The 55,289-nt window shown below is 71.1% G+C and carries 46 protein-coding genes; 39 read left to right on the top strand and 7 right to left on the bottom strand.

All coding sequences use genetic code 11. The features are described 5' to 3' along the window. Positions 1 to 67 precede the first annotated feature (67 nt). Positions 68 to 1,225, top strand: a complete 1,158-nt coding sequence (locus KK087_RS14705) for a hypothetical protein (RefSeq protein ID WP_214566310.1) — start codon at positions 68 to 70, stop codon at positions 1,223 to 1,225. 19 nt (positions 1,226 to 1,244) lie between these two features. On the opposite strand, the gene KK087_RS14710 is transcribed toward KK087_RS14705, so the two are convergent. Next, entirely contained in the window at positions 1,245 to 2,774 is a 1,530-nt protein-coding gene (locus KK087_RS14710) for a trypsin-like peptidase domain-containing protein (protein WP_250901161.1), read from the bottom strand. Positions 2,775 to 2,933: 159 nt separating this feature from the next. On the opposite strand from KK087_RS14710, the gene KK087_RS14715 reads away from it, so the two are divergent. The 5 genes from KK087_RS14715 (at position 2,934) to KK087_RS14735 (ending at position 7,096) form a co-directional block, all read left to right on the top strand. Beyond that, the gene (locus KK087_RS14715) at positions 2,934 to 3,968 is read left to right on the top strand and encodes a FecCD family ABC transporter permease (RefSeq protein WP_214566311.1); all 1,035 of its coding nucleotides are present in this window, start codon (positions 2,934 to 2,936) and stop codon (positions 3,966 to 3,968) included. Between the two features lie 65 nt (positions 3,969 to 4,033). Next, positions 4,034 to 5,032, top strand: coding sequence for a FecCD family ABC transporter permease (locus KK087_RS14720; RefSeq protein WP_214566312.1), 999 nt, complete (start codon positions 4,034 to 4,036; stop codon positions 5,030 to 5,032). Between the two features lie 135 nt (positions 5,033 to 5,167). Beyond that, a complete protein-coding gene (locus tag KK087_RS14725; RefSeq protein ID WP_051596676.1) occupies positions 5,168 to 5,647 on the top strand; it encodes an FHA domain-containing protein in 480 nt (159 codons plus the stop codon). After that, entirely contained in the window at positions 5,647 to 6,351 is a 705-nt protein-coding gene (ftsR, locus tag KK087_RS14730; protein ID WP_214530795.1) for a transcriptional regulator FtsR, read from the top strand. The genes KK087_RS14725 and ftsR overlap by 1 nt, the downstream gene beginning before the upstream one ends. Before the next feature lie 184 nt (positions 6,352 to 6,535). Next, positions 6,536 to 7,096 (top strand): MerR family transcriptional regulator, encoded by a 561-nt coding sequence (locus tag KK087_RS14735; protein WP_027465231.1) that lies wholly within the window; start codon positions 6,536 to 6,538, stop codon positions 7,094 to 7,096. A 751-nt stretch (positions 7,097 to 7,847) separates the two neighbouring features. On the opposite strand, the gene KK087_RS14740 is transcribed toward KK087_RS14735, so the two are convergent. After that, positions 7,848 to 8,660, bottom strand: coding sequence for a ParA family protein (locus KK087_RS14740; protein WP_027465232.1), 813 nt, complete (start codon positions 8,658 to 8,660; stop codon positions 7,848 to 7,850). A gap of 60 nt (positions 8,661 to 8,720) precedes the next feature. Here KK087_RS14740 and KK087_RS14745 point away from each other — a divergent pair, with 60 nt between their 5' ends. The 3 genes from KK087_RS14745 to KK087_RS17710 all read left to right on the top strand — a co-directional run bounded on the left by KK087_RS14745 (position 8,721) and on the right by KK087_RS17710 (position 12,912). Further along, positions 8,721 to 12,131: a pyruvate carboxylase gene (locus tag KK087_RS14745; RefSeq protein WP_214566314.1), complete on the top strand. Its 3,411-nt coding sequence runs from the start codon at positions 8,721 to 8,723 to the stop codon at positions 12,129 to 12,131. Position 12,132: 1 nt separating this feature from the next. After that, positions 12,133 to 12,636: a peptide deformylase gene (locus KK087_RS14750; RefSeq protein WP_214544938.1), complete on the top strand. Its 504-nt coding sequence runs from the start codon at positions 12,133 to 12,135 to the stop codon at positions 12,634 to 12,636. 144 nt (positions 12,637 to 12,780) lie between these two features. After that, positions 12,781 to 12,912, top strand: a complete 132-nt coding sequence (locus KK087_RS17710) for a hypothetical protein (RefSeq protein ID WP_258366694.1) — start codon at positions 12,781 to 12,783, stop codon at positions 12,910 to 12,912. A 510-nt stretch (positions 12,913 to 13,422) separates the two neighbouring features. Here the strand turns inward: KK087_RS17710 and KK087_RS14755 are convergent. After that, positions 13,423 to 15,408 carry an AMP-dependent synthetase/ligase gene (locus KK087_RS14755; RefSeq protein ID WP_214566315.1) on the bottom strand — a complete coding sequence of 662 codons (1,986 nt, stop codon included), beginning with the start codon at positions 15,406 to 15,408 and terminating at the stop codon, positions 13,423 to 13,425. A 121-nt stretch (positions 15,409 to 15,529) separates the two neighbouring features. On the opposite strand from KK087_RS14755, the gene KK087_RS14760 reads away from it, so the two are divergent. The 3 genes from KK087_RS14760 to KK087_RS14770 all read left to right on the top strand — a co-directional run bounded on the left by KK087_RS14760 (position 15,530) and on the right by KK087_RS14770 (position 18,746). Continuing rightward, positions 15,530 to 16,483 (top strand): ROK family glucokinase, encoded by a 954-nt coding sequence (locus KK087_RS14760; protein WP_214566317.1) that lies wholly within the window; start codon positions 15,530 to 15,532, stop codon positions 16,481 to 16,483. 47 nt (positions 16,484 to 16,530) lie between these two features. Next, positions 16,531 to 17,256 carry a lysophospholipid acyltransferase family protein gene (locus KK087_RS14765; RefSeq protein ID WP_027465236.1) on the top strand — a complete coding sequence of 242 codons (726 nt, stop codon included), beginning with the start codon at positions 16,531 to 16,533 and terminating at the stop codon, positions 17,254 to 17,256. 104 nt (positions 17,257 to 17,360) lie between these two features. Beyond that, a complete protein-coding gene (locus tag KK087_RS14770; RefSeq protein WP_214530801.1) occupies positions 17,361 to 18,746 on the top strand; it encodes a class II 3-deoxy-7-phosphoheptulonate synthase in 1,386 nt (461 codons plus the stop codon). A 160-nt stretch (positions 18,747 to 18,906) separates the two neighbouring features. On the opposite strand, the gene pknB is transcribed toward KK087_RS14770, so the two are convergent. Together pknB and KK087_RS14780 are read right to left on the bottom strand one after the other, a co-directional pair. Further along, positions 18,907 to 20,982: a Stk1 family PASTA domain-containing Ser/Thr kinase gene (pknB, locus tag KK087_RS14775; protein ID WP_214566319.1), complete on the bottom strand. Its 2,076-nt coding sequence runs from the start codon at positions 20,980 to 20,982 to the stop codon at positions 18,907 to 18,909. An 82-nt stretch (positions 20,983 to 21,064) separates the two neighbouring features. Beyond that, the gene (locus tag KK087_RS14780; RefSeq protein ID WP_307860086.1) at positions 21,065 to 22,336 is read right to left on the bottom strand and encodes a LysM peptidoglycan-binding domain-containing protein; all 1,272 of its coding nucleotides are present in this window, start codon (positions 22,334 to 22,336) and stop codon (positions 21,065 to 21,067) included. 172 nt (positions 22,337 to 22,508) lie between these two features. Between KK087_RS14780 and KK087_RS14785 the strand changes: the two genes are divergently transcribed. Beyond that, positions 22,509 to 22,865 carry an Rv2175c family DNA-binding protein gene (locus tag KK087_RS14785; RefSeq protein WP_214544932.1) on the top strand — a complete coding sequence of 119 codons (357 nt, stop codon included), beginning with the start codon at positions 22,509 to 22,511 and terminating at the stop codon, positions 22,863 to 22,865. Between the two features lie 70 nt (positions 22,866 to 22,935). On the opposite strand, the gene KK087_RS14790 is transcribed toward KK087_RS14785, so the two are convergent. Continuing rightward, on the bottom strand, positions 22,936 to 24,054 hold the full coding sequence (locus KK087_RS14790; protein WP_214530807.1) for a polyprenyl synthetase family protein: 1,119 nt from the start codon (positions 24,052 to 24,054) through the stop codon (positions 22,936 to 22,938). 96 nt (positions 24,055 to 24,150) lie between these two features. Here KK087_RS14790 and KK087_RS14795 point away from each other — a divergent pair, with 96 nt between their 5' ends. The 24 genes from KK087_RS14795 to KK087_RS14910 all read left to right on the top strand — a co-directional run bounded on the left by KK087_RS14795 (position 24,151) and on the right by KK087_RS14910 (position 52,536). Then, complete coding sequence (locus tag KK087_RS14795) at positions 24,151 to 24,555, top strand: SCO2097 family morphological protein (protein ID WP_214530809.1); 405 nt, start codon at positions 24,151 to 24,153, stop codon at positions 24,553 to 24,555. A gap of 688 nt (positions 24,556 to 25,243) precedes the next feature. Then, complete coding sequence (mraZ, locus tag KK087_RS14800; RefSeq protein ID WP_017886616.1) at positions 25,244 to 25,675, top strand: division/cell wall cluster transcriptional repressor MraZ; 432 nt, start codon at positions 25,244 to 25,246, stop codon at positions 25,673 to 25,675. A gap of 106 nt (positions 25,676 to 25,781) precedes the next feature. Next, positions 25,782 to 26,747 (top strand): 16S rRNA (cytosine(1402)-N(4))-methyltransferase RsmH, encoded by a 966-nt coding sequence (gene rsmH, locus KK087_RS14805; RefSeq protein ID WP_214566321.1) that lies wholly within the window; start codon positions 25,782 to 25,784, stop codon positions 26,745 to 26,747. Between the two features lies 1 nt (position 26,748). Continuing rightward, positions 26,749 to 27,435 (top strand): cell division protein FtsL, encoded by a 687-nt coding sequence (gene ftsL / locus KK087_RS14810; protein WP_214566323.1) that lies wholly within the window; start codon positions 26,749 to 26,751, stop codon positions 27,433 to 27,435. 49 nt (positions 27,436 to 27,484) lie between these two features. Beyond that, positions 27,485 to 29,254, top strand: coding sequence for a peptidoglycan D,D-transpeptidase FtsI family protein (locus tag KK087_RS14815; protein WP_214566329.1), 1,770 nt, complete (start codon positions 27,485 to 27,487; stop codon positions 29,252 to 29,254). A 14-nt stretch (positions 29,255 to 29,268) separates the two neighbouring features. After that, positions 29,269 to 30,915 (top strand): Mur ligase family protein, encoded by a 1,647-nt coding sequence (locus KK087_RS14820; RefSeq protein WP_214530817.1) that lies wholly within the window; start codon positions 29,269 to 29,271, stop codon positions 30,913 to 30,915. After that, positions 30,912 to 32,420, top strand: a complete 1,509-nt coding sequence (locus KK087_RS14825) for a UDP-N-acetylmuramoyl-tripeptide--D-alanyl-D-alanine ligase (protein ID WP_214566331.1) — start codon at positions 30,912 to 30,914, stop codon at positions 32,418 to 32,420. Before KK087_RS14820 ends, KK087_RS14825 begins: the two co-directional genes overlap by 4 nt. Further along, positions 32,417 to 33,520, top strand: coding sequence for a phospho-N-acetylmuramoyl-pentapeptide-transferase (gene mraY / locus KK087_RS14830; RefSeq protein ID WP_214530820.1), 1,104 nt, complete (start codon positions 32,417 to 32,419; stop codon positions 33,518 to 33,520). Before KK087_RS14825 ends, mraY begins: the two co-directional genes overlap by 4 nt. A gap of 4 nt (positions 33,521 to 33,524) precedes the next feature. Further along, a complete protein-coding gene (gene murD / locus KK087_RS14835) occupies positions 33,525 to 35,060 on the top strand; it encodes a UDP-N-acetylmuramoyl-L-alanine--D-glutamate ligase (RefSeq protein ID WP_214566333.1) in 1,536 nt (511 codons plus the stop codon). Next, on the top strand, positions 35,023 to 36,288 hold the full coding sequence (gene ftsW, locus KK087_RS14840) for a putative lipid II flippase FtsW (protein ID WP_214530822.1): 1,266 nt from the start codon (positions 35,023 to 35,025) through the stop codon (positions 36,286 to 36,288). Before murD ends, ftsW begins: the two co-directional genes overlap by 38 nt. Beyond that, on the top strand, positions 36,285 to 37,406 hold the full coding sequence (locus tag KK087_RS14845) for a UDP-N-acetylglucosamine--N-acetylmuramyl-(pentapeptide) pyrophosphoryl-undecaprenol N-acetylglucosamine transferase (protein ID WP_214566335.1): 1,122 nt from the start codon (positions 36,285 to 36,287) through the stop codon (positions 37,404 to 37,406). Before ftsW ends, KK087_RS14845 begins: the two co-directional genes overlap by 4 nt. Next, on the top strand, positions 37,403 to 38,824 hold the full coding sequence (gene murC, locus KK087_RS14850; RefSeq protein ID WP_214566337.1) for a UDP-N-acetylmuramate--L-alanine ligase: 1,422 nt from the start codon (positions 37,403 to 37,405) through the stop codon (positions 38,822 to 38,824). Before KK087_RS14845 ends, murC begins: the two co-directional genes overlap by 4 nt. Beyond that, positions 38,821 to 40,095 carry a cell division protein FtsQ/DivIB gene (locus KK087_RS17975; protein WP_214544924.1) on the top strand — a complete coding sequence of 425 codons (1,275 nt, stop codon included), beginning with the start codon at positions 38,821 to 38,823 and terminating at the stop codon, positions 40,093 to 40,095. Before murC ends, KK087_RS17975 begins: the two co-directional genes overlap by 4 nt. Positions 40,096 to 40,264: 169 nt before the next feature. Further along, positions 40,265 to 41,425 carry a cell division protein FtsZ gene (ftsZ, locus tag KK087_RS14860; protein ID WP_027465251.1) on the top strand — a complete coding sequence of 387 codons (1,161 nt, stop codon included), beginning with the start codon at positions 40,265 to 40,267 and terminating at the stop codon, positions 41,423 to 41,425. A 7-nt stretch (positions 41,426 to 41,432) separates the two neighbouring features. Beyond that, a complete protein-coding gene (locus KK087_RS14865; RefSeq protein ID WP_214566339.1) occupies positions 41,433 to 42,155 on the top strand; it encodes a YggS family pyridoxal phosphate-dependent enzyme in 723 nt (240 codons plus the stop codon). A gap of 41 nt (positions 42,156 to 42,196) precedes the next feature. Then, a complete protein-coding gene (locus KK087_RS14870; RefSeq protein ID WP_214530832.1) occupies positions 42,197 to 42,778 on the top strand; it encodes a cell division protein SepF in 582 nt (193 codons plus the stop codon). 67 nt (positions 42,779 to 42,845) lie between these two features. Further along, positions 42,846 to 43,136 carry a YggT family protein gene (locus tag KK087_RS14875; protein WP_214566349.1) on the top strand — a complete coding sequence of 97 codons (291 nt, stop codon included), beginning with the start codon at positions 42,846 to 42,848 and terminating at the stop codon, positions 43,134 to 43,136. Positions 43,137 to 43,318: 182 nt separating this feature from the next. After that, positions 43,319 to 43,999, top strand: coding sequence for a DivIVA domain-containing protein (locus tag KK087_RS14880; RefSeq protein ID WP_214566341.1), 681 nt, complete (start codon positions 43,319 to 43,321; stop codon positions 43,997 to 43,999). 2 nt (positions 44,000 to 44,001) lie between these two features. After that, a complete protein-coding gene (gene lspA / locus KK087_RS14885) occupies positions 44,002 to 44,670 on the top strand; it encodes a signal peptidase II (RefSeq protein ID WP_250893303.1) in 669 nt (222 codons plus the stop codon). Continuing rightward, on the top strand, positions 44,667 to 45,596 hold the full coding sequence (locus tag KK087_RS14890; RefSeq protein ID WP_307860088.1) for an RluA family pseudouridine synthase: 930 nt from the start codon (positions 44,667 to 44,669) through the stop codon (positions 45,594 to 45,596). Before lspA ends, KK087_RS14890 begins: the two co-directional genes overlap by 4 nt. A 501-nt stretch (positions 45,597 to 46,097) precedes the next feature. Next, positions 46,098 to 49,577, top strand: coding sequence for a DNA polymerase III subunit alpha (dnaE, locus tag KK087_RS14895; protein WP_250893310.1), 3,480 nt, complete (start codon positions 46,098 to 46,100; stop codon positions 49,575 to 49,577). 64 nt (positions 49,578 to 49,641) lie between these two features. Beyond that, entirely contained in the window at positions 49,642 to 50,949 is a 1,308-nt protein-coding gene (gene hisD, locus KK087_RS14900; RefSeq protein ID WP_214566343.1) for a histidinol dehydrogenase, read from the top strand. 13 nt (positions 50,950 to 50,962) lie between these two features. Then, positions 50,963 to 51,463, top strand: a complete 501-nt coding sequence (gene nrdR, locus KK087_RS14905; RefSeq protein ID WP_110892765.1) for a transcriptional regulator NrdR — start codon at positions 50,963 to 50,965, stop codon at positions 51,461 to 51,463. Next, positions 51,460 to 52,536 (top strand): quinone-dependent dihydroorotate dehydrogenase, encoded by a 1,077-nt coding sequence (locus KK087_RS14910; RefSeq protein ID WP_214530839.1) that lies wholly within the window; start codon positions 51,460 to 51,462, stop codon positions 52,534 to 52,536. Before nrdR ends, KK087_RS14910 begins: the two co-directional genes overlap by 4 nt. Positions 52,537 to 52,755: 219 nt before the next feature. On the opposite strand, the gene KK087_RS14915 is transcribed toward KK087_RS14910, so the two are convergent. Continuing rightward, on the bottom strand, positions 52,756 to 53,331 hold the full coding sequence (locus KK087_RS14915) for a DUF3043 domain-containing protein (protein ID WP_307860090.1): 576 nt from the start codon (positions 53,329 to 53,331) through the stop codon (positions 52,756 to 52,758). 52 nt (positions 53,332 to 53,383) lie between these two features. On the opposite strand from KK087_RS14915, the gene KK087_RS14920 reads away from it, so the two are divergent. Both KK087_RS14920 and KK087_RS14925 read left to right on the top strand, forming a co-directional pair. Then, positions 53,384 to 54,835: a dipeptidase gene (locus KK087_RS14920; RefSeq protein ID WP_214544922.1), complete on the top strand. Its 1,452-nt coding sequence runs from the start codon at positions 53,384 to 53,386 to the stop codon at positions 54,833 to 54,835. 58 nt (positions 54,836 to 54,893) lie between these two features. Then, complete coding sequence (locus KK087_RS14925) at positions 54,894 to 55,262, top strand: HesB/IscA family protein (protein WP_214530843.1); 369 nt, start codon at positions 54,894 to 54,896, stop codon at positions 55,260 to 55,262. Positions 55,263 to 55,289: the final 27 nt, after the last annotated feature.

Consider the following 55,289-nt stretch of genomic DNA (forward strand, 5'->3'; position numbering starts at 1 on the left):
CGCCCGGCCCCGCGCACCCCGGCGAGCCGCACGCCCCCGCGCCCCGCTCCCGACATACGCTCATCCCATGGCAGTCCCCGTCCCGCTCGGCACCGAGGACCGCACCGCCCGCCTCACCCTCCGCCGCCCGGACTCCTGGCGCCGCGAGGACTCGGCCCAGGCGGACCTGCGCGTCACCGGCGACGACGTCGTCCTCACCGTCCGATCCCGCCCCAGCGACCGCGCGATCGGCGACGAGAACACCGGCCTGCTCGAACGGCTTCCCGGCTCCGTCGAAGGCCTGCTGCTCGTCGGCTGCGACCCCTGGACGGCCGCCGGCGCCCCGGCCCGGCTGGTCGAGTACGTCCGCCCCGACGAGCACGGCGACGTCGCCGGCACCCACCTGCTCTTCGTCACCGGTCGGCACCGCGTCGACCTGACGATCGAACGACCGCTCGCCCGGCTGCTCGAGACCGACGACCTCGTGCTCGCTGTCCTCGAGAGCGTCCGCGCCACCGAGTCGGTCCCGGTCCGCCCCGAGCGCGACCTCGAACCCCTGCCCGCTCCCGCTCCGGCATCGACGCCCGACGGGCCCCGGCTCAGCGCGGACGCGATCGGCACCCTGCAGAGCCTCGCCGGACGACGATGGAACCCCACGCTCCTCCGCACCGTGGCGGGCCGCGAACTCATCGAGGCGGGCCTCGTCGGCCGCCTCGGCACCCTGCCGGAGTCGACCCAGACCCTCCTCGAGCCCTGGCAGGGCGATGCCCAGCCGGTCACGCTGGAACAGCACCTGCCCGACGGGGGCGAGTCGCGCCTCCAGGCCTGGTCGCAGACCGTCGTCGACGGAACCGACGCGGCGGGCGCCGTGGTCGCCTCCGTCACGCCGGACCGGGTGGTCGCGCTGATGGCCGGGAGGCTCGGCATCGGTCCGACGTGGACCTTCCCGTTCCGCACGGGGTCGCTCCCAGGGCACCTGGTCGGCCGCAAGCTGGCCGGCGGTCCCGACGCACCGGACCTGCCCGAGGCCCTCGCAGAGGCGGACCCGCGCCTCGCGCGGTTCTGGGCTGCGCCCTGGACCGTCTCGTACCTGCGTCGCCCGGGCAAGCCGAAGCCGATCACGATCGTGCGGGCCGAGAGGCTCGGGTTCGCCCGCGTGGGGACGACGAAGGCCGGGGAGACCGCCTTCCGGACGGACTCCCCGGCGAACGTGTACCGGTCGGTGGTGCGGGCGCTGCTCGGCTGAGCGCGCCTGAGTTCTCCCGCTACGCGGCGGGGCCGGCGGTCAGGGTGACGGTGACGCTCTTGGCGGCGCCGGTGCTGTCGGTGTAGCGGACGCTCACCTTGTCTCCCACCGAGTGCGACTGGACGACCTCCGTCAGCTGGTCCGAGCTCGTGACCGCCGTGCCGTCGATGCTCGTGATGGTGTCTCCGGCGGCCAGGCCGGCGCTCGCGGCGCCGGAGCCCTCGACGGTGCCGGCGACGGGGACGCCGCCCGTGGTGCCGGAGGTGTTGCTGACCTGGACCCCGAGGAACGCGGGCAGCCCGATGGTGATCGTGCTCGACGACTCCCCGGCGAGGATCTTCTCGGCGATCGTCTTCGCGGTGGTGATCGGGATGGCGTAGCCGGTGACGTCGGCCGTGCCGGCGGACGCTGCCGTGGCCATGCCGACGACCTCGCCCTCGCTGTCCAGCACCGGTCCGCCGGAGTCACCGGAGACGATGTCCGCCGAGATCTCGATCAGGCCGGTCAGGGACTCGGTGCCGGTGCCGGACTCGCTCTGCACCTGGATGTCCTGGTCCGTCGCGGTGACCGTGCCCTCCGCGGCGACGAGGTTGCCGGTGCCCTCGGCGTTGCCGACGTCCTTCACGGTGTCACCGGTGCTCGGCTCGCCGTCGTCGTCGAGCGTGACGGTGGACAGCCCCGAGGCGTCCTCGAGCTTCAGGACGGCGACGTCGTTGGTGGCATCGGCCCCGACCACGTCGGCCTTGTACTCCTTGCCGGTGGTCTCGTCGGTGACGGTGATGCTCGTCGCGCCCTGGATCACGTGGTTGTTCGTCAGGATCGTGCCGTCGGAGGTCAGGACCATGCCGGTGCCGGCCGCCTGCGACGACTCGTCGTAGTTCAGGACGGTGTTGATGGTCACGACGCCCTTCTTGTCGGCTGCCGTCGCTGCGGTGGCGGGGGACTGGGTGCTCGTGCCGGTGCTGCCGTCGCCGCTGGTGCCGCTGCCGCTGCCGTCGCCGGGCACCGTGAAGCCGTTCGTCCCGTCGCTGCTGCCCGTGCCGCCGGTCCCGTCGGTGCCGGATCCGGTGTCGGGCAGCGTGGTGGTGCCCTGCGACTGGCTCGACGTCGTGGTCGTCCCCTGCGAGGACAGGCCGAGGGCGGTGCCACCGGCCGCACCGACGATGGCGAGCGCGGCGATGCCGGAGCCGATCATCAGGCCGAGCCTGCGCGGGCGCTTCGCGGTGCCGGGGCGGGTGGCGGTGCCGAGGTGGTACGCGGTGCCGGGGTGGTTCGCGGTCGCCGCCGAGGACGCCCAGGCGTGGTTCGCGCCGGCGAGGGCGGGGCTGCCGATCAGGTACGGGCCGCGGCCGTCCGGCGTGTAGGCGTAGGGGCCGGAACCGTCCGGGCCGTAGAGGTAGGGACCGGAGCCGTCGAACGCGTAGGCCGGGCGCAGGGAGGCCGGGTCAGCGTGCGGCGCCTCCCAGTGCGTCCCGGGAGCCTGCTGCTGCGAGGCGGGGGTGCCATCCTCGTCGTGGTCGGCGGCTGCGGGGTTCGGGGTCTCGTTCATCGGTGCTCTCCGGTCGTCCCTCGACGGCCCGGTCGGGCGTCGATGGAGACCAGTACAGAGCGCTTCCCCATGACGAGCCTATGAGCGAACCCTGCGCACGCTCCGGGCTTGCTCGGGGGACGCCGAGTGGGACTCCGGCGTTAGGGTGGCCTTACTTCCATGCCTCCGTCGACGCCCACGCCCCCGGCTCCCAGCTCCGTCCCCCGACTCGTCGGTGCGACCGTGCTGGCGGTCGTCGTCCTCGCCGTGGCCTGTGCGCTGTCGATCGCGTACGGCTCGCGGCCGATCCCGCTCGGCACCGTCCTCGACACCGTGTTGCACCCCGGCCGGAACGACGAGGTCGGGCTCATCGTGCTCGGCAACCGTGTGCCCCGCACCGTCGTCGGGCTGCTCGCCGGCGCCGCGCTCGGTGTCGCCGGAGCGGTGATGCAGGGCGTCACACGGAACCCGCTCGCCGACCCGAGCGTGCTCGGCATCAACTCCGGCGCCACCCTCGCAGTGGTCGCCGGCATCGCGCTCTTCGGGGTGAGAGGCACGGCCGCCTACCTGCCCTTCGCGTTCGTCGGGGCCGCCCTCGCCGCCCTGCTCGTGTACGGGATCGCCGCGGTCGCCCGTCGCGGTCTCTCACCCGTCGGACTCGCGCTCGCCGGAGCCGTGGTCGCCGCGGCGCTGGCGTCGGTCACCACCGCGGTGCTCGTGACCGACCAGAGCCTCCTCGACCAGCTGCGCTTCTGGCAGGTCGGTGCCCTCGCAGGCAAGGACCTCGGCACCGCGGGCGTGATCACGGTCCCGGTGCTCGTCGGCCTGGTGATCGCGTTCGCCCTCGGCCGGTCGCTCAACACCCTCGCGCTCGGCGACGAGCTCGCGGCGTCGCTCGGGCAGCGGGTCGTGCTCGTCCGCGCCGTGGGCGGTCTGGTCGCGGTGCTGCTCGCCGGGTCCGCGGTGGCCGCCGCCGGGCCGATCGCCTTCGTCGGGCTCGCGGTGCCGCACGCCGTCCGTCGGCTGAGTGGCCCCGACCACCGCTGGACCATCCTGCTGTCGGCGATCGTCGCCCCCGCACTCCTGCTCGTCGCCGACGTCATCGGCCGCGTCGTGGCGTACCCCGGGGAGCTGCAGGTCGGCATCGTCACGGCGCTCATCGGGGCGCCGGTGTTCATCGCGCTCGTGCGGTCGAGGGCGGTGCGGGGACTGTGAGGCGGTTGTTCGGCTCCGGCCGCCCGCGGTCCGGCGGGCGCCCCCGGTCTGGCGGTCTGCGCCGCTTGGCCGGCCTGCGCCGCTCGGCCGGCCTGCGTCGTGAGTTCGCGGTGCTCGTCGCCGTGGTCGTCGTCATCGTGGTGCTCGTCCTGGTCGGGCTCGGTGCGGGCTCGATCCCGCTCACACCGGGTCAGGTGCTCGCCGCCCTGTTCGGCCAGGGGGACCGGATCTCGGACTTCGTCATCGGGCAACTCCGCGGGCCGCGGGTGTTCGGTGCCGTGCTCGTCGGTGCCAGCCTCGGTGTCGCCGGGGCGATCGTGCAGAGCGTCGTGCGGAACCCGATCGCGAGCCCGGACGTGATCGGGATCACCTCGGGAGCGAGCGCCGCCGGACTCACCGCCATCGTGCTGTTCGGTGCCAGCGGCGGCACCCTCTTCTCCGTCGTGCTCGTCGGCGCCGTGGTGGTCTCGATCGTCATCGCCGGGCTCGCCTGGCGACGGGGGATCAGCGGCAACCGGGTGATCCTCGTCGGCATCGGCGTCGCGGCGATCTGCCTGAGCATCACGGGCTGGATGCTCACGAGCGGCACCGTCACCCAGGCCGGCACCGCGCTGCTCTGGCTCTCCGGCAGCCTGAACGCCGTCGACCGCGACCTGGTCGGGGTGCTCGGCGTCGCGTTCGTCGTGCTCGGCGTGCTCGCGCTGCTGCAGTCCGCCCGTCTGCAGGTGCTGAGCCTCGGGGACGAGGTCGCCGCCGCGCTCGGACTCCGGCCGGACCGGGCGAAGGTGCTCCTGCTCCTCACCGCCGTGTGCCTGACCGCCGCAGCCGTCGCGACCGCCGGGCCCGTCTCCTTCGTGGCGCTGATGGCCGCGCCGATCGCGCGACGCCTGGTCGGCGGCGGACGGGTGGCACTCGCACCCGCCGCAGCCGTCGGTGCCGCGATCACGCTCGGCAGCGACCTGCTCGCCCAGTTCGCGATCCCTGGCAACGCGCTGCCGGTGGGCGTGGTGACGGGCGTCGTGGGGGCACCGTACCTGCTCTGGTTGCTCGCGCGGGGTCGGTGACGCAGGGTCGCAGGTGACGCTGTGGCCGCTCGTGCGTTCGCGGATCGCGGAAGTCGCTCCACAGTCCCAGATCAGGGCTGCCGCTCGGGGGTTCGTTTCCGATACGCTGGTGGGCCAAGAGGAGGAGGTCCACCGATGCCAGATCCAGTGGTCCCGCAGCCGGGCGGTCAGAAGACCCCGGAGCAGCGGCTGGTCGACACCACGCTGACCTTCAGCATGGACATGGGAGCGGCGCTCACCGCCGAGTCCGGTGTCTCGACCGAAGAACGTGAAGCCGTCAACGCGCTGCCCTCCGGGTCGGCGTTGCTCGTGGTCCGTCGTGGTCCCAATGTGGGGGCCCGGTTCCTGCTCGACTCCGACGTCACGACGGCCGGTCGTCACCCCGACGCCGACATCTTCCTCGACGACGTCACCGTGTCGCGCAAGCACGCGCAGTTCCTGCGCCACGGTACGAGTTTCAGCGTCAAGGACAACGGTTCCCTGAACGGCACGTACTTCGACGGTGTCCGCATCGACGAAGCACTGCTCACCGACGGGGCCGAGGTCCAGGTCGGCAAGTTCCGCCTGACGTTCTACGCATCTCGGGTCGACCTGGCGCGCCTGGCGAACGCGTAGTGGCCGCACGGTCCGCTGCGGCCCGGGCGGGGTCCGCGGCACCGGACCTGCTCACGATCGGGCAGGTCCTCGCTCGCCTCAAGCCCGAGTTCCCGGACCTGTCGAGCTCCAAGCTGCGGTTCCTCGAAGAGCGCGAGCTCGTCACGCCGATCCGCACGGCGAGCGGGTACCGCAAGTTCTCCGCTGCCGACGTCGAGCGACTCCGCGTGATCCTCGGGCTGCAGCGCGACCACTACCTGCCGCTCAAGGTCATCAAGGACTACCTGGTCGACCTCGACGCCGGGCGCGAACCCGTCCTGCCGGGTGGCGGGGACGCGCCGAAGCCGTCGATCCTGGGCCGAGAGCGCCGCTACACCCGTGACGAAACCGTCCGGGCCGCGGGCGCCTCGCCGATGCTCCTCGCCGACGCGGTGTCCGCTTCGCTGCTCCCGGCAACCGACACCTACGGCGACGACGGCGTCTCCGTGCTGAAGGCCCTGGTCGAACTGCAGCGAACCGGCATCGAGCCGCGGCACCTCCGCACGCTGCGCAGCACCGCCGAGCGCGAGGTCGGTCTCATCGAATCCGCCCTCATGCCGGTCTCCCGACGGGGTGATGCCACGTCGAGGGCGAAGGCCACCGAGCTCGCGCGTGAGATCGCCGGACACCTGGAGATCATCCGCTCGAACCTCATCCGCCAGGCCATCGGACGTCTCGACGCATGACACCATCGGGCGCTCCGACAGGGCTTGTGTGTCAGGGGTCGGGGCGTATCCTCGACACGCCGGACGCGCCGGGTCGGATGTCCCGCGCGGGAGCGGTCGGAGTCGCTACCGTGGACCTCGGAACAACTCTCAACCCGTCGTTGAAGCTTCGGGTGGGAGCTCGATCGTCGTGGAAGGCAAGCTCATGAGTGGGAACGACACCCCTGGCACCGAGTCTGATGTGACCCGGTACGACCTCGGGCTGCTCTTCACCGATGGTCTGCCCGAGCACGACGAGCAGAACGGCTACCGCGGCACCGTCGCCGCACGGGCAGCCGGCATCTCGTACCGTCAGCTCGACTACTGGGCCCGCACCGAACTCGTGCAGCCGACGATCCGCGGGGCCGCCGGCTCCGGGTCGCAGCGCCTGTACGGCTTCCGCGACATCCTCGTGCTCAAGCTCGTGAAGCGCTTGCTCGACACCGGCATCTCGCTGCAGCAGATCCGCACCGCCGTCAACCAGCTCCGTGAGTCCGGCGTCTCCGACCTGGCCCAGACCACGCTGATGTCCGACGGCGCCTCGGTGTACCTGTGCACCTCCGACGACGAGGTCATCGACCTCGTTTCCCGCGGCCAGGGCGTCTTCGGCATCGCGGTCGGCAAGGTCCTGCGCGAGGTCGAGAGCTCCCTGGTCGAGCTCGACGCCACCGCCGCAGCTGACCCCTCCGACGAGCTCGCCGCTCGTCGGGCTTCTCGCGCTTCCTGACCCGCGCTTCCCGCTTCCCGCTCCCTCTCTCGCGCCCGGCCCGGGCTGAGATCTCACGACCTGCCGCGTGCGTGTCGCCGAGGTGTCGCGAACTGTCGCCTCCGACGCTGCCGGCCGACAGTTGGTGACCGCTCGGCGGACGTGAGCGGCATGTCGTGGACCCCCGGCGAACCGGGCCGGGTGTGTCCGCCGGGGCTGGGGCGGGCCTGCCAGCTGCCCGAGATCCCACGAACCGCCGCGTGCGTGTCGCCGAGGTGTCGCGAACCGTCGCTTGCGACGCCGCCGGCCGACAGTTGGTGACCTCTCGGCGGACGTGAGCGGCATGTCGTGGACCCCCGGCGAACCGGGCCGGGCGTGTCTGCGCGGCTGGGGCGGGCCTCCCGGCTGTCCCAGAGCGGTCGCGACCCGCCGCGTGCGTGTCGCCGAGGTGTCGCGAACCGTCGCTTGCGACGCTGCCGGCCGACAGTTGGCGACCGCTCGGCGGACGTGAGCGGCATGTCGTCGACCCGCGGCGAACCGGGCCGGGCGTGTCTGCGCGGCTGGGACGGGCCTCCCGGCTGTCCCAGAGCGGTCGCGACCTGCCGCGTGCGCGTCGCCGAGGTGTCACGAACCGTCGCCTGCGACGCTGCCTGACCACAGTTGGTGACCACTCGGCGCAAGTGAGCGGCATGTCGTGACCACTCGGGCGACGAGCGCGACGAGCGCGACGAGCGCGACGACCTCGCCCGCCCGACCGCCAGAGTGCAGCGACCTACGCGGCGCCGCCCTCGGCGTACGGGCCGATCTTGCCGGTGCGCATGATGCGCTCGAGCAGCTGGTCGAAGTTCTTCGCCATCTCCTGCGCGGACTCACCGGGCCACACGTGCAGCGGCTTCGCGGCACCCTGCGCCTGCTGGAGCGAGGTGCGCTCCGGCAGCTGCGGGGAGAGCACGAGGGGCCCGAACATGTCGCGGAGCTCCTTGATGCGGAACTGGTGCTCGAGCGACTGCACCCGGGCACGGTTCACGATGATGCCGAGGGGCTGCAGGCGCGGGGAGAGTCCGCGGCGGATCTCCTCGATGGCGCGCAGGGCGCGGTCGGCGGCGGCGACGGAGAACAGGCCGGGCTCGGTGACGACGGTGACACGGTCGGACGCGGCCCACGCGGTGCGGGTCAGGGCGTTCAGCGACGGCGCGCAGTCGATGAGCACGAGCTCGTAGTCCTGCTCGACGTTGGCCAGGGCCTCTTCGAGCTTCCAGATGTCGCGGATCGACGGGTGCGGGCCGTCGAAGTTGATCGCGGAGGGCGACCCGACCATGACGTCGATCTTGCCCTGCGACCCCTTCGTCCAGCCCGAGGGGGCGATCGCCTGACGGACGATCTTCTCCTTCGGGTTCTCGAGGACGTCGGCGACGTTGAGGTGGCCGGCGAGGTTGATGTCGAGGCCCGTGGAGACGTCGGACTGCGGGTCCAGATCCACCACCAGCGTGCGCAGTCCCTTGGCGAACGCGGCCGAGGTCAGGCCGAGCGTCACCGTCGTCTTGCCGACACCACCCTTGAGGGAGCTCACGCTGAGTACATGCACGTTGAGCAACGTTACCGCCACTAGGGTTGTCTCACCTCAACCCGGGCTGAAAGGGACGTCGTGTTCACGAAGATCCTCGTTGCGAACCGTGGCGAGATCGCCATCCGCGCGTTCCGTGCCGCCTACGAGTTGGGGGCCCGTACGGTCGCCGTCTACCCGTACGAGGACCGGAACTCCCTGCACCGGCTCAAGGCCGACGAGGCCTACCTGATCGGGGAGCGGGGCCACCCGGTCCGGGCGTACCTGGACGTCTCCGAGATCATCCGTGTCGCCCGCGAGTCGGGTGCCGACGCCATCTACCCCGGGTACGGCTTCCTGTCCGAGAACCCGGAGCTCGCCGCCGCTGCCGCTGCTGCCGGCATCACGTTCATCGGTCCGGGCGAGCACGTGCTCGAGATGGCGGGCAACAAGGTCACCGCGAAGGAGCACGCGATCGCGGCCGGCGTCCCGGTCCTCGCGAGCACCCCCGCGAGCCGCGACATCGACGAACTGATCGCCGGTGCCGACGCGATCGGGTTCCCGGTCTTCGCCAAGGCCGTCGCCGGTGGTGGTGGGCGTGGCATGCGTCGCGTCGAGACGAAGCCCGAGCTGCGTGACGCCCTCGAAGCGGCGATGCGCGAGGCCGACAGTGCCTTCGGCGACCCGACGATGTTCCTCGAGCAGGCCGTCATCCGCCCACGGCACATCGAGGTGCAGATCCTCGCCGACTCGACCGGCACCGACGCGGGCACGATCCACCTGTTCGAGCGGGACTGCTCGGTGCAGCGGCGCAACCAGAAGGTCGTCGAGATCGCTCCGGCACCGAACCTCGACCCCGCGATCGCACAGGCCCTGCACCGCGATGCCGTGGCCTTCGCCCGGTCGATCGGGTACGTCAACGCCGGCACCGTCGAGTTCCTCCTCGACACCGAGGGCGAGCGCGAGGGCCAGCACGTCTTCATCGAGATGAACCCGCGGATCCAGGTCGAGCACACGGTCACCGAAGAGGTCACCGACGTCGACCTCGTCCAGTCGCAGATGCGCATCGCGGCGGGGGAGAGCCTCGCCGACCTCGGCCTGTCGCAGGACAGGGTGCACGTGCACGGCGCGGCCCTGCAGACCCGCATCACGACGGAGGACCCGACGCAGGGCTTCCGCCCGGACACCGGCCGGATCAGCACCTACCGCAGCCCCGGCGGCGCGGGCGTCCGGCTCGACGGCGGCACCGTCGCCACCGGCGCGCAGATCAGCCCGCACTTCGACTCGATGCTCGCGAAGATGACGTGCCGCGGTCGCGACTTCCCGGCGGCGGTGTCCCGGGCCAAGCGCGCCCTCGCCGAGTTCCGCATCCGCGGCGTCAGCACGAACATCCCGTTCCTGCAGGCCGTGCTGGAGGACCCGGACTTCGCCCGCGGTGACGTCTCGACGAAGTTCATCGAGGAACGTCCGCAGCTCTTCGGCGGACACGTCTCGAAGGACCGTGGCACGAAGGTCCTCACCTGGCTCGCCGACGTCACGGTGAACAAGCCGAACGGCGAGCGGTCGCCGCTGGTCACCGATCCGGCCGACAAGCTCCCTGCCCTCGACCTGACGACGCCGGTGCCCGAGGGTCAGCGTGACCGCCTGCTGGCGATGGGTCCGGTCGAGTGGTCGAAGGCCCTCCGCGCCCAGACGGCCCTCGCGGTGACCGAGACGACGATGCGGGACGCCCACCAGTCACTCCTCGCCACCCGGGTCCGCACGAAGGACCTCGTCGCCGTCGCGCCGCACGTCGCGCGGCTCACCCCGCAGCTGCTGAGCGTCGAAGCCTGGGGCGGTGCTACCTACGACGTGGCGCTCCGGTTCCTCGGCGAGGACCCCTGGGAGCGCCTGACCGCCCTCCGTGCGGCGATGCCGAACATCCCGATCCAGATGCTGCTGCGCGGTCGCAACACCGTCGGGTACACGCCCTACCCGACCGAGGTCACCGACGCCTTCGTCGACGAGGCGGCTCGGTCCGGCGTCGACGTCTTCCGCGTGTTCGACGCGTTGAACGACGTCAGCCAGCTGCGTCCAGCCCTGGAGGCCGTGCTCGCGACCGGCACGGCCGTCGCCGAGGCGGCGCTCTGCTACACCGCCGACCTCCTCGACCCCGCCGAGGACCTCTACACGCTCGACTACTACCTCCGCCTGGCGGAGCAGATGGTCGAGGCTGGCGCGCACGTCATCGGCATCAAGGACATGGCGGGGCTCCTCCGTGCCGGTGCGGCCGAGAAGCTCGTCACCGCCCTGCGGGAGCGCTTCGACCAGCCCGTGCACGTGCACACCCACGACACCGCCGGCGGCCAGCTCGCGACCCTGCTCGCCGCCGCGCGGGCCGGGGCCGACGCGGTCGACGTGGCCGCGGCGCCGATGGCCGGCACGACGAGCCAGCCGAGCATGTCCGCCCTGGTCGCAGCCCTGGCCCACACCGAGCGCGACACCGGCCTGTCCCTCGACGCCGTCGGTGACCTCGAGCCGTACTGGGAGTCGGTCCGTCGTGTCTACGCCCCGTTCGAGTCCGGTCTCGCCGGTCCGACCGGGCGTGTCTACAAGCACGAGATCCCCGGCGGGCAGCTGTCGAACCTCCGCCAGCAGGCCATCGCCCTCGGACTCGGCGACCGGTTCGAGCAGGTCGAGGACTGGTACGCCGAGGCGAACCGGATCCTCGGACGCCCCACCAAGGTGACGCCGTCGTCGAAGGTCGTCGGAGACCTCGCGCTGCAGCTCGCCGCGGTCGGTGCCGACCCGGTCGACTTCGAGCAGAACCCCGACAAGTACGACATCCCGGACTCCGTGATCGGGTTCATGGCCGGCGAGCTGGGCGACCTGCCCGGCGGCTGGCCCGAGCCGTTCCGCTCGAAGGTCCTGGCCGGGCGCGAGGTCCGACTCGAGATCACACCGGTGCCCGCGGACGAACGGGCACACCTGGAGGCGCCCGGGCCCGATCGGCAGCAGGCCCTCAACCGTCTGCTCTTCCCACAGCCCACGCAGCAGTTCGCGCGGGTCCGGGAGCAGTACGGCGACCTCTCCGTCGTGCCGACCGTCGACTACCTGTACGGGCTGCGCCCCGGGCAGGAGCACAGCGTGCCGCTCGGCAAGGGCGTCGACCTGTTCGTCGGGCTCGAGGCGATCGGCGAGGTGGACGACAAGGGCATCCGCACGGTCATGGCGACGATGAACGGGCAGCTCCGCCCGGTCGCCGTCCGCGACCGTTCGGTCGAGGTCGAGACGAAGGCTGCCGAGAAGGCCGACCCGTCCGACCCCAAGCACGTGGCCGCGCCGTTCTCCGGCGTGGTGACGCTCAAGGTCGCCGTCGGTGACGTCGTCGAGGCCGGTGCGGCCGTGGCGAGCATCGAGGCGATGAAGATGGAAGCGGCCATCACGGCGCCCGTGTCGGGCACCGTCGGCCGACTCGCGATCCCGGTGACCCAGCAGGTGGACGCCGGCGACCTCCTGGTGGTGCTGCAGTAAATTGACCGTCCGTCCCATCCGCCTGTTCGGCGACCCCATCCTCCGTTCGCCGGCCGACCAGATCCGACCCGAACTGCTCGGCAGCCCCGGCGTCCGTGACCTCGTGCAGGACCTCGTCGACACCGTCGAGGAACCCGGGCGTGCCGGTGTGGCCGCGCCGCAGATCGGCGTCGGGCTCCGCGCGTTCTCGTACAACGTCGACGGCGAGGTCGGCTACGTGCTCAACCCCGAGCTCGTCGAGGTCTCCGGGGAGCCCGAGCTCATGGAAGAAGGGTGCCTCTCCGTCCCGGGGCTCGGCTACCCGACGCGCCGGTACCCGTACGCGAAGGTGCGCGGCGTCGACGTCGACGGCGACGAGGTCGTGCTCGAGGGCACCGGCCTGATGGCCGAGGCGCTCCAGCACGAGTGCGACCACCTCGACGGCACGGTCTACGTGATGACGCTCGACCCCGAGATCCGGCGGCAGGCACTGCGCGACATCCGCGCGCAGGACTGGTTCCACTGAGCGCTCGCACAGGCCCGCGTTCGCGGGCTGTGAACTCGGGTGTGACACCCCCACGGGGGATTGTCGCTTTGTCCTGACGAGGAGGTACCGTGCTGCTGTCGGCCTCCCACCGACACACCATCCCATCCCCCCCAGGACTCCCGCATGACCAGTCAGAACGACGAGCTGAGCTCGCACCGCACCCGCACCAACCGTCGACCTGCCGAGACCACCGTCACGACCGGTTCGACCGCCGTCCTCGACGCCCCCGCGACGGAGCAGTCGCAGGAGGCCTGACCCCCGCAGGCGCCCCCGGCGCCCGCTGAACGGCCTGGAGGCCCGGACCACGTCCGACGGACGTGGTCCGGGCCTCCAGGCCGTTGCGCTGCACCGCCGCGCGCACCTGGCGGAATCGGGCGTACCTGGTCGGAAGAATCGACCCGGTACGCCCGAATCGACCCGGTGCGCCCGGACCGACCGGGTGGCGGGGGCGGCCCCGCGCGTACCTGGGGAAACGGGGCGTACCTGGTCGAAAGAACTGACCCGGTACGCCCGGAACGACCCGGATCGACCCGGTAGGCCCGAAACGACTAGGTACGCCTGACTGCGCCCGGTCATCGGGGTCGCGCCCCGCGCGTGGCAACCCCTGGAGGCCCGGCGCAGGTCCGCCGGACCGGCACCGGGCCTCCAGGCGTTTGCGTCTGCAACCCGCGCGTGCCTGGCGGAATCGGGCGTACCTGGTCGGAAGAACCGACCTGGTACGCCCGGATCGACCCGGTACGCCCGACGCCCGACGCCCGACGCCCGCTACGAGCGGTTGCGGCGCCGGCCCTCGATGACGGGCGTCGCCGTCGTCTGCACCTTCGACCCGGAGTAGATGTGGTCGATGTCGGCGGCGAAGTCCTTCAGGATCACCGGCCGCTTGATCGTCAGCTTCGGCGTGAGGTGTCCCGAGCCCTCGGTGAGGTCCGTGTCGAGGATCGTGAACGACCGGACCGACTCGGCGCGCGAGACCCGACCGTTCGCGGCGTCGATGGCCTCCTGCACGGCGGAGAGCACCCGCTCGTCGTAGGCGGCCTCGTGCGCGGACAGGGCCGGCGTGATGCCGCGGGTCTCGCACCACCCGGGCAGCATCTCCCGGTCGAGGGTCACGAGGGCGGCGACGAACGGCTTGCCCTCGCCGACGACCACGACCTGGCCGATGAGCGGGTGCTCGCGGATGCCGTCCTCGAGCGGTGCCGGCGCGACGTTCTTGCCGCTCGCGGTGACGATGAGTTCCTTGGCGCGGCCGGTGACCGTGAGCACCCCGTCCGCGTCGATCCGGCCGAGGTCGCCGGTGCGGAACCATCCGTCGACGAATGCCTTCTCGGTCGCCTCGTCGTTGCGCCAGTACCGGTCGAAGACGTCGACGCCGCGGATCAGGATCTCGCCGTCGTCGGCGATCCGGACCTCGATGCCGGGCAGCGCGCGGCCGACCGTCCCGATGCGGAGCTCCCGGGCGCGGTTGACCGTGGCGGGGGCCGTCGTCTCCGTCAGGCCGTAGCCCTCGAGGATGAGCACCCCGATCGACCGGAAGAAGTGCGAGAGCCGCGGGGAGAGCGGAGCCGACCCGCTGACCGCGTACTCGACCCGGCCGCCGAGCGCGTCGCGGAGCTTGGCGTACACGAGCCGGTCGAACAGCTTGAACTTCAGCCCGAGCAGGAACGGCACCTTGCCGGCTGCGAGGGCCTCGGAGTGCGCGACCGCGGTGTCGGCAGCGGCTCGGAAGATCCTGCCCTTGCCGCCGAGGTCGGCCTTCTGCTCGGCGGAGTTGTAGATCTTCTCGAACACCCGGGGGACCGCGAGCAGGAACGTCGGCTTGAAGGTCGAGACCGCGCGCATCAGGTCCTTGGTGTCCGGCTCGTGGCCGACGAGGACGCCGGCGGACACCGACATCGCGGCGATGAACCGGGCGAAGACGTGGGCGAGCGGGATGAACAGCAGGGTGGACGCACCGTCGGCGACGACCTCGGGCATCGCCTCGCTCGCGCCCTCCACCGTGGCGGTGAAGTTGTCGTGCCGCAGGACGCAGCCCTTCGGGCGGCCCGTGCTGCCCGAGGTGTAGATGATCGTGGCGTCGTCGTGGCCGTGCACGTTCGCGGTGCGGGCGTCGAGCTGGTCGTCGGAGACGTCCTCGCCGAGTCGCGTCAGGTCGTCGAGGCCGCCGCCGTCGATCGTCCAGTGCTGACCGAGGGCCGGCAGGTCGGGTGCGATGGAGGCGACGCGGCGGGCGTGCTCCTCCTGCTCGACCACGATGGCGACCGCCTCCGAGTCGGACAGGATCCAGCGCACCTGGTCGGGGGAACTCGTCTCGTACACGGGGACGGACACCAGGCCGGCTGTCCACACGGCGAAGTCGACCAGGGTCCACTCGAGGCGGGTGCGCGACAGGATCGCGACGTGCGCGCCCGGTTCGAGACCGGCGGCCACGAAGCCCTTAGCGATGCCGCGGACCTTCGCGAGCGTCTCCGCTGCGGTGAAGGTCGTCCAGGTGTCGCCGTGCCGCTGGGCGAGGATCGGTCGCTCGGGCGTCAGGCGGGCGCGGTCGCCGAGGAGCCGCGCTGCCGAGCCGTGGTCCGGTGCGACCGGACCGCTGTGGGCCGCGGTGGCCGGGTGGTCCTGGGCCGGGGCGGCCGGGCCAGCGCTGGGCGGTGTGGCGTGCCTCCCGGCTGACGGCGTGGTCCCGGTGGCCGCGCTGCCAGCGGTGGCCGTGTCGGTGGAGGCGCTGCTGCGTGCAGGACGCTGATCGTTCACGGTGACTCCCTTGTCTGCCGGTTCGACTCGAGTGCGCCTCAACACCGAGGCGACACCGCCAGCATAGGACGCCTGACCGGGCGTTCCGTGACTTCGCGGCGAACCGGTAGGCTCGTTGCTCGTGCACGCCATCGGAATCGACATCGGGGGCACCAAGATCGCGGGTGCGGTCGTGACGGAACTGGGCGAGATCGTCGCCGAGGACCGCGTGGCCACCAACGCTGCGGACCCGAACGCCATGCTCGACGACGTCGTCTCGATGGTCGAGCGACTCAGCTCGCTCCACCAGGTCGGCGCCGTGGGGGTCGCAGCCCCCGGGTTCATCGACGCCTCGCAGTCGATCGTCTACTACACGCCGAACATCCGGTGGCGGAACGAACCGCTCCGCCAGAAGCTGCAGCAGCGCCTCGGCGACCTGCACATCACGGTGGACAACGACGCGAACGCCGCCGGCTGGGCCGAGTTCCGCTTCGGTGCCGGTCGGCTCGTGTCCGACATGACCATGCTCACCATCGGCACCGGCGTCGGCGGCGCCATCGTGACCGAGGACCGCCTGTTCCGCGGCGGCTTCGGCACCGGCGGTGAGATCGGGCACCTCCGCATCGTTCCGAACGGCCTGCCCTGCGGCTGCGGCGCCCGCGGCTGCATCGAGCAGTACGGCTCCGGCCGTGCCCTGCAGCGCATGGCGAACGACGTCGCCGACGCCGGCGGTATCGGGTCGGCCCTGGCCGACGCCCGCGCCGACAACGGCGGCCAGCTCGACGGCAAGATCGTGGGCGACCTCATCCTGGCCGACGACCCGGGTGCCCTCGCGGCCCTCCGTCGGCTCGGTCGGCACCTCGGCGAGGCCTGCGCGTCGCTGTCCGCGGTGCTCGACCCGCAGCTCTTCGTGTTCGGCGGCGGCGTCGCCAGCGCGGGGGACCGACTGCTCGACCCCATCAAGCAGGCGTACCTCAACAACCTGCCGGCCCGTGGCTACCACCCCGAGCCGGACTTCGTGATCGCCGAGCTCGTCAACGACGCCGGCGCCGTCGGTGCGGCCGACCTCGCCCGCATCCACGCCCGCACGGCGTAGCATCGGGCCTCCCCACCACCCGGGCCACCCACCACCTGGAGTCGTCGATGACCTACTGGCTGCTGAAGAACTTCGTGCTCGGTCCGCTCATCCTGACCCTGTTCCGGCCCTGGGTCGTCGGCCGCGAGCACGTGCCGGCCAAGGGGCCGGTCATCTTCGCGTCGAACCACATCTCGTTCATCGACTCGGTGATCCTGCCGGCGGTGCTCGACCGTCGCCTGTCGTTCCTGGCGAAGAGTGACTACTTCACGGGTCGCGGACTGAAGGGCTGGGCGACGAAGACGTTCTTCAACGCCATCGGCCAGCTGCCGATCGACCGCTCCGGCGGCAAGGCGTCCGAGGCGTCACTCCGCACCGGCCTGCAGGTCCTGGCGCGCGGCGAGCAGCTCGGCATCTACCCCGAGGGCACCCGCAGCCCCGACGGCAAGCTCTACCGCGGCCGCACCGGCATCGCCCGGATGATCCTCGAGGGGCGCGTGCTCGTCGTCCCCGTCGCAATGGTCGGCACGCGCGAGGTGCAGCAGATCGGGCAGCGCTTCCCGAAGATCAAGCGCGTGGGCGTCGTGTTCGGCAAGCCGCTCGACTTCTCGCGGTTCCAGGGCTTCGAGACCGACCGCTTCATCCTCCGCAGCGTCACGGACGAGGTCATGCACGAGCTCGCCGGGCTGAGCCGCCAGGAGTACGTGGACGTCTACGCGACCAGCGTGAAGGAGCGGGCGAGCTCCGCGCGCGAGGCCGTCATGCGGGAACGGAAGTCGACGCCTGCACGTTAGGCTCTGATGGTCCCGGCACCCCGCCAGGACGCCCATCGACGACGCGCGGCCACGTGCCGGTCAGCGTCGCCGGGCCGCCCGCACAGAACACCGAGGTAACGCCCTTGTTCGAGTCGACCGACTTCGTCGCCCTGCAGGATCCGGACGTCATCGAGGGGCTCGACTATTGGCGGACGCTCCCGATCAAGCAGCAGCCGACCTGGCCGGACGCCGCAGCTGCCGAGGCCGCCTCGGCCGAGATCGCCACGCTCCCGCCGCTCGTGTTCGCGGGCGAGGTCGACAAGCTGCGCGAGCGGCTCGCCGCGGCCGCCCAGGGCAAGGCCTTCCTGCTGCAGGGCGGTGACTGCGCCGAGACCTTCGCCGGTGCCACCGCCGACTCCATCCGCGACCGGGTCAAGACGATCCTGCAGATGGCCGTCGTGCTGACCTACGGCGCCTCGATGCCCGTCATCAAGATGGGGCGCATGGCCGGGCAGTTCGCCAAGCCCCGCTCGAGCGACTTCGAGACCCGCGGCGACGTCACGCTGCCCGCCTACCGCGGCGACATCGTCAACGGCTACGACTTCACGCCGGAGAGCCGGACGGCCGACCCGCGCCGCCTGGTGCAGGGGTACCACACGGCCGCTTCGACGCTGAACCTCGTCCGCGCCTTCACCCAGGGGGGCTTCGCCGACCTGCGGCAGGTGCACTCGTGGAACAAGGGCTTCGCGTCGAACCCGGCGAACGCCCGCTACGAGCACCTCGCCAAGGAGATCGACCGAGCGATCCGCTTCATGGCCGCCTGCGGTGCCGACTTCGAGGCGCTCAAGCACGTCGAGTTCTACGCCTCACACGAGGGGCTGCTGATGGACTACGAGCGCCCGATGACCCGCATCGACTCCCGCTCCGGCCTGGCGTACGACACGTCCGGCCACTTCATCTGGATCGGTGAGCGCACGCGTGACCTCGACGGTGCACACGTGGACTTCCTGTCGCGGGTGCGCAACCCCATCGGCGTGAAGCTCGGCCCGACGACCAGCGTCGACGACATGAAGGCACTGGTCGACAAGCTCGACCCGAACCGTGAACCGGGTCGCCTGACCTTCATCACGCGCATGGGTGCCGGCAAGATCCGCGACGAGCTGCCCAAGCTGCTCGAGGCGATCAAGGGCATGGACGCCAACCCGCTGTGGGTCACCGACCCCATGCACGGCAACGGCCTGACCACGCCGACGGGCTACAAGACCCGTCGGTTCGACGACGTCGTGGACGAGGTCCTCGGCTTCTTCGAGGCGCACCGCCAGGTCGGCACGTACCCGGGTGGCATGCACGTCGAGCTGACCGGTGACGACGTCACCGAGTGCCTCGGCGGCTCGGAGCACATCGACGAGGCCACCCTCGCCACCCGCTACGAGTCGCTGTGCGACCCGCGCCTCAACCACATGCAGTCCCTCGAGCTCGCCTTCCTGGTGGCCGAGGAACTCGGCGCGCACCAGCCCGACCGCTCGTAGCGCGGGAACCCCGGGACGGGAGGCCCGGTGCCAGCTGGCACCGGGCCTCCCGTCCGTCGTGTCCGCACGTTCCGGACCGCACCCGCGTTTCGGGGTGAGCGACACTCCTCGCGCCCGACGGCGCGTGAACTGTCGCTGGGCGCGAAACGCGCCCGGGCCCCTACTGGTCGTAGGACAGGGTGACCGTGTCGCCGCGGTACACCGTGGCACCGGCGCCCGGGTCGGTGCCGGTGACCGGCAGCGTCGACTTCCAGTCGTAGAAGCCGCACAGGATGTTGGTGCAGTCCGGCACGGCGACCTTGAGCCCGAGGTCCTCGAGGGTCTTCGTCGCCTCGTTGATCGTGGGGCGATCGGCAGCGATGTCCGGCAGCGTGATCGGCGCCGGGCCCTTCGACACGACGACGTCCACCGCGGTGCCACGGACGGCCGGGGAGTCCTGCACGGCCGCGGAGATGACCTGGCCGGCGGGGACGGTCTCGCTGAACTCCTCGGTGCGGGCACCGAGGATCAGTCCGGCCTCGTCGAGCGCCGCGGAGGCCTCGTCGACGGTCTTCCCGACCACGTCCGGCACCGGGCCGAGCGACACCGTCAGGGTGACCTGCCCGGTCTCGCCGTACGCCTGCACGGTCGTCAGGTCGAGCGCCTTGCCGCCCGGGGCCCGACCGGTCGCCGCGATCACGGTGTCCTTCGGAGCGTCGGCGGAGAACTCGTACCGGTCGTCCTGCAGCTCGAAGTCGTCGTCGAGCGCGGCCGTCACGGTGGAGAGCGGCTGCCCGACGATCGCCGGCAGCGGGATCATCCGCGGGCCGTTCGACACGACGATCTGCACCGACGTGCCCTTCTGGACCTCGCGCTCGGCGGCCGGCTTCGTCGTGGAGACCTGTCCCTTCGCGACGACGGCGTCGAACCGGGTTCCGGTCTTCGACGCCGCCTGCAGGCCCTGTGCTTCGAGCAGCTGCCGGGCCTGCGAGACCGACTTGCCCGTGACTTCCGGGATCCGCACGTTGCCACCCGGCCCGGGGCCGAAGTACCAGCCGAAGCCGGCACCGATCAACGCGAGCACGACGACCACGGACAGCAGGACCCAGCCGCGCTTCCGGCGCTTCGCCGACTGGTCGGCGAGCCGCTGTCCGGCGGGGGAGAGCACGCCCGGCTGGGCACCGGTCCGGCGGGGACCGGGGGCGTTGCCGCGGGGACGCGCGGGGGCCCGCCCGCGGTCGCCGGTGTCGCGGTCACCGGACCGGTCGATGATGGCGGTCTCGTCGGCGGCAGTGGCCCCTGCGGCTCCGGCCGTCGCCGCGGCCGCTGCGGCGCCGAGCGTGCCCCCGCCACCCGAGGGCAGGATCGCCGTCCCGTTCTCGGGCCGGAGCACTGCGGTGCGGTACTGGCCGGTCGCACGCTGCTGGTCGCCCGACATGTGGTCGAGCATCTCGCGGGCGTCGCGTGGGCGGTCCTCGGGGTCGCGTGCCGTCGACCAGGCGACCAGCTCGTCGAGCTCCGGCGGCACCCCGGCGACGGCGGCACTCGGCGCGGGCACGGAGTCGTTCGCGTGCTGGTAGGCGATCTGCATCGGCTGCTCGCCCTTGTAGGGCTGCTCGCCGGTGAGCATCTCGTACAGCATGATGCCGAGCGCGTAGATGTCGCTGCGGGAGTCGGCGGCGCCGCGGGTCACGAGCTCGGGGGAGAGGTACGCGATCGTGCCGAGGAGCGCCGCGCCCGTCGCCGTGTTCGCGGTCGTGGCCCGGGCCAGGCCGAAGTCGCCGAGCTTGATGCGGCCGTCGTCGGCGAGCAGGACGTTCTCGGGCTTCAGGTCGCGGTGCACGATGCCGGCGCGGTGGGCCGAGGCGAGCCCCGCCAGCACAGCGCGCAGGATGTCCGTCGCCTGCTCGGGCGTCAGGGCGTGGTGCTCCTGCAGCAGGTCCCGCAGCGTGATGCCGGGGATGTACTCCATGACGATGTACGCGGTCTCGCCCTCGGCGCCCTGGTCGTACACGCCGACGAGGTTCGGGTGCGACAGTCGGGCCGCCGACCGGGCCTCCTGGATGAAGCGCTCACGGAAGGCCTGATCGTCGGCCAGGTGCCCGTGCATGATCTTGATCGCGACGCGTCGCTCGAGGCGCACGTCGGTCGCGAGGTAGACGGTCGCCATGCCCCCGCGCGCGATGCGGGAGCGGACGCGGTACCGCTGATCGATCATGCGACCGATCATCGGATCCGTGGCGGCGTTGGTGGTCATCGGCGGCATTCTACGAATCGAGACTGCGCGAGGACGCACCGGCGCACCGGCCGTGACCCAATCTCGATCTTCCGGATGAGACTCAGAGGGTCGCCAGCCAGCCCTCGGCGGCGCTCGCCCAGTTGGCGTAGGCCTTCGGGTAGGCGGAGAGCTGCACGGCCTGGGCCGCGTCGGTGATGCTCATCGACGACCAGCCGGGCACGTCGAGCAGCCCGCGGGTCGTGCCGGCGTTCGGGTTGTTCCGTCCGCCGAAGAACAGCGCGGTGGCGTGCGCCGGGTCCTGCAGCTTCGCGGCACTGCCCCAGCCCTGGCTCGGACGCTGCTGGAACAGCCCGACCGAGTCACGGTCGCCGTGCGCCAGGTTGCGGAGGCTCGACTCCTGCATCGCGGCCGCGAGGGCGACGACGATGCCGCGGTCGGGCACCCCGAGCGAACGGCCGACGGCGACGATCGTCGCGGCGTTCTGGCGCTGTTCGGCGCTGAGCCCGACGGCGCCGCTGACGTGGGCGCTGGTCGACACCGCGGGAGCGGCCGTGGACGACGACGGGATGACGAGTGTCTTGCCGGCGTAGATGGTGCTCGTGTACGACAGGCCGTTGGCCGACAGGAGCGACCGGACCGAGACGTGGTGCGCAGCGGCGATCGACGCGACGGTGTCGCCGGCGCTGATCTTCACGCTCGACTTCGTCGACGGGGCGGACGCGGTGGACACCGAGGCCGTCGACGAGGACGAACCGTGCGGCACCCGGAGGGTCTGGCCCGGGTAGATGACGCTGCGCTGGGACAGCTTGTTGGCGCTGAGGAGCGCCGTCGTCGACACGCCGACGCGGGACGCGATGCCGGAGACCGTGTCGCCCTGCTTCACGTGGTAGCTCGACGTGGCCGAGCCGGAGTCGGTCGTCGACGTGGACGTCCGCACCGCGGCGGTGGTGACGGCGGGGGTGGACGCGAGGTGCAGCGTCTGACCGGGGTGGATGATCGTGTTCCATCCGAGGCCGTTGCGCACGAGGATCTCCTGCGCCGACAGACCGAAGCGGGCGGCGATGCCCGAGACCGTGTCGCCGTGATGGACGGTGTAGGTCGTGGGGGCCTTCGTGGTGGCGGAGACCGTCTTCACGACGGTCTGCGACGGCCGTGCTACGGCGGTGCCGAACACCGGGCGGTCGGTGACGACGCGGTCCTGGTCGACGTGGCGCTTGTTGTTCGCGTCGGCGTCGTCGTGGCGCGGCTCCGCGTGCGCGACCGGGCCGGTGAGGCCGGCGGTCACCGCGATCGTGCCGGCGAGGACGATGGGCATGGTGGCGAACCGGGCGGATCGTGCGCGCCGGGCGACTTCGTCTGCAGCGTGGTCCACGGGTTTCTCCTGATCTCGACTGAGCCGTGCGCGCGCAGGCGCGCACTCACAGGTGCCACAACGCTGGCATGGCCTGATTCCCAAGTCAACCAGAGAGTCAGATGTGATGGATGTGACGAATGTGACGAACGGTGCGGATTCAACCAGGCGGTCACTCTGGCACCATGGGCGTGTGAGTGCCGCACCCGCCGACGACCTGACCCTCTCCGAACGCTGGCTGACCGTCCCCGAGCTGGTGGACATGTTCAGCACGAGCCCCGGACGGATCCACCGACTCTTCGAGCAGAAGACCCTGCTCGCAGCCCGCGTCGGCGGTGTCCTGCGGGTGCCGGTCGAGTTCCTGGAGGACGGGGAGCCGATGCCCGAACTCCGCGGCACGCTCATCGTGCTCGGCGACAACGGCTTCACCGACGACGAGGCGGTGCGCTGGATGCTCACCGTCGACGACGCGATGGGCACCACGCCGATCGCGGCGCTGCGCGCCGGTCGCAAGGCCGAGGTGCGTCGCATCGCCCAGTCGCTGCTCTAGACACGTTCCGGACGGACGGGAGGCCCGTGGCGGTGTCGCCAGGAGCCTCCGGTCCGTCCTGGGGTCGCGTCTAGGCGGAGCGGCTGCTGACCGTGTCCGCCAGCGACGCGAGCTGCTCGCGTGCCGACGGCGTCAGCGGCGAGGCGTCGAGCGCGGCCTTGGCGCGCTGCACGTGCCGTTCGATCGACCGTTCCACGGCGGCCACGGCACCGGACTCGGTCAGGGTCGCGCGGAGCATCTGCACCTGCTCCTCGTCGAGGTCCGGGTCGCCGAGGAGTTCGTCCAGCAGCTGCCGCGGGCCGCTCGCCAGCGTCTTGCGCGCCGAGGCGATGAGGACGGTGCGCTTGCCCTCGCGCAGGTCGTCGCCGGCGGGCTTGCCGGTGACCTCGGGGTCGCCGAACACGCCGAGCATGTCGTCGCGGAGCTGGTACGCCACGCCGAGGGGGAGTCCGAAGGCGCGGAGGCCCTCGAGCTGGGAGTCGCTCGCACCGGCGACGAGGGCGCCGATGACGAGCGGCGCCTCGATCGAGTACTTCGCCGACTTGAAGACGATGACGCGCTGGGCGCGGAGCAGGTGCTCGGACTCGTCGATGACCGGCCAGGCGGTCTCCTCGTGCACGTCGAGGTACTGGCCCGCGGTGACGTCGAGGCGCATGGCGTGGAACTCCTGGCGGACGATGCGGGCCCGCACCGGGTCGAGGAGCGCGAGGCCCTCGTCGAAGACCGCGTCGCTGAGCGAGAGCAGGAGGTCGCCGAGGAGCAGGGCGGAGTTCGTGCCGTACTGTCCGCGGTCGCCGACGAAGCCGGACTCCTCGTGCAGGGACTCGAAGCGGCGGTGCGCTGCGGGGCGCCCGCGGCGGGTGTCCGAGCGGTCCATGATGTCGTCGTGCACCAGGGCGGCGGCGTGGAAGACCTCGAGCGCGGCGGCGACCGTGACGATCGCCTCGGCGGTGGTCTGCCTGGACCCTTCGGCCAGCGGGTCGAACGAGCCCGAACGGCCCGCCACCGACTGCCATCCCCAGTAGCAGAACAGGGCACGGAAGCGCTTGCCGCCGGACAACAGGTCTCGGGCGTACCGGTCGAACGGCGCGAGGTCCGGGCTGATCGCGAGGAGCCGTTCACGCTGCTCGTCGAGTGCCCGGTCGATACGCGCCGATACGAGGTCCACTAATCGCGTACTCTCAGCCACGATCCCTACCCTAGTGGAGTGGTCGAGGCATAGAATCGGTCCACTCAACCCGCGTTTTTCAACCCCGCGTCGATCCCAGGAACAGAGGGAACCAAGATGCCGCTCTCGGAACAGGAGCAGCGCCTTCTCGAAGAGATGGAGCGCAGCCTCTACCAGAACGATTCCGATTTCGTGGCTCGTGTCACACGTCGACAGGGTCGTCCGACGTACACAGCCATCACGCTCGGGGTCCTCGGCGCTCTCGCCGGGGTCGCCATCGTCATCGTCGGCCTGGTCATGAAGGCGCCGCTGCTGGGCATCCTCGGCTTCGTCGTGATGCTCGCCGGTGTCCTGTTCGCGCTGCGCCCGGGCATGCGTGCCCCGAAGGCGAAGCCCGCGCGACCGGGGCGACCCGCTTCCGGTGGGTCGGCGCGTCCGTCCACCGGCGGTGGCAGCGGCAACGGCTCCTTCATGGACCGGTTGAACGAGCGCTGGGACAAGCGCAACGACCAGAGTCAGTAGCTGACGGGGGTCAGCAGGACTCCCTCCACACTCCTCCACGGGGTCGGCCTTCGGGTCGGCCCCGTTTCGTGTTTCCGGGGCCGGGCTCGGGCTCGGGCTCGGCGGGGCGCCTGCGCGAGTGGTCACGACATGCCGCGCGGTCGACGGCGAGGTCGCACGAACTGTCGGCCGGGGCCCGCGCGAGCGACAGTTCCTGACCACTCGGCGTCGCGGCGCCGACGCGTCGTTGACCGTGCGCTGACCGGCGGCCGGGCGTGGTGGAGCCGGCCGTGCGCCCGCGTGAGCACCGCGGCGGACGTGGGACGGGCCTCCAGGCCGGGGTGGACCGCCGCCGGTGTGTGCGCGAGTGGTCACGACATGCCGCGGGGTGGATGCCGAGGGCGCAGGAGCTGTCGGCTGGGGCCAGCGCGAGTGACAGTTCGTGACCACTCGGCGTCGTGAGCCCGCGGCGCGCCCCGGGACGCTCCATCGGCTGCGAAAGTCCTCCACTTTCCTCCACGCGTCTTCCCGTGCCGCCGAACCGCATGAATCCGGGCTTCTTGCTCCGAAGGCGGGCCACTCATTCCGCGTCAGACGCCCCCAGTAGGGGTGTCGTGGCCCGAAAAGGGAGCGTAGACCTGGGCAGAGGGAGGGGAGTGGAGTAAAGTGGGGCTCGCAACGGTCCGGTGGAGCGGAGGGGAGGCCCGACGTGCTGCTCGGTACTCATGCCCCGAAGCTCGACGAGAAGGGTCGCGTGATCCTCCCCGCCAAGTTCCGGGACGAACTGTCCGGCGGGCTCGTGATGACCCGCGGCCAGGAACGCTGCGTCGTGGTCTTCAGCGCCCGGACGTTCGAGGAACTCCACGAGCGCATCCGGACCGCTCCGATGACGTCGAAGCGCACCCGCGACTACATGCGCCTGTTCCTCTCGGGGGCCAGCGCCGAACAGCCCGACAAGCAGAACCGCGTGACGATCCCGCAGAACCTCCGTGAGTACGCGGGGCTCGAGCGGGACCTCACGGTCATCGGCAGCGGTGACCGTGCCGAGATCTGGTCCACCCCCGCGTGGGAGGCCTACTACGCCGAAGCCGAAGAGGCATTCGCCGACAACGACGAGGAGGTGATCCCGGGGATCTTCTGATCCGCGGATCGGGACTCCCAGCCGTGAAGCCCTGACATCACTTCCCCGGTGTCAGGTCGCATGGATGGGGATCCGGACCCACGGCCCAGGAGACGAGGGGCTGCACATGGCCGACAACGACAACGAGACGCCACGCTTCCCGCACACGCCGGTGATGCTCCAGCGCATCGTCGACCTCTTCACGCCGACGCTCGAGGGACCGGGCAAGGTCGTCGTCGACGCCACGCTCGGCATGGGCGGCCACTCCGAAGGGCTGCTCGAGCGGTTCCCGGAGCTCACGCTCATCGGGCTCGACCGCGACACCGACGCACTCGGCATCGCGGGCGAGCGCCTGGCCCGCTTCGGTGACCGCGTCCGTCTGGTGCACACCGTGTACGACGGCATCGTCGACGCGATCGAGGGCGAGGGCTTCTCGAAGGTCGACGGCGTGCTCTTCGACCTCGGGGTGAGCTCGCTGCAGCTCGACCGCGCCGAGCGCGGGTTCGCCTACAGCCAGGACGCGCCGCTCGACATGCGGATGGACCGGACCGAGGGGCAGACCGCCGCCGACGTCCTGGCCACCTACGACGAGGGCGAGCTCCGTCGCATCTTCCAGCGCTACGGCGAGGAGAAGCTCGCCGGCCGCTACGCCCGGTCCATCGTGGAGCGACGGGCGACCAAGCCCTTCGAGATGTCCGGCGACCTGGTCCAGGTGCTGCACGACGCGACCCCGGTGGCGATCCAGCGCCAGGGGCACCCGGCCAAGCGGGTCTTCCAGGCCCTCCGCATCGAGGTGAACGCCGAACTCAGCGTCCTCGAGCGGGCCATCCCGGCGGCGCTCGACGCCATCGCGGTCGGCGGACGGATCGTCGTCGAGTCCTACCAGTCCCTCGAGGACCGCATCGTCAAGCGGGCCCTGGTGGAGCGCACGAAGTCGAGCGCCCCCGCCGGCCTGCCGGTGGAGCTGCCCGAGCACGCCCCCACCTTCTCCCTGATCGTCAAGGGCGCCGAGCTGGCCGACGAGGCCGAACGCGCCGCCAACCCCCGAGCAACCCCCGTGCGTCTGCGCGCGGCCGAGCGGATCCGGAACTGACATGAGCACGAACCTCGCACTCGTCGACCCCGCGGTCGTCCCGTCGCGGGCCCCGCGCCCCGACCGTCAGCACCGCCCCGAGCTGGTCGAGGTCACCCCGACCGCGGCGCAGCGCCGGGCACGGCCCCGCATCGGGTACGCGGTCGTGGCCGTCGCCGCACTCGGGATCCTGCTGCTGGCCCAGCTCGGCATCAGCATGGTGCTCAGCCAGGGGGCGTACACGCTCAACTCGCTGTCGGCCGAGCAGACGGCCCTGTCCCGCACGCAGCAGTCGCTGTCCGAGGAGCTCCGGGTCCTCGACTCGCCGCAGAACCTGGCCCGCAACGCACAGTCGCTCGGCATGATCGCGAACTCGACACCGGTGTACCTCGACCCGAAGACCGGTCGCGTGTACGGGACGCCGACCCCGGCGAAGCCCGACGAGGCCACGGCGTCGACCGAGAACCAGGTGCCGAACTCCCTGCTGAACGACGTGCCGCTCGCCACGAAGCCGGGCGACACGTCGACCAGCAAGGAGACGAGCAGCACCGGCAGCACCGGCAGCACGGCCGGCGCAGGCGCGTCGGGAGCCACCGACAGCCCCGCCGCGTCTGAGAAGACGAGCGGCGCCAGCGCGTCGGACCAGGGGACGGCGAAGTCGTCCGTAGAGTCCGACGCGAACCCGCTCCAGGCGCCCTCCACCCGGTGACCGGCGGGTCCGCCGCAGCCTCAGCACCGCCCGGGAAGGACCGCACCGCGTGACGAAGACGATCCGCAACCGACGCCTGCGATACAGCATCGTGATGCTCGCCGTGATCGCCCTCGTCGGGGTGTTCGTGGTCCGGCTCGTCGACATCCAGGTCGTGCAGGCGTCGGAGCTGAACAAGGCGTCGGCCCAGAAGCGCAGCATCCCCGTGACCATCTACGGCACCCGCGGGTCGATCGTCGACCGTACGGGCACCCAACTCGCCGACAGCGTCACCCGGTACAACATCACGACCTCCCCGCGCCTGGTGAAGGGCTTCAAGGGCAAGCTCGGCGGCACCCGCATCAAGGAGGTCAGCGTCGGCACCGCGCTCACTGCGCTGGCGAAGGCCTCCGGTGGCGACGTCGCGACCATGCGGAAGAACATCGCCGCGAACCCGAAGTCCGACTTCGCGTACCTGGTCAAGGGCCTCGACGTGTCGCACTACGAGGCCGTGACCGACCTCGGCATCCCCTGGATCTACAAGGAGCAGCAGGCCTCGCGGGTGTACCCGACGGGGGCGACGACGGGCAACATCACCGGGTTCATGGGGACCGACGGTGCGCAGGCCGGCCTGGAGTACGCGTACAACAGGTGCCTGTCGGGCACGAACGGGTCGCAGACGTACGAGCGCGGTGAGGACGGCGTGCAGCTGCCCGGCAGCACCGTGACCACCAAGAAGGCCAAGGACGGCGGCACGCTCCAGACCACGATCGACAGCGACCTGCAGTACATGGCGCAGCAGACCATCGCGTCCGCCGCCAAGACCCTGCAGGCCGAGTCGGCGACGGCGACGGTGACCAGTGTCAAGACGGGCGAGCTGCTGGCGGTCGCGGACTACCCGACGGTGGACCCGAACGACGTCGACGCGACGACGGACAAGGGGGCCTTCGGCTCCCGGGCGCTGACGGACTCGTACGAGCCGGGTTCCACGATCAAGGCCGCGATCGCCGCCGCCCTGATCGACCAGGGCAAGTCGAGCCCGACCGACCAGGCCGTCGTGCCGTACTCGCGCACGTTCCCCTGGGGCGGCACGATCCACGACTCCGAGTTCCACCCGACCGAGAACCTCACGCTGACCGGCATCCTGCAGAACTCGTCGAACGTCGGCATCACCGAGCTCGGTGCGCGACTGACGCCGCAGCAGCGCTTCGACTACATGAAGAAGTTCGGCCTGTTCGAGCCGGAGACCGCGATCGACTACCCGGGCCAGCCGGCGATGGACTACGGCACGAGCCCGAACTGGGACCAGCAGACGAACATCAACTCGATGTTCGGGCAGGGCATCTCGACGACCGCCGTGCAGGTCGCCAGCGTGTTCCAGACCATCGCGAACGACGGTGTCCGGATCCCGCTGCACTTCGTCAAGGGCTGCACCACGGCCGACGGCACGACGATCGACGCGCCCGACGTGCAGAAGCAGCGCGTCGTGTCCGCCGCCGCCGCCACGCAGGTCACCGACATGCTGCAGAGCGTCGTCACGGGCGGCACACTGGTGGGGATGAAGCCGATCTCCGGCTACAACATCGCCGCCAAGACCGGCACGGCCGAGGTGGCCGAGAGGGCGCAGGGCTACGGCGGTCAGCGCATCACGTCGGTGGCCGGAATGGCACCCGCCGAAGACCCCCAGTATGTTGTCACGGTGACGTTCACGAAGCCGCAGACCAACAAGTGGTCCAGCGGAGCGGCTCCGGCGTTCCGCACACTCATGTCCCAGGTGCTCGAGAAGTACCGAGTAGCCCCCTCCGCGTCCGAGGCGAAGCTCTACCCGTCCACGTGGTGAGGAAGAAGGAACACTTGTCCGCACGGATCCCCCCGGTCCTCCGACCCGAACACCCGACCCCGAGGGCCGTCGCCGAACTCGCGAACGCGTTCGGTCTGCGTGTCGTCGGCTCGGTCGACAGCCTCGAGACCACCGGGGTCACCCTGAGCGCCACCGAGGTGCAGCCGGGTGACCTGTTCGTCGGCGTGCACGGTGCGAACCGGCACGGCGCGCAGTTCGCGACGGAGGCCGCCGAGCGCGGTGCCGTCGCCGTCCTGACCGACCAGGACGGCGTCGCACTGGTCGAGCCCTCCGGGCTGCCGGTGCTCGTGGTCGACGATCCCCGCGCCGCCCTCGGCGACGTCGCGGCGTGGGTCTACCGCACGCACCCCGACGAAGCCACCGACCTGCCGCAGCTGTTCGCCGTCACCGGCACGAACGGCAAGACGAGCACGTCCTACATCCTCGAGGGCATCCTCAAGCAGCTCGGCCTGGTCACCGGTCTGAGCTCGACCGCCGAGCGCCACATCGGCTCGCTCAGCGTCACGAGCCGCCTCACCACGCCCGAGGCCAGCGAGATGCACGCACTCCTCGCCCGGATGCGCGAGAGCGAGGTCCGCGCGGTCGCCGTCGAGGTCAGTGCCCAGGCCCTGAGCCGCCACCGCGTCGACGGCATCGTCTTCGACGTCGCGGCCTTCACGAACCTGTCGCACGACCACCTCGACGACTACGCCGACATGGAGGAGTACTACCAGGCGAAGCTCCCGCTGTTCCAGCCCGAACACGCCCGTCGCGGCGTCGTCTCGCTCGACACCGACTGGGGCCACCGCGTGGTGCAGGACTCCCGCATCCCGGTCACCACCATCACGGTGCACCCCGACGTCGAGGCCGAGTGGCACGTCGACATCGTCGAGGCGCACGCCGCCTACACCGAGTTCCGCCTGACCGGACCCGAGGGCCGCGAACTGACCACCCGTGTGCCCCTCATCGGCTGGCACATGGCGGCGAACGCGGCACTCGCGATCGTCATGCTGGTCGAGGGCGGGTTCGAGCTCGGTGCCATCGCGCACGCGCTCGAGAGCAACCACCGTCGCTACGCCGACGAGGACGACACGACCGATCGCGACGGCGAGCCGAACCGGGTCTCCGCCATCGAGTGCTACCTGCCCGGTCGCACCGAGCGGGTCTCCGGCGAGCACGGGCCGAGCGTCTACGTCGACTTCGGCCACAGCGCCGACGCCTTCGAGAACACGCTCGCCGCGGTGCGCCAGTTCACCGCAGGCAGGGTCCTCATGCTGTTCGGCGCCGACGGCGACCGCGACACGACGAAGCGCGGCGACATGGCCCGCGTGGCCGCGGCCGGCAGCGACATCCTCGTCGTCACCGACCACCACCCCCGCTTCGAGGACGCCGCGTCGATCCGCAAGACGCTGGTCGACGCCGCCCGTGCTGCCTACCCCGACCACGAGATCCACGAGGTCAGCCCGCCCGAGGCCGCGATCCGCACCGCGGTGAGCCTGCTCGGCGAGGGCGACTCGATCCTCTGGGCCGGTCCCGGTCACCAGGACTACCGCGACATCCAGGGCGTGCGCACACCGTACTCCGCCCGTGACGAGGCCCGTGCGGCCCTGCGCGAGGCCGGTTGGGAGCCGAACTCCGGTCCGGCGGAGGACGTCCGATGATCGCCATGACCCTCGCCGAGATCGCCACCGCGGTCGGCGGCGAGCTCATCGGCGGTGCCCAGGCGACCGACGTCGCCCAGCCGGGCGACCTGGTCGTCGATGGCTCGGTCGAGACCGACTCGCGCCTGGTCGGCCCCGGCAGCGTCTTCTTCGCCCTGCCCGGTGAGGTCACCGACGGCCGGCGTTTCGTGCCAGCAGCGGTCGACTCCGGTGCCGCCCTGGTGATCACGCCCGAGCGCGTCGACACCACCGCGCCGCAGATCGTCGTCGCGGACGGCTACGAGGCCCTCGCCGCGCTCGCACACGAGGTCGTCACGCGCGTCCGGATGAGCACCGCGGACCGTGTCGACGACGACGGTCGCCCGGCACCCCTGCGGGTCGTCGGCATCACCGGCTCGAACGGCAAGACGAGCACGAAGAACATGCTCCGCACGATCCTCGAGCAGCACGGCGCGACCATCGCGCCCGAAGGCTCGTTCAACAACCACGTCGGCGCCCCGATCTCGATGCTCCGCGTCACCTACGACACGCGGTACCTGGTGGTCGAGATGGGTGCGAGCGGCGTCGGTCACATCGCCAAGCTCGTCTCGATCGCCGAGCCCGACGTCGGCGTCGTCCTCAAGGTGGGCCTCGCGCACGCCGGCGAGTTCGGCGGCATCGAGGCGACGCAGCGCGCGAAGTCCGAGATGGTCACCGACCTGCCCCGGACCGCCACGGCCCTGCTCAACGTCGACGACGACCGCGTCGCGTCGATGCGCGAACTGACGGCCGCGCACGTGGTGGGCTTCGGCACGTCGGCCGAGGCCGACTACCGCATCACCGGCATCGAGACGGACCGCAGCGGCACCCGCTTCACGCTCACCGCGCCTCCCCTCCGTCCGGAAGGTGACCGTCCGACGGACGCGACCCTGTCTGGAGGCCCGGATCACGTCGACGTGCGCCTCGCGATCCTGGGTGAGCACCACGCCATGAACGCGTCCGCCGCGCTCACCGTGGCCCACCTGTGGGGCGTCCCGCTCGCCGACGGCGCCGCGGCGCTCGCGTCGATGACGCGCGCCGAGCGCTGGCGCATGGAGCTGCTCCAGGGCGGCCCCGAGGGCGTCACCGTCATCAACGACGCCTACAACGCCTCGCCCGACTCCACCGCGGCGGCGCTGCGGACCCTGGCGCAGATCGTGCGCCCGGGGGAGCGGACCGTCGCCGTGCTCGGTGAGATGGCCGAGCTCGGGGAGTTCTCCGTCGAGGAGCACGACCGCATCGGTCGGCTCGTCGTCCGGCTCGGCATCGGACAGCTCGTGGTCGTCGGCCGCGGTGCGATGCCGATCCACCAGGCCGCCACCCTCGAGGGATCGTGGGACGGCGAGTCCGTGTACATCGAGGACGTCGACGACGCCGTCCGTGCCATGCAGGAGATGCTCCGCCCCGGCGACGTCGTCCTCGTCAAGTCCTCGAAGTCTGCCGAACTGCGATTCCTCGGCGACCGCCTCGGAGGTGTCACCGAATGATCGCGCTCCTCGTCGCCGGCGCCACGTCGCTGGTGTTCACGTTGCTGCTCACCCCGTTCTTCATCAAGCTCTTCCACCGTCTCGGGTGGGGGCAGTTCATCCGTGACGACGGACCCCAGTCGCACCACACCAAGCGCGGCACCGCGACCATGGGCGGCATCGTGCTCATCATCGGTGCGGTGATCGGGTACTTCGTCGGGCACCTCGCCGGACGTGACTCGATCACGCTGTCCGGACTGCTCGTGCTGTTCCTGATGGTCGGCCTCGGGTTCGTCGGCTTCATCGACGACTTCCTCAAGGTCCGGCGCCAGCGGAGCCTCGGGCTCGGCGGCTGGGCGAAGATCCTCGGCCAGGTCATCGTCGGCGTCATCTTCGCCACGATCGCCCTGGTCGTGCCGACGTCGAACGGCAAGCCGCCGGCGTCCACGATGATCTCGGCGATCCGCGACGTGCCGTGGCTCGACTTCATGGCGCTCGGCACGGTCATCGGCACCGTGCTGTTCCTCGCCTGGATCGTCCTGCTCACGGTCTCCACGTCGAACGGCGTGAACGTGGCCGACGGGCTCGACGGCCTGGCCACCGGGTCGAGCATCCTGGCGATCGGCTCGTACGTCATCATCGGCTTCTGGCAGTCGAACCAGATCTGCGGCGGTGCCCGGCTCGACGCGAGCACCGAGCACGCCTGCTACACGGTGTCGAACCCGCTCGACCTCGCCGTGGTCGCGGCCGCGGTCTGCGGTGGGCTCATCGGGTTCCTCTGGTACAACACCTCGCCGGCGCAGATCTTCCTCGGCGACACCGGTTCGCTCGGCCTCGGTGGCGCCCTGGCCGGTCTCGCGATCCTCAGCCGCACCGAGCTCCTGCTCATCCTCATCGGTGGCCTGTTCTTCATCGTCACCGGTTCGGTCATCCTGCAGCGGGCGTACTTCAAGATCACGCACGGCAAGCGCATCTTCCTGATGAGTCCGCTGCACCACCACTTCGAACTGAAGGGGTGGGCCGAGGTGACCGTCGTCGTCCGCTTCTGGATCATCGCCGGGCTCTTCGTCGCGGCGGGGGTCGGGCTCTTCTACCTCGAATGGATCGCACGCGTTGGTTGACCCGGTGTCCTCGCCGTCCCGCCTCCAGTCCCTCGACAGCTGGTACTCCGAGGGGTGGAAGGGGCTCAACGTCGCCGTCCTCGGCCTCGGTGCCACCGGGTTCTCGGTCGCCGACACGCTCGTGGAACTCGGCAGCGAGGTGACGGTCTACTCGTCCGACGCCCCCGCCGACAGCGTCGAGCTGCTCGACGTGATCGGTGCCCGGTTCCTGCAGACGCCGCTCGACACCGTGCCGGACGTGCTCGTCGCGCAGGCACCGGACGTCGTGATCGTGTCGCCCGGCCTGCCCCCGCACAACCCGACCGTGCGGTGGTCGGTGGCGAACAGCACCGTCTGGGGCGACATCGAGCTCGCCTGGCGTGTGCGCGACAAGGTCGTCCGCGGACCGGCCGCCGCGCCGTGGATCACGATCACGGGCACGAACGGCAAGACCACCACGACCCAGCTCACGACCGCCATGTACGAGGCCGGCGGCCTGCGCGCCGTCGCGTGCGGGAACATCGGCGTGCCGGTGCTCGACGTCGTCCGCGACCCGATCGGGTACGACGTGCTCGTCGTCGAGCTGTCGAGTCACCAGCTGCACTACGCGGCGACGTCCGGCGACGGCGCCGTCGTGCCGCTCGCGAGCGCCTGCCTGAACATCGCCGACGACCACCTCGAGTGGCACGGTTCCGCCGAGGCGTACCGCGCCGCGAAGGCCAAGGTCTACGAGCGCACCGTGATGGCGTGCGTGTACAACACCTCGGACGAGGTCACCCGGCAGATGGTGCAGGAGGCCGACGTGGTGGAGGGCTGCCGCGCGGTCGGCTTCACCCCCGGCGTCCCCGCCCCCGGCGACGTCGGCATCGTCGAGGACGTCCTGTGCGACCGGGCCTTCACCGAGGACCGACGCAACAGCGCACTCGAGCTGTCGACGATCGCCGACCTCGAGGCGGCCGGGCTCGCCAGCCCGCACATGACCATGAACGTGCTCGCCGCCGCCGCCCTCGCCCGAGCCGGCACCGTCCAGCCGAGCGCGATCCAGTCGGCCGTCCGAGCCTTCCGCGCCGACCACCACCGCACCGAGCTCGTGGCCCAGGCGGACGGCATCGCGTGGGTGGACGACTCCAAGGCCACGAACCCGCACGCCGCCACCGCGTCCCTGGCGTCCTTCGACACCGTCGTGTGGATCGTCGGCGGCCTGTTCAAGGGCGTGGACATCGACGGTCTGGTCGAGCGCTTCGGCCCCGGTGTCCGCGCCGTCGTGGTGATCGGCACCGACCGGACCCCGGTCCTCGAGGCATTCGCGCGACACGCGTCCACGGTCCCGGTGCTCCAGGTGGAGACGACGGACACTGATCAGGTCATGCGCGAGGCGATCCGGCATGCCGCATCGGTCGCGAGGCCGGGCGACACCGTCCTCCTCGCCCCGGCGGCGGCGTCGTTCGACCAGTTCGGCTCCTACGCCGACCGGGGGCAGCGTTTCGCGGCCGCGGTCAACGAGCACCTGGGAGGAGAAGTCGATGGCGACGACACCGACGGATCTTCCGAACAGCCGTAACGGCCGGACCGCGTCGACCCCACGACGGACGAACGGCGCGATCGTCGCCGTCAAGAACGTCTTCGTCGCGGAGTCGAGCACCTTCTACACGATCCTCGGCGTCACGCTGTTCCTCGTCGTCTTCGGCGTCGTGATGGTGCTGTCCTCGTCGAGCGTCGAGGAGTACGCGGCGACCCACGACTTCTTCGGGGCGGCGTCCCGCCAGGGCCTGTACGCCGTGCTCGGCGTGCCGCTCATGCTCGTCGCCAGCCGGGTCCCGACCCGGATCTGGCGCAAGTGGGCCATGCGGCTGCTCGGCGCTGCGCTCGTGCTGCAGCTGCTCGTGTTCACCCCGCTCGGCATCGACATCCAGGGCAACCGGAACTGGATCGAGCTCGGTTCGTTCACCGCGCAGCCGTCCGAGGTCGTGAAGCTCGGCCTGGTGCTCGGCATCGGCGCGATCATCTACGTCAAGCGGGACAAGCTCGACGACTGGAAAGAGGTGTTCATCCCGATCGGGATCGCCTCGATGCTGTCGCTCGGGCTCGTCGTCCTCGGTGGCGACCAGGGCACCGCGATGGTCATGCTCATCCTGGTGTTCGGTGCGCTGTACATCGGCGGTGTCCGCGCCCGGCACCTGCTCGTCGGCCTCGCCGCGTTCGCCGTGCTGCTGCCGTTCGTGACGATGGCCTCGGCCTCGCGCTCCACCCGCATCAGCGCCTGGTTGTCCGGCTGCACCGACACGAGCCAGTACCAGGACATCTGCTGGCAGCCCGTCCACGGCATGTGGGCGCTCGCGTCCGGCGGCGTGTTCGGCGTCGGCCTCGGCAACTCGAAGGCCAAGTGGTCGTGGTTGCCCGAGGCGGACAACGACTACATCTTCGCCATCATCGGCGAGGAGCTCGGTCTGATCGGCGCCGTCGTCGTGCTCAGCCTGTTCGTGGTGCTCGCCGTCGGCATGATCAAGATCATCCGGCAGTCCCGCGACCCGTTCGTGAAGACCGTCACCGGTGGCGTCCTGGCGTGGATCATCGGGCAGGCGCTCATCAACATCGCCGTCGTCCTGGGCCTGCTGCCGGTGCTCGGCGTCCCACTCCCACTCATCTCGGCCGGTGGTTCGGCCCTCATCATGACCCTGGTGGCGATCGGCGTCGTGCTCTCCTTCGCCCGTGACCTGCCCGGCAAGAACGACCCCGGCCTGACGAACGCCCCACTCGGCCGGACCTCCACGAACGGATCACTGCGGTGAGCAAGTACCTCTTCGCCGGCGGCGGCACCGCCGGTCACGTCAACCCGCTGCTCGCCGTCGCCGATCGGCTGACCGAGCGCGAGCCCGACGCCGAGGTGCTCGTGCTGGGCACCGCCGAGGGCCTGGAGTCCCGCCTCGTCCCGATGCGCGGGTACGAGCTGCTGACGATCCCGCGGCTGCCCTTCCCGCGCAAGCTGAACGGCGCCGCCCTGCGCTTCCCGCAGCGCTTCGCCGCGGCCGTCAAGCGGACCGAGCAGATCATCCGCGACCACGAGATCGAGGTGGTGCTCGGCGTCGGCGGCTACGCGGCTGCCCCGGCGTACATCGCCGCGCGCCGCACCGGCACCCCGATCGTCGTGCACGAGCAGAACGCGAAGCCCGGGCTGGCGAACCGCCTCGCAGCGTTCCTCACCGAGCACGTCGGGCTGACCTTCTCGAACACGCGTCTGCGTCACGGCCGCGTCGTCGGCATGCCGCTCCGTCGTGAGATCGAGTCGCTCGACCGCCGTGCCTCCCGGGCCGAGGGCCTTGCCGAGTTCGGGCTCGACCCGGACCGTCCGGTGCTGCTCGTGACCGGCGGGTCCTCCGGAGCCCGGAGCATCAACCGGACCATCAACACGTCCGCCGCCACGATCGTGGGTGCCGGCTGGCAGGTGCTGCACGTCGTGGGTGCCGCGTCGGACATCGGTCCGAGCGACCTCGACGGCTACCACGTGCTGCCGTACTGCGACCGGATGGACCTGGCGTACGCGGCGAGCGACTTCGTCGTCTCCCGCTCCGGCGCCGGGATGGTGTGCGAACTGACGGCCGTCGGGCTGCCGAGCGTGCTCGTGCCGTACCCCGTCGGCAACGGCGAGCAGCGCCACAACGCGAAGGACGTCGTCGACGCCGGGGGAGCCGTCCTGGTGGCCGACGGGGAATTCGACCAGGACTGGGTGACGTTCCAGCTGCTGACGATCCTGCAGGACCGGTCCCGCATCGCGGACATGACCGTGCGCTCGGGCAGCGTCGGCCACCGCGACGGCGCCGACCGGATGACCGACCTCGTCCTCGACGCCGCGAAGCCGGCACCCGCGCGGTCCGACCCGGACAGCGCCAGCACCACGGAGGAACCATGACCATCAAGCCGGACCTGACCCAGCCGATCCCGGACGACCTCGGCACGGTGCACTTCGTCGGGATCGGCGGCTCCGGCATGAGCGGCATCGCCCGGATGTTCCTCGCCGCCGGGCACCGCGTCACGGGCAGCGACTCCCGCGAGACCGCGACCACCGAGGCGATGCGTGACCTCGGCGCGACGGTGCGCATCGGGCACGACGCCGCGAACGTCGGGCAGGCCGACACGATCGTCGTCACCAGCGCCCTCTGGCCGGACAACCCCGAGCTCCTCGAGGCGCAGCGCCGCGGCCTGCCGGTCCTGCACCGCTCGCAGGCCCTCGCCGCCCTGATCGCCGAGCACCGCCTCGTCGCGGTCGCCGGTGCGCACGGCAAGACCACATCGACCGGGATGATCGTCACCGCGATGGTCGAGCTCGGCCTCGACCCGAGCTTCGTCAACGGCGGCGTCATCCAGTCCCTCGGCACCAGCTCGGCCCCGGGGTCGAGCGACCTCTTCGTGGTCGAGGCCGACGAGTCCGACGGCTCCTTCCTGCTCTACGACGTCGCCGTGGCCCTGGTCACCAACGTCGACGCCGACCACCTGGACCACTACGGCAGCGAGGAGGCCTTCACCGAGGCCTTCGTCGACTTCGCCGCGAAGGCGAGCGAGCGCGTGGTCATCTCGAGCGACGACGCCGGCGCGAAGACGGTCACGGCCGGCATCCGCCAGCGCCCGGGCGCGCCGGAGATCGTGACGTTCGGCGAGGCCGTCGACGCCGACGTCCGCATCGAGTCGATCACCGAGTCCGCCGGCGTCGAGGTCGACTTCCGCGCCGGTGGCGAGGCGCACCACCTGACCCTGCGCGTGCCCGGACGGCACAACGCGATCAACGCGGTCGGCGCCTTCGCGGTCCTCACCGGTCTCGGGGTTGCCCCCGCCGACGCGATCCGCGGGCTCGAGGCCTTCGGCGGCACCCAGCGCCGCTTCGAGCTGCACGGTGTCGAGCGCGGGGTCTCGGTCTACGACGACTACGCACACCACCCGACCGAGGTCGCCGCCGCGCTCAAGGCCGCCCGCAACGTCGTCGGTGACGGCCGCATCATCGCCATCCACCAGCCGCACCTGTACTCGCGCACCCGCCTGATGGCCGGCGACTTCGCGAAGGTCTACGAGGAGCTCGCCGACCACACGGTCGTGCTCGACGTGTACGGCGCCCGTGAAGACCCGGAGCCCGGCGTGACCGGCGCCCTGGTGCAGGAGCGGTTCGCCGACCAGTCGCGGGTGGAGTTCCTCCCGGACTGGGACGAGGCAGCGGCCCGCGCGGCCGCGGTCGCCCGGGACGGCGACATCATCATGACGCTCAGCTGCGGCGACGTGTACCGGATCATCCCGCAGGTGCTCGGCGCCCTGGGCACCGACGGAGCGTCGTCCCGGTGAAGCGCCCGGAGGGGTTCGACGAGGGGGACGCCCGCAGGGACGTCCCGGCCGAGGGTGCCGAAGCGCCCCGGCAGCGTCGTGGTCCCTCGAAGCCGCGGCTGCCGTTCCGCGGACGGGTCGCGGACGACCGGGAGGCCCGTCCCGCGTCCGCCCCGGAGGCTCCGCTCGACGAGACGGTCGAGCCCACCCCCGCCGACCAGCCGGACCCCGACACCTCCGGTTCGCACCGTGACCGCGTCGGCGCCCTCGCCGGTGCGGCCGGCCGTCGGTTCGGTGCCGGGCTCGGCGTCGTCGCCGACCGGCTCCGCGAGTACACGCCGAACGAGGACCACCGGGACCCGGAGGCCGACCGACGCGACGCGGAACGACGCGCCGCCACGAGCGGTGGAGCCGACCACGACGCGACGGTGACCGACGTGCTCGACGCGGGTGGGGCCTCCCGGCCGGACCCCCACGCGGAAGCGCCCATCGGCGCCCGGGTGCGGGCGGCGGAAACCGCGCGCGAGGCGCGGATCGCGAAGCGCCGACGCCGGTTGCTCGAGCGCGCCGAGGTCCGCCGCTTCACGCGGCGCAGTCGGCACCGGCGTGCGGCCTGGACCACGGCGGCGAGCGTCGTCCTGGTGCTCGGGGTCTCGATCCTCGTCGCGGTGTTCTCACCGCTGATGGCGCTCCGCACGATCGAGGTGAAGGGCACGAACCGCGTCGACGAGGCGGCCCTGCGGCAGGCCCTGTCCGACCAGATCGGCACTCCGCTCGCGCGGCTCGACTTCGACGCGATCAAGCGTGACGTCGCCGGGTTCCCGCTCATCGAGAGCTACGTGACCGAAGAGGCGCCGCCGCACACGCTGGTCCTCACCGTGACCGAGCGCACGCCGGTCGTCGCGGTGCGCTCCGGCAGCACGTTCGACCTGGTCGACCCGGCCGGCATCGTCGTGCAGTCGTCGCCGAAGCGGCCCGCCTCGATGCCGCTCGCCGACATCGGCCGTGCGCGCCTGGGGTCCTCGAGCTTCCGCACCATGACCGAGGTCGTGCTGGCGCTGCCGTCGACCGTGCGGTCCCAGGTGACGCGGGTCGCGGGTTCGACGGCGGACGACGTGACCCTGACCCTGAAGGACGGTTCGACCGTCGTGTGGGGGAACCCGGACGAGTCCGACGCGAAGGCCGCGCTGCTCGCGGCGCTGGTCAAGGACCACCGGGCGCGGAACCCCGGCGTCGTGGTCGAGTACGACGTCTCGTCGCCGGACAACGGCGTGATCCGCGCGAAGGACTGACGCGTGTCCGCGGCGGAGATCGAATTGCGCCACCTGATCGGCGACACGCGGCGTGGCGGGGCGACACTGCGCCGAACGCACCCGTAGCGTCGGAGCCAGCACCACATCTACCAGCATTGCCCCTGAACTTCAAGTAGAGGTTGAGGGTTCTACCGGAGGCCTGACTGACGTGACCACGAACCACAACTACCTCGCCGTCATCAAGGTCGTCGGTGTCGGCGGCGGCGGCGTCAACGCCGTCAACCGCATGATCGAGCTCGGTCTCCGTGGGGTCGAGTTCATCGCGATCAACACCGACGCCCAGGCGCTGCTGCTCAGCGACGCCGACGTCAAGCTCGATGTCGGCCGCGAGATCACCCGTGGCCTCGGTGCCGGCGCGGACCCCGAGGTCGGCCGTCGTGCCGCCGAGGACCACGCCGAGGAGATCGAAGAGGCACTGGCCGGCGCCGACATGGTGTTCGTCACCGCTGGTGAGGGCGGTGGCACCGGCACCGGCGGCGCACCGGTCGTCGCGCGCATCGCGAAGTCCATCGGCGCACTGACCATCGGCGTCGTCACGAAGCCCTTCAGCTTCGAGGGCAAGCGTCGCCAGTCCCAGGCCGAGAACGGCGTCGCGGGCCTCAAGGACGAGGTCGACACGCTCATCGTCGTCCCGAACGACCGCCTGCTCGAGATCAGCGACCGCGGCATCTCCATGGTCGAGGCCTTCGCCACGGCCGACCAGGTGCTCCTGGCCGGTGTGCAGGGCATCACCGACCTGATCACGACCCCGGGCCTGATCAACCTCGACTTCGCCGACGTGAAGAGCGTCATGCAGGGTGCCGGTTCCGCACTCATGGGCATCGGCTCGTCCCGCGGAGCCGACCGTGCGATCAAGGCGGCCGAGCTGGCCGTCGCGTCGCCGCTGCTCGAGGCCTCGATCGACGGTGCGCACGGCGTGCTGCTGTCGATCCAGGGTGGCTCGAACCTCGGCATCTTCGAGATCAACGACGCCGCGCGTCTGGTGCAGGAAGCCGTGCACCCCGAGGCGAACATCATCTTCGGCGCGGTCATCGACGACACCCTGGGCGACGAGGTCCGCGTGACCGTCATCGCCGCGGGCTTCGACGGCGGCGAGCCGGCGCAGCAGCAGAAGGAACGTCGCTCGAGCTACGTCGACCCGGAGTCGAGCGCCGCGGCACCCGTCGCCGCCTCGACCGGCGCGATCGAGGACTCCACCACGTCGAGCCCGTCCTGGGCCTCGCAGGAGCACCAGCCGCCGGTGCAGCGCGCCGCTGACCCGGCGTTCGACGACGACGACGAGCTCGACGTCCCCGACTTCCTGAAGTAACCCACCCTTGGTAGCCGACACGCGCCTCCAGGCCTCGTCTCACGACGACGGACTGGAGGCGCGCGTCGCGTCCGTCCGGAGCGGCATCGCCGACGCGGCGCGCGCTGCAGGGCGTTCACCCGACGAGCTCACGCTCGTCGTCGTCACGAAGTACCACCCGGCGTCGCTCGTGCGCGAGCTCGCCGCACTCGGCGTGACGGACGTGGGGGAGAACCGCCACCAGGAGGCGCAGGCGAAGGCCGCCGAACTGGCGGACCTCGGCCTGACCTGGCACTTCGTCGGGCAGCTGCAGTCGAAGAAGGCCCGGCAGGCCCGTCGGTACGCCCACGTCGTGCAGTCGCTCGACCGGACCTCCGTGGTGGATGCCTTCGCGCCGACCGAGGCCGAGCCGGAGCCGCCGGTCATCGACGGGTTCGTGCAGGTGAACCTGACCGACGACCCCGGACGCGGCGGTGTACAGCCCGACGACGTCGAGGGGATGGCCGTGCGTGTGCTCGAGACCGGCACCGTCCGGCTGCGGGGTGTGATGGCCGTCGCACCCCTCGACGAGGAGCCCCGAGCCGCCTTCGCCCGACTCCGCTCGATCTCCGAACGGGTCGTGGCGCTCGAGCCCGGTGCCACCGACATCTCCGCCGGCATGAGCGGGGACTACGCCGAGGCGATCCTCGAGGGCGCGACACACCTGCGGATCGGCACCGCAATCACGGGAAACCGGCCGCTCGCACCCTAGCCTCGTTGCAGGGCACCACGAGCACGAACCCCGGAGGAACCATGGCCAACCCGCTGAAGAAGACGATGGTCTACCTCGGCCTCGCCGACGAGGAACTCGACTACGAGGACGAGCAGCAGGCCGAGCCCGCGCGCCAGCAGGCAGCCCCTGCTCGCCAGGCCGCAGCGGCTGCTCCGGCACCTGCGGAACCGCAGGAGGCTCCCGCGGCAGCAGCCCCGGCGGCCGCTCCCGCGGCGGCTCCGGCCCCCACCAAGACGCACACCCACCAGCGCGGCGCCCAGGTCACTCCGCTCCGCCGCTCGCACACGACCGCACAGAAGGCGACCCCGGTCCAGGAAATGAACGAGATCCTCACCGTCCACCCGCGCGAGTACAAGGACGCCCAGTCCATCGCCGAGAGCTTCCGCGACGGGATCCCCGTCATCATCAACCTCTCGCAGATGACCGAGGGCGACGCCCGCCGCATGATCGACTTCGCCTCGGGGCTGTCGCTCGGCCTCTACGGCAAGATCGAGCGCGTCACGAACAAGGTCTTCCTCCTGTCGCCGGCGCACGTCGCAGTGAGTGGTGAGCCCGCTGAGGTAGAGTCCGACATCGAGGCGAACTTCTTCGCCCAGTCCTGAGCCGTACCGGCCCACCCGCCCGTGAGGGCCGTCGCAGCACGGCCTTCGCCCGAGACGAGCGAGCCCCATCGTGTCCGCGATCTTCACGATCCTGTACTTCCTCCTCCTGCTCTACTTCTTCACGATGTGGGGGCGGTTCGCCCTCGACCTCGTGCAGAGCTTCAACCGGTCCTGGCGACCGCGCGGGGGGATGCTCGTGGTGTCCGAGTTCGTCTACACGGTCACCGATCCGCCCATCCGCGCGGTCCGACGGGTCCTCCCGCCGCTCCGTCTGGGCCCGGTGGCGCTCGACTTCGGCTGGACGATCGTGATGCTCGTGGTCATCATCGCGATGTCGATCGTCCGGACCATCAGCTAGTCGCGGCCATCCGCGACGCGCCACGCCAGGGGCGTGGTCACGGTTCCGCCCCATCGTCGGTGTACGGTGGTCGGGATCGATGCTCGCTCCGGCGGCGCATCCGCACCGCACGGCTCGACTGGTAGATTCGGTCGCACCGCACGCGGTTCCACACGTTCAGCAGTTCTATTGAGGTGACGGCAATGGCTTTGACGCCGGAAGACGTAGTCAACAAGCGGTTCCAGCCGACGAAGTTCCGCGAGGGCTACGACCAGGACGAGGTCGACGACTTCCTCGACGAGGTCGTGGTCGAGCTCCGTCGCCTGACCGCGGAGAACGACGAGCTCCGCCAGCGCCTGCAGGCGGCCGAGTCGGCCCCGCAGTCGGCGCAGGCCGAGCAGCCCGCTCCGGCGGCCGAGCCGGAGCCCACGCCGGCCCCGGTCGAGGCAGCACCGGAGCCCGCTCCGGTCGCCGCCGCGGCACCGGCCACGACGGTCCCCGCCGACGAGGACACCGAGGGCACCACGAACCTCCTGACCCTGGCGCGTCGTCTCCACGAGGAGCACGTCCGCGAGGGCATCGAGAAGCGCGACGCGCTCATCGCCGAGGGCACCGCCCAGGCGGCTCGCCTGGTCTCCGAGACCGAGGCGAAGCAGCGCCAGATCATCGCCGACACCGAGAACACGAACCGTCAGCGTGTCGCGGTGCTCGAGCAGGAGCAGCGCCAGCTCGAGGGCAAGATCGACGAGCTCCGGACCTTCGAGCGCGACTACCGTGCGCAGCTCAAGAGCTACATCCAGGGGCAGCTCTCCGAGCTCGACTCCTCGGGCGAGCAGTCCGGTCTCACCCCGGCGCCGGCTTCGGCGCAGGGCTTCGGCAACTGACGTTGTCGCGACCAGCATCACGAGCGAAGGTCAGTGTCCGCGCGATCGCGGCACTGGCCTTCGCCGCTGTCGTGGTGGTGGCGTTCGACCAGGTCGCCAAGACTCTGGTCGTCGCGAACCTGCCGTACGGCACCCCCGTCCCGGTCCTCGGCGGGGCGTTGCAGTTCCTGTACGTCCGGAACCCGGGGGCCGCGTTCTCGTTCGCGGTGAACATGACCTGGGTGTTCTCGGTCATCTCGGCTGCGGTCGTCGTCGCGATCATCGTGTACTCGCGTCGCATCCGGTCGATGTGGTGGGCGATCGTACTCGGCATGCTGCTCGGCGGCGCGCTCGGCAACCTGCTCGACCGGCTCTTCCGTGAGCCGGGCTTCGGCCGTGGCCACGTCGTGGACTTCATCTCGACGCCGTGGATGATGCCGGCGATCTACAACGTCGCCGACTCCTTCATCTGCATCAGCATGGTGGTCTTCGTGCTGCTGGTGATCCTCGGCGTGAACCTCGACGGCACCCGCACGCTCTCGGCCAAGCGCCAGGCGCAGCTCGACGCGGCGGAGCCGCTCGACGGTGGGGCCGCGTTCTCGTCGACTGATGCGGCTCTCGACGAGCCGACCCGCGCCTCCAGGCTGGACGACCGCGACCGTCGCGACACGCTGGGCCACGACGCCACGTGAGCGAATCGCGTTCTCTTCCCGTGCCCGACGGGCTCGCCGGTGAGCGCGTCGACGCCGCCATCGCGAAGCTCCTCGGGTTCAGCCGGTCGTTCGCGGCCGACGTCGTCGCCGTAGGTGGTGTCCGCGTCGACGGTGTGCCCGTCGAGAAGTCCGACCGGCTGCACGCCGATTCCTGGCTCGAGGTCGAGTGGACGCCCAAGGAGCCGCCGCGCATCGTGCCGGCATCCGTTCCCGGCATGACGATCGTGCACGACGACGAGGACATCGTCGTGGTGGACAAGCCCGTCGGAGTCGCTGCGCACCCCTCGCCGGGGTGGGACGGCCCGACCGTGCCCGGGGGCCTCGCCGCCGCCGGCTTCACCATCGCGACCTCCGGCGCCGCTGAACGCGCCGGGATCGTGCACCGCCTCGACGTCGGCACGTCGGGCCTGATGGTCGTCGCGAAGACCGAGTTGGCGTACACGCACCTCAAGCGGGCGTTCAAGGAGCGCACGGTCGAGAAGGTCTACCACGCGCTCGCGCAGGGCCACCCGGACCCGACCTCGGGCACGATCGACGCGCCGATCGGCCGGCACCCGTCGAGCGACTGGAAGTTCGCGGTCACCTCGGAGGGCAAGCCGAGCGTCACCCACTACGAGACGCTCGAGGCCTTCCGCTCCGCGACCCTGCTCGAGGTGCACCTGGAGACCGGGCGCACCCACCAGATCCGCGTACACATGGCGGCGACACGCCACCCGCTCGTCGGGGACACGATGTACGGCGCCGACCCGGTGCTCGCGGCCGAACTCGGGCTGACACGCCAGTGGCTCGACGCCGTCCGGCTGGGCTTCGCCCATCCGCGGACGGGGGAGCGGGTGTCGTTCGAGGCGCAGTACCCCGCCGACCTGCAGGCCGCGCTCGTGCAGATCCGGAGCGCGTCCGTCTGACGCGCCCGGGCGCTTGCGCCGAGAGGGCACGAACTGTCAGCTGCGGCCCCGCCAGGTGACACTTTCTGCACCCGCCGCGGCTCGTATGCGGCGTGTCCTGCCCTCTCGGCGCCGCGCCCCGCGCGTGTCGCGACCCGCTGCCGGCCTGGAGGCGCGGGGCGGCCCCGCCCCGCGCCTGGCCTCCGGCACGCCCGGGCGCTTGGGCCGAGGGGGCACGAACTGTCGGCTGCGGCGCCGCCAGGCGACACTTTCTGCACCCGCCGCGGCTCGCATGCGGCGTGTCCTGCCCACTCGGCGGCGCGCCGCGCGCGTGTCGCGACCGGCTGCCAGCCTGGAGGCGCGGTGCGGCCCCGCCCCGCGCCTGACGTCCGCCCCGACGCGCGCGGGAATGTGGGCGGCCGCGGTTAGGCTGTTCCCACCCCGAAGCAGACCGTACGAACCGGAGGTTCCGTGTCGGATTCCGACTCCTTCGTCCACCTGCACGTGCACAGCGAGTACTCGATGCTCGACGGTGCCGCCAGGCTCTCCGACCTCGTGGCGGAGACCGCCGCGCAGGGCATGCCCGCCGTGGCGGTGACCGACCACGGCAACATGTTCGGCGCGTTCGAGTTCTGGAAGGCCGCGAAGGCCGGCGGCGTCAAACCGATCATCGGGACCGAGGCGTACATCACGCCCCGCACGCACCGCTCGGACAAGACCCGTGTCCGCTGGGGCGACGGCGGTGGCGACGACGTGTCCGGCGCCGGCTCGTACACGCACATGACGATGTTCGCCGAGAACACGACGGGCATGCACAACCTGTTCCGGCTGTCGTCCAAGGCGTCGCTCGAGGGCTACTACTTCAAGCCCCGCATGGACATCGAGCTCCTGCAGGAGTACCACGAGGGCATCATCGCCACGACGGGCTGCCCCTCGGGGGAGATCCAGACGCGCCTGCGCCTCGGCCAGTACGACGAAGCCGTCCAGGCCGCGGCGGACTACCGCGACATCTTCGGCAAGGAGAACTACTTCGCCGAGGTCATGGACCACGGCCTCGAGATCGAACGCCGGATCATGAGCGACCTGATCCGTCTGGCGAAGGACCTCGACATCCCGCTCGTCGGCACGAACGACCTGCACTACACGCACGCCCACGACGCCAAGTCGCACGCGGCCCTGCTCTGCGTGCAGTCCGGCTCGACCCTGAACGACCCGAACCGCTTCAAGTTCGACGCCGACGAGTTCTACCTGAAGACCCCGGCGCAGATGCGGCACGTCTTCCGCGACAACCTCGAGGCCTGCGACAACACGCTGCTCATCGCGGAACGCTGCAACGTCGAGTTCGACACCTCGGCGAACTACATGCCGAAGTTCCCGGTGCCCGAGGGCGAGACCGAGCACTCCTGGTTCGAGAAAGAGGTCGCGAAGGGGCTGGAGTACCGGTACCCGGGCGGCGTCTCGAAAGAGGTCCAGGACCGTGCCGACTACGAGGTCGGCATCATCAACCAGATGGGCTTCCCCGGCTACTTCCTCGTGGTCGCGGACTTCATCAACTGGTCGAAGAACAACGGCATCCGCGTCGGTCCGGGGCGTGGCTCCGGTGCCGGCTCGATGGTGGCGTACGCGATGCGCATCACCGACCTCGACCCGATCCGGCACGGCCTGATCTTCGAGCGGTTCCTCAACCCGGACCGCGTCTCGATGCCCGACTTCGACGTCGACTTCGACGACCGGCGCCGCGGTGAGGCGATCAAGTACGTCACCGAGAAGTACGGGTCGGAGCGCGTCGCGCAGATCGTCACGTACGGCACGATCAAGGCGAAGCAGGCGCTCAAGGACTCCTCGCGTGTCCTCGGGTTCCCGTTCGGCATGGGCGAGAAGCTCACCAAGGCGATGCCGCCGCCCGTGATGGGCAAGGACATCCCGCTCACCGGGATCTTCGACAAGGACCACCCGCGCTACAAGGAAGCGGTCGACGTCCGCACCGTGGTCGAGACGGACCCCGAGGCGAAGACCGTCTTCGACACCGCGCTCGGGCTCGAGGGGCTGAAGCGCCAGTGGGGCGTGCACGCGGCCGGCGTCATCATGTCGAGCGACCCGCTCATCGACATCATCCCGATCATGAAGCGGGAGCAGGACGGCCAGATCGTCACGCAGTTCGACTACCCGGCAGCGGAGTCGCTCGGCCTGATCAAGATGGACTTCCTGGGGCTCCGGAACCTCACGATCATCAGTGACGCCCTCGAGAACATCAAGACGAACCGGGGGATCGACCTCGACCTCGAGACCATGGGGCTCGAGGACCCCGAGGCGTACGCGCTCCTGCAGCGCGGCGACACGCTCGGCGTGTTCCAGCTCGACGGCGGGCCGATGCGTGGGCTCCTGCGCCTGATGAAGCCCGACAACTTCGAGGACATCTCCGCGCTCATCGCCCTGTACCGTCCAGGCCCCATGGGTGCGAACTCGCACACGAACTACGCGCTGCGCAAGAACGGCGAGCAGCCGATCACGCCGATCCACCCGGAGCTCGAAGAGCCCCTGAAGGACATCATCGGCACGACCTACGGCCTGATCATCTACCAGGAGCAGGTCATGGCCATCGCGCAGAAGGTCGCCGGGTTCTCCCTCGGCCAGGCGGACATCCTCCGCCGCGCGATGGGCAAGAAGAAGAAGTCCGAGCTCGACAAGCAGTACGCGGGCTTCCAGCAGGGCATGAAGGACAACGGGTACTCCGACGCGGCGATCAAGACGCTGTGGGACATCCTGCTGCCGTTCTCCGACTACGCGTTCAACAAGGCGCACTCCGCGGCGTACGGCGTGGTGTCCTTCTGGACCGCGTACCTCAAGGCCCACTACCCGGCCGAGTACATGGCCGCCCTGCTGACCTCGGTCGGCGACGCCCGCGACAAGCTCGCCCTGTACCTCAACGAGTGCCGCCGCATGGGCATCAAGGTCATGCCGCCGGACGTCAACGAGTCGATCGGCTTCTTCGCCGCCGTCGGTGACGACATCCGCTTCGGCATGGGCGCGATCCGCAACGTCGGGTTCAACGTCGTCGACGACATCGTGAAGGCCCGGACCGAGAAGGGCGCCTTCGAGTCCTTCCACGACTTCCTGCGCAAGATCCCGATCTCCTCGGCGAACAAGCGCACGGTCGAGTCGCTCATCAAGGCGGGTGCCTTCGACGAGTTCGGGGACACCCGGCGCGCCCTGGTGGAGATCCACGAGGGCGCCGTCGAGGGCGCGGTCAAGGTCAAGCGCGACGAGGCCCACGGCAATGTCGGCTTCGACTTCGACTCGCTCTTCGCCGAGGCCGCGGAAGACGCCCCGAGCGCCGCGGTGTCCCAGGTGCCGGACCGCCCGGAGTGGTCCAAGCGCGACAAACTGGCGTTCGAGCGGGACATGCTCGGCCTCTACGTGTCCGACCACCCGCTCGCCGGGCTCGAGATCGAACTCGCGAAGCACCAGTCGATCACCATCGCCGACCTGCTGACCGCCGACGACTCGATCGAGGGCGAGACGGTCACCGTCGCCGGCCTCCTGACGAGCGTGCAGCACCGGGTGGCGAAGACGAGCGGCAACCCGTACGGCATCGTCGACATCGAGGACTTCGGCGGCCAGATCGGCGTGATGTTCCTGGGCAAGACGTACCAGGAGTTCGGCCCGTCCCTGGTCCCCGACTCGATCGTCGTCCTGCGCGGTCGCGTCAACGTCCGCGACGACGGCAAGGCCCTGCACGCGGTGAGCATGTTCCAGCCGAACGTCGGCGACGCGATGGGCTCCGGCCCGCTCACCCTGTCCCTGCCCGAACGCCAGGCCACGACGACCACGGTGACGGAACTCGCCGCCGTGCTCGGCCGCCACCAGGGCGACACCGAGGTCCGGCTGAAGCTGCTCAAGGACGACGTCGCGCGCACCTTCGAACTGCCCTTCCCGGTGAACCTCACGCCCGACCTGTTCGGCGAACTGAAGAGCCTGCTCGGACCGCGCTGCCTGGTGTAGCGACGGACCACGGCCGGAGGGGACAGCCGCCGGCGACCACGAGGCCTCGGTAAGATCGTCCCCGATGATGCAGCGAATCGACCTCCGCGGCGGCCTCCCCGCCCGTGCCGAACTCCTCCGACTCATGCCCCGTGCCGCGGGTGACGTGTCGCACGCGGTCGACGCCGCGCGCGAGCTCGTCGAGGACGTCCGACACCGTGGTGCCGCGGCGCTGCACGACCAGGCCGAGCGCTTCGACGGCGGGGCCCCCGCGACCGTGCGGGTGCCCGCCGCCGAGATCGCCGCAGCAGTGGCCGGACTCACCCCCGAGCTCCGCGAAGCACTGGACGAGGCCATCCGCCGCGTCCGCGCCGCGAGTGCCGCGCAGATCCCCGCCGCCGCCGTGACGACCCTGGCCGACGGCGCCGAGGTCCACCAGCGCTGGCAGCCGATGCGCCGCGTCGGGCTCTACGTGCCCGGTGGCAAGGCCGTCTACCCGTCCAGCGTCGTGATGAACGTCGTTGCGGCCCAGGTCGCGGGCGTTGCCTCGATCGCCCTGGTGTCGCCGCCGCAGCGCGACCACGGCGGTGCGGTGCACCCGACGATCCTCGCCGCGGCGGGGCTGCTCGGCGTCGACGAGGTCTACGCGATGGGCGGCGCCGGAGCCGTCGGCGCGCTGGCGTACGGCGTCGCCGAGATCGACCTCGAGCCGGTCGACCTGGTCACCGGGCCGGGCAACAACTACGTCGCCGCAGCCAAGCGCCTGGTGCGCGGTGTGGTGGGCATCGACTCCGAGGCGGGGGCGACCGAGATCCTCGTGATCGCGGACGACACCGCCGACGCCGGGTTCGTGGCCGCCGACCTCATCAGCCAGGCCGAGCACGACGAGCAGGCCGGCAGCGTCCTGGTGACGACGTCCGCGGCGTTCGCCGACGCGGTGGAAGCCGCCATTCCGGAACGCACGGCGGTGCTCGGGACGGCCACGCGCCTCCAGACCGCCCTGGACGGCCCGCAGTCCGCGATCGTCCTGGTGGACTCGCTGACCGACGCGGCGACCGTGAGCAACGCGTACGGGCCGGAGCACCTCGAGATCCAGACGGTCGACGACGACGCCGTGCTGTCCGAGATCGACGCCGCCGGTGCGGTGTTCGTCGGGCCGCACACACCGGTGAGCCTGGGGGACTACCTGGCCGGGTCGAACCACGTGCTGCCGACCGGCGGCCAGGCCCGCTTCGGGTCCGGGCTGTCCGCATCGACGTTCCTGCGGCCCCAGCAGATCGTCCGGTACACGCCCGAGGCGCTGGCCGAGGTCGCGCCGCACATCGTCGCGCTGTCCACCGAGGAGCAGCTCCCCGCGCACGGGGCCGCGGTGACGGAGCGGACGAACCGATAGCCTGGGGAACGACATGTTCTGCCCCTTCTGCCGCCATCCGGACTCCCGCGTCGTCGACTCACGGACGAGCGACGACGGAACCTCCATCCGTCGCCGTCGCCAGTGCCCCAACTGCGGTCGGCGGTTCTCGACGACCGAGACCGCATCGCTCAACGTCGTGAAGCGCAACGGCGTCACCGAGCCGTTCAGCCGCGACAAGATCGTCTCCGGCGTGCGCAAGGCATGCCAGGGACGCCCGGTCACCGACGGCGACCTGGCCGTGCTCGCGCAGCGCGTCGAGGAGACCGTGCGGTCCTCGGGCTCCAGCCAGATCGACGCGAACGACATCGGCCTCGCGATCCTCGCGCCGCTGCGCGAGCTCGACGAGGTCGCCTACCTGCGGTTCGCGAGCGTCTACCAGGCGTTCGACTCGCTCGAGGACTTCGAGGACGCCATCGGCCAGCTCCGTCGCGACCACCACGGGGCGGCCGACACGGCCGCCGGGTCGTCCGCACCGTCCGGCACCCGCGCGTGAGCGGCATCGCCGAACGCATCGTGCGTGGCGGCTACCGCGTCGTGTTCCGCTCCGTGTTCGCGAACATGGACCCGGAGCGCGCCCACCACCTGGCGTTCGCCGTCATCGCGGGGCTGCCGCGCGTGCCGTTCCTGAGCGGCGTCGTCGAGCGCTACTGCCGTCCCCCGGCGGCCGACGGCGTCACCACGATGGGCATCCACTTCCCGTCGCGTTTCGGCCTCGCGGCCGGGTTCGACAAGGACGCCCGCGGCATCGCCGGTCTCGGCCTGCTCGGTTTCGGCCACGTCGAGGTCGGCACCATCACCGCCAAGCCGCAGCCCGGCAACGAGCGTCCGCGCCTGTTCCGACTGATCGGCGACCGCGCCCTGATCAACCGGATGGGCTTCAACAACCACGGGGCCGCAGCGGCCGCGCGGCGTCTCGAGCGTGCCCGCCGCAACCCGGGTCGACCCGTCATCGGCGTGAACATCGGCAAGAGCCGGGTCGTCGCGGTCGAAGACGCCATCGACGACTACCTCGAGTCCACGCGACGCCTCGCGACGTTCGCCGACTACCTGGCGGTCAACGTCAGCTCGCCGAACACGCCCGGGCTGCGCGGACTGCAGGAACTCGACCAGCTCCGGCCGCTGCTGTCCGCCGTCCGCGATGCCGCCGGACGAACTCCGGTGCTCGTCAAGATCGCGCCGGACCTGACCGACGAGCAGATCGACGCGATCGCGGGCCTCGCGGTCGAGCTCGGGCTGTCCGGCGTGATCGCGAACAACACGACGATCTCCCGCGAGGGCCTGACCACCGACCCGTCCGACGTCGAGGCGATGGGTGCCGGGGGCCTCTCCGGTGCGCCCGTCGCCGCCCGCTCGCTCGAGGTGCTGCGCCGCGTCCGCTCCGTCGTGCCGGCGGACTTCTGCGTCATCGCCGTCGGCGGGGTGACCACGGAGCAGGACGTGCAGGACCGCATCGAGGCCGGAGCCACGCTCGTGCAGGGCTACACCGCCTTCCTCTACGAGGGACCGACCTGGGCCGCCCGCATCAACCGCCTGCGGCGTCGTCGGCTGCGTCGCGCTGCGCGGTAGACGCGACCACACGACGGACGGGAGGCCCGTGGCGACACCGCCACGGGCCTCCCGTCCGTCGTGGGGGGCGCGCCCACGGCCGCTTCGTGAGCAGCGGTGGTCGGGTGCGCCGCGCCCACCCGACCATTCCTGCTCACGAAGCACGAGCGGGGGAGTGGGGAGTGGGAACGACGAAGCGCCGCCCGGCAGGCCGGGCGGCGCTTCGTCGTGTGCGTGTGCCTAGAGCGTGGGGTACTGCCCGCGCCGGACCTGGGGCTTCGGCAGCCGCAGGAAGCGCAGCTGCCACGCCCGCGTGAGGATGTAGAGGAACGTGCCGCGCTGGAACTCGCCGAACTTGGTGGTGAGCTTGCGGCGGAGCGACAGCCAGAGCACCACGCAGTCGATGATGAACAGCGCCACGAACGCCCACACCAGCAGGAGCGAGTAGGACGCCACGACGGTTTGCGCGGCCGCGAACCCGACGATCAGGAACAGCACGAGCACGGGCATCATGACCTCGCCGACGTTCCAGCGGGCGTCGATCCAGTCGCGGACGAAGCGTCGCTGCTCACCGCGGTCCTTCGCGGGCAGGTAGCGCTCTTCGCCGTTGGCCATGCCGACCCGGGCGCGCTCGCGCTCCGAGTTGAGACGGGCGCGGGCGGCCTTCTTGTCGACCGGCGTGTTGCCGACGAGGGGGCGGCGGTTCGCTGCCTCTCGCTCGCGGCGGGACGGCGTGGGGCGGCCCTTGCCCTGCTCGAGGAGCTCGGCCTCGGTCGGGTTCACGGTCGTGTTGGTCTTGGGGGCTGCCTTCGCCACGGTGCGTTCCTAACGGCGGTGTGCGTGCGGGATCTCCTCTAGATTACCGGGCATGACCGACACCGAACAGCACAGCCCCGCGACCGACCCCGCGCTCCTCGACGCCCTGCGCGAACACGTGCAGGGGGCGCTGCCCACGACGATCGCCGACCTGTCCGCGCTGGTGCGCCTGCCGTCGGTGTCCTGGTCGGCCTTCGACCCGGCGAACGTGCGCGCGAGTGCCGAGGCGGTCGCCGACCTCGCACGGTCCACGGGGGTCTTCGGGGCGGACGACGTGCGCATCGTGCGCTCGGCGGTGTCCGGGGCGACCGCGGACGTCGCCGAGGCGGACGCCGAGTCCGAGCTCGGTCAGCCGGCCGTCCTCGCGGTCCGTCCGGCTCGGAACGGGAAGCCGACCGTGATGCTCTACGCGCACCACGACGTGCAGCCGCAGGGCGACGAGGCCCTGTGGGAGACGCCGCCGTTCGAGCCGACGCTCCGCGGTGACCGCCTGTACGGTCGCGGCGCCTCGGACGACAAGGCCGGTGTGATGACGCACATCGCGTCGCTCCGTGCCGTGCACGCCCAGTTCGGTGACGACCTCGACCTTGGGATCGTGCTCTTCGTCGAGGGCGAGGAGGAGTTCGGCTCCCGCTCGTTCCGCACGTTCCTGCGCGAGCAGAAGGAGCACCTCGCCGCCGACGTCATCGTCGTGGCGGACAGCGACAACTGGTCGACCGAGGTGCCGTCGATCACGGTCTCGCTGCGCGGCAACGTCACCTTCAAGCTCACGCTGACCACGCTCGAGCACGCCAGTCACAGCGGCATGTTCGGGGGAGCGGCCCCGGACGCGATGATCCCGATGGTCAAGCTGCTCGCCTCGCTGCACGACGCCGACGGGTCGGTCGCGGTCGACGGGCTGACCTCGTACGAGGCCGACGTCCCCTCGCGCACGGACGAGGAGCTCGCCGCCGATGCCGCCCTGGTCCCCGGAGTGCGCCCGATCGGTACCGGCGCCGTCCTGTCGCGCATGTGGTTCCAGCCGTCGATCACGGTGACGGGCATGGACGTGCCGAGTGTCGCGAACGCGTCCAACACCTTGCTGCCCACGGTCTCCGCACGCGTGTCCGTCCGCGTCGCCCCCGGACAGGACGCGCGCGAGGCCTCCGCGGCCGTCGAACGGCACCTGCGCGAGCACGTCCCGTTCGGTGCGCGGATGGAGATCACCGAGCCGGACAGCGGCGACGGCTTCCTCGTCGACACCGCAGGCTGGGCCGTCCAGGAGGCCCGCACGGCGATGCGTGAGGGCTGGGGCGCCGAGGCGGTCGAGCAGGGCATCGGCGGGTCGATCCCGTTCGTGTCGGACCTCGCCGCGGAGTTCCCGGAGGCGCAGATCCTGGTCACCGGCGTCGAGGACCCGGACACCCGGGCGCACAGCCCGAACGAGTCGCAGCACCTCGGTGTCCTGCACCGTGCCATCGCGTCCGAGACGATCCTGCTCGCCAGGCTCGCGACGCGCAGCTGAGGGTGCTTACAATCGACGCCAGGCGCGGTGACCAGCACCGCCCGGAGGGAGACGCGCGATGAGCGACACCATCACCGAAGCACCGGCGACCGGAACCCCGTCGCACGGCGTCCTCCTGAGCGACGCCGCTGCCGGCAAGGTGGCGAGCCTGCTCGAGCAGGAGGGCCGCGACGACCTGCGCCTGCGCCTCGCCGTCCAGCCCGGTGGCTGCTCGGGCCTGATCTACCAGCTGTACTTCGACGAGCGCATGCTCGACGGTGACGTCACCGCCGAGTTCGACGGGGTCGAGGTCGTCGTCGACAAGATGAGCGTCCCGTACCTCGACGGTGCGACGATCGACTTCGAGGACACGATCCAGAAGCAGGGCTTCACGATCGACAACCCGAACGCGCAGGGCAGCTGCGCGTGCGGCGACAGCTTCCACTGATCGCCAGCTGATCCGACACGCGAGCGG

The sequence above is a fragment of the Curtobacterium aurantiacum genome (genome assembly GCF_018598555.1).
Classification (GTDB): Bacteria; Actinomycetota; Actinomycetes; order Actinomycetales; family Microbacteriaceae; genus Curtobacterium; species Curtobacterium aurantiacum.

What these genes read in the sequence shown, in the direction of transcription:
- mraY (WP_214530820.1), top strand. Translation starts at nt 32,417, where the DNA reads ATGATCGCGCTCCTCGTCGCCGGCGCCACGTCGCTGGTGTTCACGTTG.
- ftsW (WP_214530822.1), top strand. Translation starts at nt 35,023, where the DNA reads ATGGCGACGACACCGACGGATCTTCCGAACAGCCGTAACGGCCGGACC.
- KK087_RS14725 (WP_051596676.1), top strand. Translation starts at nt 5,168, where the DNA reads ATGCCAGATCCAGTGGTCCCGCAGCCGGGCGGTCAGAAGACCCCGGAG.
- ftsL (WP_214566323.1), top strand. Translation starts at nt 26,749, where the DNA reads ATGAGCACGAACCTCGCACTCGTCGACCCCGCGGTCGTCCCGTCGCGG.
- KK087_RS14735 (WP_027465231.1), top strand. Translation starts at nt 6,536, where the DNA reads ATGAGTGGGAACGACACCCCTGGCACCGAGTCTGATGTGACCCGGTAC.
- KK087_RS14710 (WP_250901161.1), bottom strand. Translation starts at nt 2,774, where the DNA reads ATGAACGAGACCCCGAACCCCGCAGCCGCCGACCACGACGAGGATGGC.
- murC (WP_214566337.1), top strand. Translation starts at nt 37,403, where the DNA reads ATGACCATCAAGCCGGACCTGACCCAGCCGATCCCGGACGACCTCGGC.
- KK087_RS14920 (WP_214544922.1), top strand. Translation starts at nt 53,384, where the DNA reads ATGACCGACACCGAACAGCACAGCCCCGCGACCGACCCCGCGCTCCTC.
- KK087_RS17710 (WP_258366694.1), top strand. Translation starts at nt 12,781, where the DNA reads ATGACCAGTCAGAACGACGAGCTGAGCTCGCACCGCACCCGCACCAAC.
- pknB (WP_214566319.1), bottom strand. Translation starts at nt 20,982, where the DNA reads ATGACCACCAACGCCGCCACGGATCCGATGATCGGTCGCATGATCGAT.
- KK087_RS14880 (WP_214566341.1), top strand. Translation starts at nt 43,319, where the DNA reads ATGGCTTTGACGCCGGAAGACGTAGTCAACAAGCGGTTCCAGCCGACG.
- KK087_RS14825 (WP_214566331.1), top strand. Translation starts at nt 30,912, where the DNA reads ATGATCGCCATGACCCTCGCCGAGATCGCCACCGCGGTCGGCGGCGAG.
- KK087_RS14925 (WP_214530843.1), top strand. Translation starts at nt 54,894, where the DNA reads ATGAGCGACACCATCACCGAAGCACCGGCGACCGGAACCCCGTCGCAC.
- nrdR (WP_110892765.1), top strand. Translation starts at nt 50,963, where the DNA reads ATGTTCTGCCCCTTCTGCCGCCATCCGGACTCCCGCGTCGTCGACTCA.
- KK087_RS14795 (WP_214530809.1), top strand. Translation starts at nt 24,151, where the DNA reads ATGCCGCTCTCGGAACAGGAGCAGCGCCTTCTCGAAGAGATGGAGCGC.
- rsmH (WP_214566321.1), top strand. Translation starts at nt 25,782, where the DNA reads ATGGCCGACAACGACAACGAGACGCCACGCTTCCCGCACACGCCGGTG.
- KK087_RS14715 (WP_214566311.1), top strand. Translation starts at nt 2,934, where the DNA reads ATGCCTCCGTCGACGCCCACGCCCCCGGCTCCCAGCTCCGTCCCCCGA.
- KK087_RS14705 (WP_214566310.1), top strand. Translation starts at nt 68, where the DNA reads ATGGCAGTCCCCGTCCCGCTCGGCACCGAGGACCGCACCGCCCGCCTC.
- KK087_RS14870 (WP_214530832.1), top strand. Translation starts at nt 42,197, where the DNA reads ATGGCCAACCCGCTGAAGAAGACGATGGTCTACCTCGGCCTCGCCGAC.
- hisD (WP_214566343.1), top strand. Translation starts at nt 49,642, where the DNA reads ATGATGCAGCGAATCGACCTCCGCGGCGGCCTCCCCGCCCGTGCCGAA.
- KK087_RS14765 (WP_027465236.1), top strand. Translation starts at nt 16,531, where the DNA reads ATGACCTACTGGCTGCTGAAGAACTTCGTGCTCGGTCCGCTCATCCTG.
- dnaE (WP_250893310.1), top strand. Translation starts at nt 46,098, where the DNA reads ATGCTCGACGGTGCCGCCAGGCTCTCCGACCTCGTGGCGGAGACCGCC.